At 64.4% G+C, this 56297-nt stretch carries 54 protein-coding genes and 1 tRNA gene (1 of these 55 running past the window's edge); 31 read left to right on the top strand and 24 right to left on the bottom strand.

Features of this window, described 5'->3' with window-relative positions; genetic code table 11:
* Nucleotides 1–85: 85 nt before the first annotated feature.
* Genes QRN52_RS16305 through QRN52_RS16315 form a run of 3 tightly spaced genes read right to left on the bottom strand, consistent with a single transcriptional unit; the run spans nt 86 to nt 2702 of the window.
* Nucleotides 86–919 carry an alpha/beta fold hydrolase gene (locus tag QRN52_RS16305; protein WP_284754292.1) on the bottom strand — a complete coding sequence of 278 codons (834 nt, stop codon included), beginning with the start codon at nt 917–919 and terminating at the stop codon, nt 86–88.
* A gap of 31 nt (nt 920–950) precedes the next feature.
* Nucleotides 951–1805, bottom strand: coding sequence for an alpha/beta fold hydrolase (locus QRN52_RS16310; RefSeq protein WP_284754294.1), 855 nt, complete (start codon nt 1803–1805; stop codon nt 951–953).
* A gap of 9 nt (nt 1806–1814) precedes the next feature.
* Nucleotides 1815–2702: an alpha/beta fold hydrolase gene (locus QRN52_RS16315; RefSeq protein ID WP_284754295.1), complete on the bottom strand. Its 888-nt coding sequence runs from the start codon at nt 2700–2702 to the stop codon at nt 1815–1817.
* Nucleotides 2703–2779: 77 nt separating this feature from the next.
* On the opposite strand from QRN52_RS16315, the gene lysS reads away from it, so the two are divergent.
* From lysS to dhaM, 9 genes are all read left to right on the top strand, one after another.
* A complete protein-coding gene (gene lysS, locus QRN52_RS16320; RefSeq protein ID WP_284754296.1) occupies nt 2780–4309 on the top strand; it encodes a lysine--tRNA ligase in 1530 nt (509 codons plus the stop codon).
* A gap of 2 nt (nt 4310–4311) precedes the next feature.
* The gene (locus QRN52_RS16325) at nt 4312–4488 is read left to right on the top strand and encodes a hypothetical protein (protein ID WP_284754297.1); all 177 of its coding nucleotides are present in this window, start codon (nt 4312–4314) and stop codon (nt 4486–4488) included.
* 139 nt (nt 4489–4627) lie between these two features.
* Entirely contained in the window at nt 4628–4954 is a 327-nt protein-coding gene (locus QRN52_RS16330) for a histone-like nucleoid-structuring protein Lsr2 (protein WP_059390281.1), read from the top strand.
* 364 nt (nt 4955–5318) lie between these two features.
* Nucleotides 5319–7811, top strand: a complete 2493-nt coding sequence (locus QRN52_RS16335) for an ATP-dependent Clp protease ATP-binding subunit (protein WP_284754300.1) — start codon at nt 5319–5321, stop codon at nt 7809–7811.
* Between the two features lie 157 nt (nt 7812–7968).
* The gene (locus tag QRN52_RS16340) at nt 7969–10071 is read left to right on the top strand and encodes a S9 family peptidase (protein ID WP_284754303.1); all 2103 of its coding nucleotides are present in this window, start codon (nt 7969–7971) and stop codon (nt 10069–10071) included.
* Between the two features lie 28 nt (nt 10072–10099).
* The gene (locus QRN52_RS16345) at nt 10100–10609 is read left to right on the top strand and encodes an amino-acid N-acetyltransferase (protein ID WP_059388339.1); all 510 of its coding nucleotides are present in this window, start codon (nt 10100–10102) and stop codon (nt 10607–10609) included.
* A 503-nt stretch (nt 10610–11112) separates the two neighbouring features.
* Entirely contained in the window at nt 11113–12114 is a 1002-nt protein-coding gene (dhaK, locus tag QRN52_RS16350; RefSeq protein ID WP_236814121.1) for a dihydroxyacetone kinase subunit DhaK, read from the top strand.
* Nucleotides 12115–12116: 2 nt separating this feature from the next.
* Nucleotides 12117–12767 carry a dihydroxyacetone kinase subunit DhaL gene (gene dhaL, locus QRN52_RS16355; protein WP_284754498.1) on the top strand — a complete coding sequence of 217 codons (651 nt, stop codon included), beginning with the start codon at nt 12117–12119 and terminating at the stop codon, nt 12765–12767.
* The gene (gene dhaM / locus QRN52_RS16360; RefSeq protein ID WP_284754306.1) at nt 12764–13459 is read left to right on the top strand and encodes a dihydroxyacetone kinase phosphoryl donor subunit DhaM; all 696 of its coding nucleotides are present in this window, start codon (nt 12764–12766) and stop codon (nt 13457–13459) included. The genes dhaL and dhaM overlap by 4 nt, the downstream gene beginning before the upstream one ends.
* A gap of 36 nt (nt 13460–13495) precedes the next feature.
* Here the strand turns inward: dhaM and QRN52_RS16365 are convergent, their stop codons facing one another.
* Nucleotides 13496–13984, bottom strand: coding sequence for a hypothetical protein (locus QRN52_RS16365; protein WP_284754308.1), 489 nt, complete (start codon nt 13982–13984; stop codon nt 13496–13498).
* 160 nt (nt 13985–14144) lie between these two features.
* Between QRN52_RS16365 and QRN52_RS16370 the strand changes: the two genes are divergently transcribed.
* The gene (locus tag QRN52_RS16370; RefSeq protein ID WP_284754310.1) at nt 14145–14813 is read left to right on the top strand and encodes a class I SAM-dependent methyltransferase; all 669 of its coding nucleotides are present in this window, start codon (nt 14145–14147) and stop codon (nt 14811–14813) included.
* 22 nt (nt 14814–14835) lie between these two features.
* On the opposite strand, the gene QRN52_RS16375 is transcribed toward QRN52_RS16370, so the two are convergent.
* Nucleotides 14836–15822 carry an iron-sulfur binding domain-containing protein gene (locus tag QRN52_RS16375; RefSeq protein ID WP_476902550.1) on the bottom strand — a complete coding sequence of 329 codons (987 nt, stop codon included), beginning with the start codon at nt 15820–15822 and terminating at the stop codon, nt 14836–14838.
* Nucleotides 15823–15982: 160 nt separating this feature from the next.
* Here QRN52_RS16375 and QRN52_RS16380 point away from each other — a divergent pair, with 160 nt between their 5' ends.
* Complete coding sequence (locus QRN52_RS16380) at nt 15983–16702, top strand: hypothetical protein (RefSeq protein ID WP_284754311.1); 720 nt, start codon at nt 15983–15985, stop codon at nt 16700–16702.
* Here the strand turns inward: QRN52_RS16380 and disA are convergent.
* A complete protein-coding gene (disA, locus tag QRN52_RS16385) occupies nt 16699–17775 on the bottom strand; it encodes a DNA integrity scanning diadenylate cyclase DisA (RefSeq protein WP_284754312.1) in 1077 nt (358 codons plus the stop codon). The genes QRN52_RS16380 and disA overlap by 4 nt on opposite strands.
* A 275-nt stretch (nt 17776–18050) precedes the next feature.
* Nucleotides 18051–18359, bottom strand: a complete 309-nt coding sequence (locus QRN52_RS16390; protein ID WP_284754313.1) for a hypothetical protein — start codon at nt 18357–18359, stop codon at nt 18051–18053.
* A gap of 337 nt (nt 18360–18696) precedes the next feature.
* On the opposite strand from QRN52_RS16390, the gene QRN52_RS16395 reads away from it, so the two are divergent.
* Entirely contained in the window at nt 18697–20310 is a 1614-nt protein-coding gene (locus QRN52_RS16395; protein WP_284754314.1) for a peptide chain release factor 3, read from the top strand.
* A 132-nt stretch (nt 20311–20442) separates the two neighbouring features.
* Here QRN52_RS16395 and QRN52_RS16400 read toward each other — a convergent pair whose 3' ends face one another.
* Entirely contained in the window at nt 20443–21066 is a 624-nt protein-coding gene (locus tag QRN52_RS16400) for a Pr6Pr family membrane protein (RefSeq protein ID WP_284754315.1), read from the bottom strand.
* A 230-nt stretch (nt 21067–21296) separates the two neighbouring features.
* The gene (locus tag QRN52_RS16405) at nt 21297–21713 is read right to left on the bottom strand and encodes a YybH family protein (protein WP_284754316.1); all 417 of its coding nucleotides are present in this window, start codon (nt 21711–21713) and stop codon (nt 21297–21299) included.
* A gap of 130 nt (nt 21714–21843) precedes the next feature.
* Here QRN52_RS16405 and QRN52_RS16410 point away from each other — a divergent pair, with 130 nt between their 5' ends.
* A complete protein-coding gene (locus QRN52_RS16410; RefSeq protein WP_284754318.1) occupies nt 21844–22713 on the top strand; it encodes a MerR family transcriptional regulator in 870 nt (289 codons plus the stop codon).
* An 80-nt stretch (nt 22714–22793) separates the two neighbouring features.
* On the opposite strand, the gene radA is transcribed toward QRN52_RS16410, so the two are convergent.
* Complete coding sequence (gene radA / locus QRN52_RS16415; RefSeq protein ID WP_284754320.1) at nt 22794–24167, bottom strand: DNA repair protein RadA; 1374 nt, start codon at nt 24165–24167, stop codon at nt 22794–22796.
* A 41-nt stretch (nt 24168–24208) separates the two neighbouring features.
* On the bottom strand, nt 24209–25339 hold the full coding sequence (locus QRN52_RS16420; protein WP_284754321.1) for an FUSC family protein: 1131 nt from the start codon (nt 25337–25339) through the stop codon (nt 24209–24211).
* A gap of 282 nt (nt 25340–25621) precedes the next feature.
* Between QRN52_RS16420 and pstS the strand changes: the two genes are divergently transcribed.
* The 4 genes from pstS (at nt 25622) to pstB (ending at nt 29753) form a co-directional block, all read left to right on the top strand.
* Nucleotides 25622–26743, top strand: a complete 1122-nt coding sequence (pstS, locus tag QRN52_RS16425; protein WP_284754323.1) for a phosphate ABC transporter substrate-binding protein PstS — start codon at nt 25622–25624, stop codon at nt 26741–26743.
* 140 nt (nt 26744–26883) lie between these two features.
* Nucleotides 26884–27816 (top strand): phosphate ABC transporter permease subunit PstC, encoded by a 933-nt coding sequence (pstC, locus tag QRN52_RS16430; RefSeq protein ID WP_284754325.1) that lies wholly within the window; start codon nt 26884–26886, stop codon nt 27814–27816.
* Nucleotides 27816–28925 carry a phosphate ABC transporter permease PstA gene (gene pstA / locus QRN52_RS16435; RefSeq protein ID WP_284754327.1) on the top strand — a complete coding sequence of 370 codons (1110 nt, stop codon included), beginning with the start codon at nt 27816–27818 and terminating at the stop codon, nt 28923–28925. The genes pstC and pstA overlap by 1 nt, the downstream gene beginning before the upstream one ends.
* A 48-nt stretch (nt 28926–28973) precedes the next feature.
* Nucleotides 28974–29753: a phosphate ABC transporter ATP-binding protein PstB gene (gene pstB / locus QRN52_RS16440; protein WP_184740670.1), complete on the top strand. Its 780-nt coding sequence runs from the start codon at nt 28974–28976 to the stop codon at nt 29751–29753.
* Nucleotides 29754–29967: 214 nt separating this feature from the next.
* Here pstB and QRN52_RS16445 read toward each other — a convergent pair whose 3' ends face one another.
* Genes QRN52_RS16445 through QRN52_RS16455 form a run of 3 tightly spaced genes read right to left on the bottom strand, consistent with a single transcriptional unit; the run spans nt 29968 to nt 33039 of the window.
* The gene (locus QRN52_RS16445) at nt 29968–31512 is read right to left on the bottom strand and encodes a tripartite tricarboxylate transporter permease (protein WP_284754330.1); all 1545 of its coding nucleotides are present in this window, start codon (nt 31510–31512) and stop codon (nt 29968–29970) included.
* A gap of 1 nt (nt 31513) precedes the next feature.
* Nucleotides 31514–32035 carry a tripartite tricarboxylate transporter TctB family protein gene (locus QRN52_RS16450; protein ID WP_284754331.1) on the bottom strand — a complete coding sequence of 174 codons (522 nt, stop codon included), beginning with the start codon at nt 32033–32035 and terminating at the stop codon, nt 31514–31516.
* Entirely contained in the window at nt 32032–33039 is a 1008-nt protein-coding gene (locus QRN52_RS16455; RefSeq protein WP_284754332.1) for a tripartite tricarboxylate transporter substrate binding protein, read from the bottom strand. The genes QRN52_RS16450 and QRN52_RS16455 overlap by 4 nt, the downstream gene beginning before the upstream one ends.
* Before the next feature lie 257 nt (nt 33040–33296).
* On the opposite strand from QRN52_RS16455, the gene QRN52_RS16460 reads away from it, so the two are divergent.
* Nucleotides 33297–34874, top strand: a complete 1578-nt coding sequence (locus QRN52_RS16460) for a sensor histidine kinase (RefSeq protein ID WP_284754501.1) — start codon at nt 33297–33299, stop codon at nt 34872–34874.
* A complete protein-coding gene (locus tag QRN52_RS16465) occupies nt 34871–35551 on the top strand; it encodes a response regulator (protein ID WP_284754333.1) in 681 nt (226 codons plus the stop codon). The genes QRN52_RS16460 and QRN52_RS16465 overlap by 4 nt, the downstream gene beginning before the upstream one ends.
* Before the next feature lie 39 nt (nt 35552–35590).
* Here QRN52_RS16465 and QRN52_RS16470 read toward each other — a convergent pair whose 3' ends face one another.
* The 3 genes from QRN52_RS16470 to QRN52_RS16480 form a co-directional block, all read right to left on the bottom strand.
* Entirely contained in the window at nt 35591–36604 is a 1014-nt protein-coding gene (locus QRN52_RS16470; RefSeq protein WP_284754334.1) for an inorganic phosphate transporter, read from the bottom strand.
* A gap of 1 nt (nt 36605) precedes the next feature.
* Nucleotides 36606–37223 carry a DUF47 domain-containing protein gene (locus QRN52_RS16475; protein ID WP_269994243.1) on the bottom strand — a complete coding sequence of 206 codons (618 nt, stop codon included), beginning with the start codon at nt 37221–37223 and terminating at the stop codon, nt 36606–36608.
* A 238-nt stretch (nt 37224–37461) separates the two neighbouring features.
* Entirely contained in the window at nt 37462–38121 is a 660-nt protein-coding gene (locus tag QRN52_RS16480) for a hypothetical protein (RefSeq protein ID WP_265980649.1), read from the bottom strand.
* A gap of 136 nt (nt 38122–38257) precedes the next feature.
* Here QRN52_RS16480 and QRN52_RS16485 point away from each other — a divergent pair.
* Nucleotides 38258–38330, top strand: a tRNA-Lys gene (locus QRN52_RS16485).
* Between the two features lie 54 nt (nt 38331–38384).
* Here QRN52_RS16485 and QRN52_RS16490 read toward each other — a convergent pair.
* On the bottom strand, nt 38385–39782 hold the full coding sequence (locus tag QRN52_RS16490; protein WP_284754338.1) for a CoA transferase: 1398 nt from the start codon (nt 39780–39782) through the stop codon (nt 38385–38387).
* A gap of 95 nt (nt 39783–39877) precedes the next feature.
* Here QRN52_RS16490 and QRN52_RS16495 point away from each other — a divergent pair, with 95 nt between their 5' ends.
* From QRN52_RS16495 to QRN52_RS16535, 9 genes are all read left to right on the top strand, one after another.
* Nucleotides 39878–40486 carry a DedA family protein gene (locus tag QRN52_RS16495; protein ID WP_284754339.1) on the top strand — a complete coding sequence of 203 codons (609 nt, stop codon included), beginning with the start codon at nt 39878–39880 and terminating at the stop codon, nt 40484–40486.
* 204 nt (nt 40487–40690) lie between these two features.
* Nucleotides 40691–40993: an urease subunit gamma gene (locus QRN52_RS16500; protein WP_078106942.1), complete on the top strand. Its 303-nt coding sequence runs from the start codon at nt 40691–40693 to the stop codon at nt 40991–40993.
* A gap of 9 nt (nt 40994–41002) precedes the next feature.
* On the top strand, nt 41003–41389 hold the full coding sequence (locus QRN52_RS16505) for an urease subunit beta (protein WP_284754342.1): 387 nt from the start codon (nt 41003–41005) through the stop codon (nt 41387–41389).
* Nucleotides 41386–43170, top strand: a complete 1785-nt coding sequence (gene ureC / locus QRN52_RS16510) for an urease subunit alpha (RefSeq protein ID WP_284754343.1) — start codon at nt 41386–41388, stop codon at nt 43168–43170. The genes QRN52_RS16505 and ureC overlap by 4 nt, the downstream gene beginning before the upstream one ends.
* Before the next feature lie 19 nt (nt 43171–43189).
* On the top strand, nt 43190–43675 hold the full coding sequence (ureE, locus tag QRN52_RS16515) for an urease accessory protein UreE (protein ID WP_284754344.1): 486 nt from the start codon (nt 43190–43192) through the stop codon (nt 43673–43675).
* Between the two features lie 135 nt (nt 43676–43810).
* On the top strand, nt 43811–44479 hold the full coding sequence (locus QRN52_RS16520) for an urease accessory protein UreF (RefSeq protein ID WP_284754346.1): 669 nt from the start codon (nt 43811–43813) through the stop codon (nt 44477–44479).
* 16 nt (nt 44480–44495) lie between these two features.
* Entirely contained in the window at nt 44496–45113 is a 618-nt protein-coding gene (ureG, locus tag QRN52_RS16525) for an urease accessory protein UreG (RefSeq protein WP_078106937.1), read from the top strand.
* A 218-nt stretch (nt 45114–45331) separates the two neighbouring features.
* Nucleotides 45332–46147, top strand: coding sequence for an urease accessory protein UreD (locus tag QRN52_RS16530; protein ID WP_502869723.1), 816 nt, complete (start codon nt 45332–45334; stop codon nt 46145–46147).
* Entirely contained in the window at nt 46147–47190 is a 1044-nt protein-coding gene (locus QRN52_RS16535; RefSeq protein ID WP_284754350.1) for a HoxN/HupN/NixA family nickel/cobalt transporter, read from the top strand. Before QRN52_RS16530 ends, QRN52_RS16535 begins: the two co-directional genes overlap by 1 nt.
* Here QRN52_RS16535 and QRN52_RS16540 read toward each other — a convergent pair.
* Complete coding sequence (locus QRN52_RS16540) at nt 47187–48212, bottom strand: PHP domain-containing protein (RefSeq protein WP_284754351.1); 1026 nt, start codon at nt 48210–48212, stop codon at nt 47187–47189. The genes QRN52_RS16535 and QRN52_RS16540 overlap by 4 nt on opposite strands.
* A 387-nt stretch (nt 48213–48599) precedes the next feature.
* Between QRN52_RS16540 and malQ the strand changes: the two genes are divergently transcribed.
* Nucleotides 48600–50792 (top strand): 4-alpha-glucanotransferase, encoded by a 2193-nt coding sequence (gene malQ, locus QRN52_RS16545; RefSeq protein ID WP_502869721.1) that lies wholly within the window; start codon nt 48600–48602, stop codon nt 50790–50792.
* A 152-nt stretch (nt 50793–50944) separates the two neighbouring features.
* Here malQ and QRN52_RS16550 read toward each other — a convergent pair whose 3' ends face one another.
* The 5 genes from QRN52_RS16550 to QRN52_RS16570 are packed head-to-tail and all read right to left on the bottom strand — an operon-like array spanning nt 50945 to nt 55751.
* Nucleotides 50945–52015 (bottom strand): lactonase family protein, encoded by a 1071-nt coding sequence (locus QRN52_RS16550; RefSeq protein WP_284754352.1) that lies wholly within the window; start codon nt 52013–52015, stop codon nt 50945–50947.
* 32 nt (nt 52016–52047) lie between these two features.
* Complete coding sequence (locus QRN52_RS16555) at nt 52048–52878, bottom strand: aldo/keto reductase (protein ID WP_284754353.1); 831 nt, start codon at nt 52876–52878, stop codon at nt 52048–52050.
* Between the two features lie 19 nt (nt 52879–52897).
* Complete coding sequence (locus QRN52_RS16560; protein WP_284754354.1) at nt 52898–53902, bottom strand: SDR family oxidoreductase; 1005 nt, start codon at nt 53900–53902, stop codon at nt 52898–52900.
* The gene (locus QRN52_RS16565) at nt 53899–54870 is read right to left on the bottom strand and encodes an aldo/keto reductase (RefSeq protein ID WP_284754355.1); all 972 of its coding nucleotides are present in this window, start codon (nt 54868–54870) and stop codon (nt 53899–53901) included. The genes QRN52_RS16560 and QRN52_RS16565 overlap by 4 nt, the downstream gene beginning before the upstream one ends.
* 35 nt (nt 54871–54905) lie before the next feature.
* The gene (locus QRN52_RS16570; protein ID WP_284754356.1) at nt 54906–55751 is read right to left on the bottom strand and encodes an aldo/keto reductase; all 846 of its coding nucleotides are present in this window, start codon (nt 55749–55751) and stop codon (nt 54906–54908) included.
* A 164-nt stretch (nt 55752–55915) separates the two neighbouring features.
* Between QRN52_RS16570 and QRN52_RS16575 the strand changes: the two genes are divergently transcribed.
* Nucleotides 55916–56297, top strand: the beginning of a protein-coding gene (locus QRN52_RS16575) for a helix-turn-helix transcriptional regulator (protein WP_284754357.1). It continues 542 nt past the right edge of the window; the window shows 382 of its 924 coding nt (coding positions 1–382); its start codon is at nt 55916–55918; its stop codon lies off the right edge, out of view.

Raw genomic sequence — 56297 nt, forward strand, 5'->3', positions numbered from 1 at the left:
ACACACGTCGGGGCCTGAACCATTTAAACCCACCCGCACAGGTGAGCCGGCGTCCCACGAAAACCCGGCATACGTGAGCGGGCGTCTAGCCCGAGAAGAAGTCGGCGAGCTCGGCGATGAGCTTGTCGGGTGCGCGGATCACTCCGTCGTGTCCGTGGCCGGGCAGGATGGTGTAGCTCGATCCGGAGAGGACGTCGTGGATCTGGCCACACGCCACCCCGAAGTAGGCGGGGCTCTTTTCCCCGACCACAATGAGCGTCTCCAGCGGCAGCTCAAGGAACGGCTCTGCGGGCATGTCCGCGGCGATGACTGCCTTGATCTCCCGCACGCCGGCCTGCATGAGCTCACGCATTTGTTTGCCCATGGGGGTGCCCGACGTCAGCTTGTTGACGAGTGTCAGCATGGATAGCGGCATCCGCGCGAAGGCGCCCTCCGTTTCGACGCCCTTCACGAGCACAGCGAGCCCGCGGTCAAAGTCTCCGGTCGCCGTCGCGCGCTCGTATTCGCTTGTCCACTCGGCCTTCACGCTGTGGTTGACGGATACTGCGGGGTCGTAGACCGCCAGGCGTTCCACCGGCAGCGTGCGTGCCGCGTGCAGGGCCACTGCGCCTCCGAAGCTGTGGCCGAAGACATCGGTGCTGCCCGTGTGCTTCATGATTTCGGAAAGATCCCGGATGTCGACGTCGAGGGTGTAGTCCTCGGGCTGGGGCGACGATTCACCACGGCCGCGGCGGTTGAAAGTGTGGACCGGGCGGCCAAGGGCAGCACTGAGTTTCTGGGCAAACTTGGAGTAGTCCGCGGCCGTCACCATGGAGGCGGGCACGACGACGACGCCTGAGCCGCCGTTAGCAAGCTCACCGCCCGTCGTGAAGAGCTCGAGGGTTCCGCCGTCAGCCGTTGTGATGTTCTCGCGCGTCATGCTTCGAGCCTAACGGAGCCGCAGGGTTCCGTCAGTCCTTGAAATAGCTTGAAAGGTCCGTCACGAGTTCCTTGACCGCCGCGGGGATGGATCCGTGGAAGCCTTTTGGCGATACCACCAGTGTGCTTCCTGGGACGGCTGCGTATAGCCGCTCCGCAGTGACCTTGTAGTATTGGGGGCTTTTGCTGCCCACCATGAACCGCGTGTTGCGGGGGAGCACGGAGAAATCCCGGGGGAGGGCAGCTTCGTCGTAGGCGGCTTTGAGCTCGGCTACCCCTGTGGGCATGAGTTCCCTGAGGACTTTGTTGACCTTCGTGTGGGACACGAGGGCCATGAGTCCGGCCAAGATGGGCTCGGGTATCCGCGCCAGGGCGGTTCCAGGCTGCATGCCCCGCTTCATCCTGGCCATGGCATGCCCCACATTCCCGCTATCCACGGATTGGGCGAAGCCGTCCAGCCAGCCGGTGTCCACGCTCCCGTCGATGTTCACGGCGGCGTCGTACACGGCAAGTTTGTCCGGCTCGTAACTTGTTCCCGCGAACTCCTGCACGGCATTCAGTGCCACGGATCCGCCAAGGCTGTGGCCGAGGAGGTTCCTGGCCCCGGTGGCGTCCATGATGCTCCGCACGTCCGCAATCTCGGTGGCCATGGAGTAGTCCGCGGGTAGTTCCGTCGAGCTGCCCCGACCTCTGCGATCGTAGGCGTCGACTGCCCAGCCCTCGCCCAGTCCCTTGGATAGCGCCATGGAAAATGGCCGGTAGATGAGCGCGGTCAGGAATGCGCCGCCAATGAGCACCACGCGGCGCTCTCCGGGCGCGTCCACTGCGCCGTAACTGTACAAGGCGAGCTTGCCGCCGTCGGGCGTAGGGACCTCACGTTCTCTCACCGCTTCATCCTAGGGGGAGGGCGCCTTCGCAGTTCCTTGTGCCAGGTAGCGGGCGATTCTCACCGCGAGCTGCTTCCCCGGCCGGAGGGGACCCTCGTGGAACTGCAGGGGGACTACCGCGAAGTCCACCACCGGGCTGGCAGCCGCAAGTTGCCGACCGGTCTCGGCAAAGTACGCCGGGCTCCAGCCGCCACTGAGCATCAGGGTTGGCGTTTGCAACTCCGCATAGTCCTGGATATGCGAGCCGGCGTCGATGATCGCCCGCATCTCCAACACCGCCGTCGGCAGCAGTTCCCTCATCTCGGATCCCAACCTCGTCTTGGCCGAGAGGATACTAAGCACCCGCAGTGCCCCGAGTGGCAAATACGAAATCGGGCCGGCCGTGCCTAGCCCTTGGACCAAATGCGCCCATGCGTGGTCGAGCTGGCCCGCGGTGACGGCCTCTTCCAATTGCGGCCGCCACCGCTCGTTCAAGTTGCCGGAGAGGGAAACCGCGGCGTCGTAAGTGACGAGTCGGGAAATGGGTGCGCGCAGGGCCGCCTGGAGCGCGACGAATCCGCCATAGCTGTGCCCGACAACATCGGTGGATCCGCTGGCCTCCATCACGGAAAGCAAGTCGCTGGTCTCAGTCTCGGCGGAGTAGCTAGGCGGCTGAGGTGCGGAACGGCCGCGGCCGCGCCGGTTGTAGGAATGCACCGGCCGGCCAAGCAGGACGCTGAGGTTCCGGGCGAATGGCCAGTAAAGGGAATCAGTCACCAAGGTGCCATGAACAAGCACGACGCCGGGCTCCTCCGCAGCGCTCGAGGCGCCGGGAATGGATGCCTCTGCCGCCGGCCGGAAGGAGTGCACTTCAAGGTGACCGCCGTCGTCGTCCGTTTCAACTGTCCATGTCTCCACAGCCCGAGTCTATGTTGCTGCGGGGGCGGGAGGGGAAGAGAGGGAACTCTAAGGAATCCCCGGTAAACTTGTGGATTGTGACTTCCGCAAACACCCCATCCCCGCACACCGCCGCCGAGCCCGCCGACGCCAGCGAGCAGATGCGCATCCGCATGGAAAAGCGCAACAAGCTGATCGAGCGCGGCACCGAGGCCTACCCGGTGGGTGTTGAGCGGACGCATTCCCTTGCCGAGATCCGCGAGAAGTACGCCCATCTCCAGGCTGATGAAACCACCGGCGACATCGTGGGAATCACTGGCCGCGTGGTGTTCGTGCGCAACACCGGCAAGCTCTGCTTCGCAACCCTCCAGGAGGGCGGTGCGGACGGGAAGGGCGTGCGCCTGCAGGCGATGCTGAGCCTGGCGAACGTCGGCGAGGAAACCCTCGCGGACTGGAAGGCGCTGGTGGACCTCGGGGACCACGTCTTCATCAAGGGCGAAGTCATTTCCTCCCGACGCGGCGAGTTGTCCGTCATGGCCGACTCCTGGTCCATGGCCTCCAAGGCCCTGCGCCCGCTGCCGGTGCTGCACGCCGAACTGAATGAGGAAACCCGTGTCCGGCAGCGCTATGTGGACCTGATGGTCCGCGATGAAGCACGGGAAATGGTCTACACCCGCGCAGCGATTACCCGTTCGGTTCGCGACACGCTGGACCGCCGCGGCTACGTGGAGGTGGAGACGCCCATCCTGCAGCTAGTCCACGGTGGTGCCACCGCGCGTCCGTTCGAGACGCACATGAATGCCTTCGACCAGAAGATGACACTGCGTATCGCCACCGAGCTCTTCCTCAAGCGCGCCGTGGTGGGCGGAATTGACCGCGTCTACGACATGGGCCGCGTCTTCCGCAACGAAGGCGTCGACTCCACGCACAGCCCCGAATTCACCACGTTGGAATGCTACGAGGCGTGGGCGGACCAGTTCGTGATGGCCGAGCGGATGAAGGAAATCATCCTGAACGTCGCCGACGTCGTGGGCACCCGCACCATCCAGACGCACGCCGGAGAGATCGACCTCGACGGCGAATGGGCTTGGGTTGCCGTCTACCCGGGCCTCTCCGAGGCGATCGGCGAGGAAATCACTCCGGACACCACGGTGGCGGAACTGCAGGCGATTGCCGCCAAGCACGAAGTCAAAGTGGATCCCAAGTGGGATGCCGAAAAGCTTGTAGTCGAATTGTTTGGCGAGATTGTCGAACCCACGCTGCTCAACCCGACCTTTGTCTACAACTACCCGCCCTCCGCGCAGCCTCTTGCCCGCCCGCATCGGGAGGACGACCGCCTGATCGAGGCCTGGGACCTCATCATTGGCGGCATGGAACGCGGCACGGCCTTCTCCGAGCTGATCGACCCCGTCATCCAGCGCGAACGCCTCACGGAACAGTCGCGTCGTTCGGCCGCAGGTGATGTCGAGGCCATGCAGTTGGATGAAGACTTCCTGCGCGCCCTTGAGTACGGTGCTCCGCCCATGGGCGGCATCGGCCTAGGCATCGACCGCTTGGTCATGCTGTTCACCGGAGCAGGCATCCGGGAAACCATCCTGTTCCCACTCCTCAAGCCCGAAGGGCACTGACCATGGAATACATTGCCGTTCTTGCGCCGTCCGTCGTTGTCGGACTTCTCTTTTGGTTTGCCATGAAGGCTATCTTCAACGCGGACAAATCAGAGCGCCAAGCAGAAGCCCGCGCCCAGGAAGAAGCCGGACTCGGAATTGCGAAGCCGGCGGGCGACGGCTCAACACCTGCCAAATAGCTCTTTCTCCGGGCCGCCCGCGAAGATTTTAATAGAGCCTTTGACTGTGCCTTTGACTGACGCCATGCACTGGACGATAATCTTTAATTAGTAGTCTAGCTATTCTGCATATCCGACCCCTCCAAAAGAGAGTCTTTTCATGGCACAGAAAGTCAAAATTATCCTCGTTGACGACCTGGATGAGGGCTCCGCGGATGAAACTGTCCGCTTTGGCCTTGATGGAGTCAGTTACGAAATGGATCTGTCCAGTGCCAACGCTGCGAAGCTGCGGGACGCTCTTGGGCCATTTGTAGCCAAGGCGCGCAAGACATCGACCGGCCGTGCAACGCGTAGTCGCGTTGCTGCGGGGAGAAACCAGGACTCCGCACAGATCCGTCAATGGGCGCGCGAGAACGGTTATACCGTAAACAGCCGTGGCCGCATTCAGGCCGAAATTCAGGAAGCCTACCAGAAGGCCAATTCCTGACATCAAGTATCAATACCCCGGCCCTAGGCCCGGGGTATTGTCTTTTAACCGCCGGGCGGTCGGGATAACGGTGTCGTGCGCCACTATTCCCGGGAAGGCTTGGAGTCGACTGGGCATATCCGGTAGGCGATCACTGCGTTTTCTGAGAAGGACGACGGCGGCCCGCCGGCTCGTGGGGGTTGCGGCGGGAGCGCGGCCGGATCGTGGAGGCCCTGATTTGGTCGCCACCGTGGTCCCAGGTGCCACAGACGGGTTGAGCGGGCTTATTCCCGGTGCGGCCATGTTTCCCCTGTGGCGAACACGCCCCAAAATTCCAGCGTTGCCACGTAGCATCAAAGTACGTCGTAGCTAGGAGTGTGGCGAAATGTTTGAGAGATTTACGGACCGTGCCCGTCGCGTTGTTGTGCTTGCCCAAGAAGAGGCACGCATGCTCAACCACAACTACATCGGTACCGAGCACATCCTCTTGGGTCTGATCCACGAGGGTGAAGGCGTTGCCGCCAAGGCGCTTGAGTCCTTGAGCATTTCGCTCGATGGCGTCCGCGAGCAGGTACAGGAGATCATCGGCCAGGGCCAGCAAGCCCCGTCCGGCCACATCCCCTTCACCCCGCGTGCCAAGAAGGTACTTGAGCTCTCGCTCCGCGAAGCCCTGCAGCTCGGCCACAACTACATCGGTACTGAGCACATCCTGCTTGGCCTCATCCGCGAGGGTGAAGGCGTTGCCGCGCAGGTGCTTGTCAAGCTTGGCGCCGACCTCAACCGCGTCCGCCAGCAGGTCATCCAGCTGCTCTCCGGCTACCAGGGCAAAGAAACTGCCGGTCCTGGCTCAGGTCCGGGCCAACAGGAAGGCACCCCTGCCGGTTCGGTGGTGCTGGACCAGTTCGGTCGCAACCTGACCCAGGCCGCGCGGGAAAACAAGCTCGATCCTGTGATCGGCCGCGAGCTGGAGATGGAACGCGTTATGCAGGTCCTCTCCCGCCGCACCAAGAACAACCCGGTGCTGATCGGCGAGCCCGGCGTCGGCAAGACCGCCGTCGTCGAAGGCCTCGCCCAGGCGATTGTCCGCGGAGACGTCCCGGAGACCATCAAGGACAAGCAGCTCTACACGCTTGACCTCGGTTCCCTTGTGGCGGGTTCCCGCTACCGTGGTGACTTCGAAGAGCGCCTGAAGAAGGTCCTCAAGGAAATCCGCACCCGTGGGGACATCATCCTCTTCATCGACGAGATCCACACGCTCGTGGGCGCCGGCGCTGCAGAGGGTGCCATCGATGCCGCGTCCATCCTCAAGCCGATGCTGGCCCGGGGTGAGCTCCAGACCATTGGGGCCACCACTCTGGATGAATACCGCAAGCACATCGAGAAGGATGCCGCGTTGGAGCGCCGCTTCCAGCCGATCCAGGTCAAGGAGCCTTCCGTCGCGCACGCGATCGAGATCCTCAAGGGCCTGCGTGACCGCTACGAGGCGCACCACCGGGTGACCATCACCGACGGCGCCCTTGCCTCTGCGGCAACGTTGGCCGAACGCTACATCTCGGACCGCTTCCTGCCGGACAAGGCGATCGACCTGATCGACGAAGCCGGGGCGCGATTGCGCATCCGCCGGATGACGGCTCCGCCGGAGCTCAAGGCCATGGATGAGCGCATCGCCGAGGTGAAGATGGAGAAGGAATCGGCCATCGACGCCCAGGACTTCGAAGGCGCCGCCTCGCTGCGCGACAAGGAGCAGAAGCTCATTGCCGAGCGTGCCGAGAAGGAACGCAGCTGGAAGTCCGGCGGCATGGACGATATCTCCGAAGTGGATGAGGAGCTGATTGCCGAGGTTCTCGCGAACTCCACCGGCATCCCGGTCTTCAAACTCACCGAGGAAGAATCCAGCCGCTTGCTCAAGATGGAAGACGAGCTGCACAAGCGCGTCGTCGGTCAGGACGAGGCCATCCGTGCTCTCTCCCAGGCGATCCGCCGCACCCGTGCTGGCCTCAAGGATCCCAAGCGTCCGGGTGGCTCGTTCATCTTCGCCGGCCCCACCGGCGTCGGCAAGACCGAGCTCGCTAAGGCTTTGGCCGAATTCCTGTTCGGTGAAGAGGACGCCCTCATCACGCTGGACATGTCGGAGTACTCCGAGAAGCACACGGTTTCGCGTCTCTTCGGTGCCCCTCCGGGCTACGTCGGCTACGAAGAAGGCGGGCAGCTGACCGAGAAGGTCCGCCGCCGTCCGTTCTCCGTGGTCCTGTTCGACGAAGTGGAGAAGGCCCACGCCGATCTCTTCAACTCGCTGCTGCAGATCCTTGAGGACGGCCGTCTGACCGACTCCCAGGGCCGGGTGGTGGACTTCAAGAACACGGTGATCATCATGACCACCAACCTGGGAACCCGCGATATCTCCAAGAGCGTGGCCACCGGCTTCCAGTCCGGCACGGACACCACCACCGGTTACAACCGGATGCGGGCTAGGGTCACCGAGGAGCTCAAGCAGCACTTCCGCCCCGAGTTCCTCAACCGTGTTGACGACGTCGTGGTGTTCCCGCAGCTCACGCAGGACGAGATCATCGAGATCGTTGACCTGTTCGTCACGCGCCTCGAGGCCCGCCTCAAGGACAAGGACATGGGCATCGAGCTCACCACGGCCGCCAAGGTTCTCCTGGCGACCCGGGGTTACGATCCCGCCATGGGTGCGCGGCCGCTGCGCCGCACCATCCAGCGCGAGATCGAGGACCAGCTCTCCGAGAAGATCCTCTTCGGCGAGCTGCATTCAGGTGACATCGTGGTGGTCGACGTGGACGGCGAAGGCGACGACGCCAAGTTCACGTTTGCCGGCAACGCCAAGCCGCGCATCCCGGAAATCGCTCCGAGCGCCTAGGTTCGGGTTCCGCCGAGTTCCGATTCAAAGGCCCCGTCCGCTCCCAAGAGGAGCGGGCGGGGTTTTTGTGTCCCCCAAGTGCGTAATATCTGAAATAAGTGTTTCACTCTTAGTGAATCCTTTGTGATCTGCGGCACATTGCGTGTTGAATCAGAGCATGGATTCGAATGCCTCAGAGACCCCGAGCACACAACCCGAAACTCCTTTCCACGATCTCGACCACTACCTGGCCATCCCCCGGGTCGGCGGCCTGGCCCTCAGCACCGACGGAAGCCGCTTGGTCACTACGGTTTCCACCCTCAACGCCAAGGGCACTGAATACGTCACTGCCCTGTGGGAGCTTGATCCAGCGGGAAAGAAGCACGCCCGCCGCATCACGCGCAGCGCCAAGGGGGAGACCGGTGCGGTGTTTGCGGCCAACGGTGACCTGTACTTCACCTCGGCCCGGCCCGATCCGGACAGCCCCGAAGCGGATCCCGTGAGCGCATTGTGGCTCCTGCCTGCCGACGGCGGTGAGGCCCGGGTAGTGCATTCCCGCGCGGGCGGCGTAAGTGGCGTCACGGCCGCGTCATCCGCGGATGCTACTTTCGTGACGGCCTCGGTCCTCGCCGGTTCCACCGATGAGGAAAATGACGAGGAGCGGCGCAAGAGCCGCAAGGACAACAAGGTAGCGGCCATTTTGCACACCGGCTACCCGGTCCGCTACTGGGACGCAGATCTGGGACCAGCCCAGCCGAGGCTGTTTGCCGTGGAAAACGGAGACGCGGTTGAGTCCGGCAAGCCCGCGACCGTGGATGCTACCGCCCCCCTGAAGCTGCGCAATCTGACTCCAGACGTCGGCGGCAACCTCCGCAACACCCATGCGGTGGTCAGCCCGGACGGCAAGACGATTTATACGAGCCTGGCCAAGCCGCTCGCGAAGGCCGATACGCGCTTTGTGCTCGCCGCCGTCGATGTCGCTTCCGGCTCACTGAAGGTGCTCCTTGACCATGAGGGAATGAGCTATTTCCCGGGCCCGGTCAGCCCTGAAAGCAAGATGCTCTCCGTAGTCAGCGAAAGCGACAGTACCCCCGGGGAGGCGCCCCAGGTCAAACTCCACCTTTTGAATGTCGGAGTGGGAGAAACCCTTGACCTCGAGCCGCTCGCGCCCGCTTGGGACCGCTGGGGCAGCCCGGCGGCCTGGCTTCCCGACGGGCGCTCGCTCCTCGTCACAGCCGACGACGACGGCGCGACGCCGGTCTTCCGGGTCGCCGTCGCTGACGGTACGGTCACCCGGGTGACACGTGACGCGGCGGCGTACACCGACGTCGTGGTTTCGCCCGATGGTCTGAGCGCGTTTGCGCTACGCAGCTCTTATGAATTCCCGGCCGAAGCGGTCCGGATCGATCTCGCCTCGGGTGAGGTCGAGCGGCTCCCCGCCCCGGCTGAACGCCCCAGGATCAAAGGCTCGCTGGAACGGGTGGAGACCAGTGCGGCTGACGGTTCGAGGGTTCCGGCTTACCTCGCGCTCCCGGAAGGCGCGTCCGCGGCAAATCCGGCGCCGTTGCTGTTGTGGATCCACGGCGGGCCTTTGGGATCGTGGAATGCCTGGACCTGGCGATGGAATCCATGGCTGCTCGTGTCGAAGGGGTATGCCGTGCTGCTGCCGGACCCGGCACTATCCACAGGCTACGGCCAGCAATCCATCCAGCGCGGCTGGGGCCAATGGGGCAAGGCGCCGTTTACGGACCTCATGTCCATCACCGACGCAGTGGTCCGGCGGCCGGACATTGACGAGACGCGGACGGCCGCCATGGGCGGATCATTCGGCGGATACATGGCCAACTGGGTGGCCGGGCAGACGGACCGCTTCAAGGCGATCGTGACGCACGCCAGTTTGTGGGCACTGGACCAGTTCGGGCCCACCACGGATGCTTCGCAGTATTGGCTCAAGGAAATGACCGCGGAGATGGCAATGGACAACTCGCCCCATCTCCATGTTGCAAAAATCCACACCCCCATGCTGGTGATCCACGGCGACAAGGACTATCGGGTGCCGATCGGCGAGGGCCTGAGGCTTTGGTACGAACTTCTTTCCAGCTCCGGGCTGCCCGCCGACGACAACGGCGAGACCCAGCACCGCTTCCTGTACTTCCCTGACGAGAACCACTGGATCCTGCAGCCACAGCACGCCAAGGTCTGGTACGGCGTCGTGGAGCACTTTTTGGCCAAGCAGCTACTGGGACAGGAGGTTCCAGTTCCTGGGGACCTGGGGCTTTAGGCGCCTTCGGCCTCGTAAGATTGGGGCTGTGACTTCGACTTTCAGTATCCGCCCTGCCCGCACCGGCGATGTTGCCGCGATCAAGAGGCTTGTAGCGCCATTGGCAGAGCAGCGAATCCTGATGGCCAAGGAGACCGTGGCCTACTACGAGAGCCTTCAGGAGTTTCGGATTGCCGAATCGTCCGACGGCGAGGTGATCGGTTGCGGTGCCTTGCACGTGATGTGGGAGGACCTGGCTGAGGTGCGCACCTTGGCAGCGGACGACAATTGGCGGGGCAAGGGCGTGGGTCACGTCCTTGTCCAGCAGCTCCTGGAGGACGCCCGGGCTTTGGGCGTCGCCCGGGTCTTCTGCCTGACGTTCGAAGTGGACTTCTTCAAGCGCCACGGATTCGAAGTCATGGCGGACCAAACCGCCGTCGACCCCCAGGTCTACTCGGAATTGCTGCGTTCCCACGACGAAGGCGTGGCCGAGTTCCTTGATCTGGCCCGTGTGAAGCCCAATACCCTGGGCAACACCCGCATGATCAAGGTCCTGTAGCTCCGGTTTCTTCTCTCGGTTCCTGAATGTGCCGGTCCTCAAGCCTTTACGTATATCAACTTGATGGATAAACTAATGGAGGCTCGGTTGCGGCGGGCCAACCATACTGTGGAGGCGAGAAATGAAGTACCACGTTATGTTTCCGGACTTTTCAGGTTTCCAAATCGACATGCCGCGCCCTGGCGCCACACCGGAGTCGCGCAAGCAGGGAACCGGGGGTTGCATGCGGTCCGCGTGCACGGATCTCTGGCCGGACTCGGTGGCCAAAGACGCAACAGGCCAAGACTTGAGTATCGCTCGATTGACAGTGGGCGGGCCGCCGCACTGACCAGGCGCATGCCGGAAGTTTTTCCAGAAGGGACAGCCATTGGGGGTTGTCCCTTCCTTGTGGCTACCGCTGGGTTCTGTATTGCACGTTCCCACATACGTACCATTCCCCTACCGTGCCCGGGGCGCTGGTAGTAGGGTCAAATCACCTACCAGCAACGCCCCAGGAGCGCGCCATGAAAAAGCTCATCAACGATCCCCGCTCGGTGGTGGACGAGTCTGTCGAGGGATTCGGCATGGCCCATGCCGATCTCGTGGACGTCCATACGGACCCTATCTTCGTCGTTCGAAAAGGAGCGCCGGTTGCCGGCAAGGTGGCGCTTGTCTCGGGAGGAGGGAGCGGCCATGAGCCGCTTCATGCCGGCTTTGTGGGGCACGGAATGCTCGACGCCGCCGTGCCGGGCGCCGTTTTCACGTCGCCCACCCCGGACCAGATCATTCCGGCCACCGCGGCCGTCGATTCCGGGGCCGGGGTCATACACATTGTGAAGAACTACACCGGTGACGTGCTGAATTTCGAGACTGCGGCAGAGATGGCCCAGGCTGAAGGAATCAGCGTCCGCTCGGTTCTCGTCAACGACGACGTCGCAGTGGAGGATTCGCTGTACACGGCAGGCCGACGCGGCGTGGGTGGCACCGTGCTGGTCGAAAAAATTGCAGGCGCCGCAGCCGAGCGTGGGGATTCCCTGGAAGCTGTCGCGGGTGTAGCGGAGGGAGTTGTCCGCAACGTGCGCACTATGGGCGTCGCTTTGTCCGGCTGCACCGTGCCGCATGCCGGGGTACCCAGCTTTGAGCTCGCCGACGACGAAATAGAAATCGGCATAGGCATTCACGGTGAGCCGGGGCGGCACCGGATCGCCATGGAGGGAGCCGACGCCATCACCAGCCGCCTATTGGACCCCGTTCTGGAGGACCTCGGGATCAAGGCCGGTGAAGAGGTGCTGCTCTTCGTCAACGGCATGGGTGGTACGCCGCTCAGTGAGCTGTACATTGTCTACCGCCGGGCGGCCCAGATCCTCGCGGAAAGGGGAGCCAAAGTGGAGCGCTCACTCGTGGGCAACTACGTCACGTCCCTTGAGATGCAGGGCTGCTCCATCTCGGTACTGCGTCTTGATGACGAACTCACCGCCCTTTGGGACGCGCCCGTCCACACTCCAGCCCTGCGTTGGGGGATGTGACGGTGGGCCTGGGGGTCGAATGGGCGGTCGAATGGTTGACACTCTCCGCACGGCTCATGGCCGAGCATCGGGAGGAATTGATTGCATTGGACCGTGCGATTGGCGACTCGGACCACGGCGAAAACATGGACCGAGGATTCCAGGCCGTCATGGAGAAGCTTGCACAAACTCCTCCCGAAACACCCGGCGCAGCTCTGAAGCTGGCTGCGATGGCCCTGATGTCCAAAGTGGGTGGGGCCGCCGGACCGCTGTATGGAACCGCGTATCTTCGGGCGGCCACGGCGCTGGGAGAAAACGCCGACATTGATGCGGCAGCGCTAGCGGGTGCACTGACTGCGGCACGGGACGGAATCGTTGCCCGCGGGAAGGCGGAGCTAGGTGACAAAACCATGGTGGATGCCTGGTCTCCGGCGGTGGAAGCGGCGGACGAGGTCCTGGTGGCCGGTGGAGATGCTGTTGCAGTGCTGGCTGCGGCGGCCGAGGCTGCCGAGGTTGGAGCCGTCACGACTGATCCGTTGGTAGCCCGCAAGGGTCGCGCCAGCTACCTCGGTGAACGCAGCGCTGGTCACCGCGATCCGGGGGCCGCGTCTTCTGCTTTGCTGTTGCGCGCGGCCGCCACCGCGGCGGGATTCCCCGAGGGGTCCGCCGAATGACGGTGGGCTTGGTGGTGGTCTCACACAGCCGGAAGATCGCGGAGGGGGCAGTGGAATTGGCCGCGCAGATGGCCCCCGATGTGCGGTTCTACGCTGTAGGCGGCACGGACGATGGCAGGATTGGGACGGACCTGGAGAAAACGATCACCGCATTCGAGGCAGGACTTGCGGAGGCTTCCGGGGATGGCGTGGTGGTCCTGACGGACCTCGGTTCGGCCGTCATGACGGCAGAATCAGCAGTCGAGTTCTCCAGCGAGCCCGAAAAGGTCCTCCTTGCCGACGCTCCTTTGGTGGAGGGCCTCGTTGCCGCAGCGGTGGCGACCCAGGGTGGTGCATTGGCCGCCGCGGTGAAGGCCGCCGCCGAGGCCGTTCGATTCGGCCCGGAGCCTGTTTTTGATGCCGAGGCGCCGTCTCAATCCGAAGGCAGGGGTCAACCGGCGGAAAGCGGCGAGTTCGAACTCGTAAACCCGATGGGAATGCACGCCCGGCCTGCGGCGAAGATTGCAGGTGGACTGGCCGGCATGGATGTCGAGGCAACAGTAAACGGCGTCGATGGCACATCCATTATGGAACTCATGAGCCTCGCAGTAGGCAAGGGCGGGAAGCTCAGGGTCGAGGCCTGGGGCACAGACTCATCGAAAGCCCTGGAGTACGTCAGGCGGTTGGTGGAACAGGGATTCGGCGAGATCTGACGCGGCGAGACCTGAACGCCGCGCGGGGTTTGGGATTCAGGACTGCCGGAGACCGTGGGCATCGAGCAGGAGGCTCACCGTGATGGTGGTCTGGCACTGCTCGCCCCAGGGTTTCGCGGTTTTGGGTGTGAAGTCGAGTGTCCTGGGCGGCAAGGTCCCGCCGTTTACGTCCGTGCCGGTCACCTCGGCATCGATGGGTGAGGACGTCAGTGTTCCCATGTTCAGGAAGCCGTAGCGGGTGCCATCCGGTGACGTGACGGCGGAGCATGACCCATCGGGTTCAGGGCTGCAGGATTGGGGGACGGACACGCTGCCTGGGCGCAAATCCAAATCGGCCTCGCGGCATTTCCCGTCCTGGCATGCCTTCAAATGGACGGTTTTCACCGTCGGCGCGTATTCCGCCGTGATTGTCAGGGACACCACCGGGGCCATGGCAATTGCCGGGCAAGCGGTGACTTGAGGTTCACATCCCGACCAGAGTGCCGCCGTCGTGGTCAATGCGATGGCGGCCCACAACCTGCGCATACTTGAGGATAATCCCGCTGCCGTGGCCCGGAACGGGAGGCCTGCAACTGGCAGGCACATCGTTACCGACATTTGCGGATCGTTGCCGCGCCGCGACCTCACGGCCGGGTCACGGCCGGGCGCAAGGAATTAGCCGGCCGCAAAGAATAGGGTTCTTTGCATGACTGAACCCTCGGACGTGCATGCCACTCGCTCCGCCTACAACACAGTAGCTGCCGACTATGCTGATCTCCTGCGCAACGAGCTCGAGGCAAAACCATTTGACCGGGCCATGCTTGGCACCTTTGCCGAGCTCGTGGGGTCTTCCGGAGGCGGTGCTGTTGCCGATATCGGTTGCGGACCTGGACGGATCACCGCGCACCTGCATTCGCTCGGCCTGGCGGCTTTCGGCATCGATCTATCGCCGGAGATGGTGGCAGTAGCCCGCCGCGATCACCCCAGCCTGCAGTTTGATGAAGGGTCGATGGAGGCGCTGGAGCTGGCGGACGGCACCTTGGGTGGCATCGTCGGCTGGTATTCGATCATCCACACGCCGCCGGGCCGTTTGCCGGCGGTGTTCGCGGAATTTCACCGGACCCTCCTGGACGGCGGCTTGCTGCTTCTCGCGTTTCAGGCCGGTGACGAGCCCAGGCATTTGGACTTCGCGTATGGCCACGAGATCGATCTCGATGCCTATCGCTTGCCGCCTGAGCACATCACGGAACTCCTCCTTCGGGCCGGCTTTGTCGTGGACGCGCAGCTTCTCCGCGAACCGGACGAAATGCACGAGAAGACCCCGCAGGCCTACCTTCTAGCCCGCAAGCCGGCGCGCAAACCGGCCACGGCGTGAACGAAGCCGCGCAAACGGAGGCCTAGGCAGGGAGCCGCAGTCCGCCGTCGTGCATCTCTGCCAAGCCGTCGCGCAGGAGCCCTTCGAGGGCGCGTTCCAGCTGCTCCGGGGCCGAATTCAAGCGATGCAGGGCAGCCAGCGGTACGGCCGCGCCCTCGGCCGCGAAACCGAGGTCAGCCGCGGGGCGCTCGAACAGTTCCGGGGCTACCGGCGAATCGGCCACGCGCAATACGGCCATCACGGCACCCCGCAGCTGCCGGTCCGTGCCGTGCCACGCCTGGCCTTTGGGCGTGTATGTCGGCGGCGGTTCACCTGCGGCAAGCCACGCACAGGAGTCGCGGACGGGGCAGTCTGAGCACTTGGGGGAGCGGGCCGTGCACACCAGCGCTCCGAGTTCCATGACGGAAGCGTTCCAGCGGACGGAGAGCCCGACGTCGTCGGGCATGAGCGATTGGGCGAGGCGCATCTCCGACGCGCTGAGCGACGGCGCCGGCAGCGCAAGTCCCGAAACAAGCCGGGCATGCACTCGCCGGATGTTCGTGTCCACCACGGTTTCGCGTCGCCCGAACGCAAAAGCAGCCACCGCCGCGGCCGTATAGTCGCCGACGCCGGGAAGGCTCAACAGCGATGCGTGCGTATCCGGCACCTTGCCGCCATGCTGTTCCACGATCGCGACGGCGGCCGCGTGGAGCCTGAGCGCGCGGCGGGGATAACCGAGCCTGCCCCAATGCCGCACGGCCTCGCCCGAGGGCTGCCTCGCGAGATCCGCAGGTTCCGGCCAGCGTTCCATCCAGTCTTCCCACACCGGCAGGACACGAACTACCGGAGTCTGCTGCAGCATCACCTCGCTGACCAGGATTCCCCACGGGCTGCAGTCCGGTGACCTCCATGGCAATACCCGGGCCACCTCGGAGAACCAGCGGTCCATGGACTGATGCAGGTCCGTGAGGTGATGGGTGCCGGCAAGTTCAGCGGCGCTGGCAATCTCGGCGGAGCCGGGCAGTGACATGAAGATCCTTGCTGCGGTTCGTGGCAGGCCCTGATGGCGGCCGATTCCTGCCATCCACTGTAGTGGAGTCGCGGGGATGACGTAGGTCATACTGGCCCCGATCGGGCCCTGGCGGCGTGGTGCGGCGCCATCAAGGCCCTGCGTTGCCTAGCCTAGAAGCATGGTCAACAAGGGCAAGCAACCGCCGAGGGCGCGCACGTCGTCGTCGGCAAAAAGCCCTGCCCGGACCGCAGGCGCAAACCGTCCGACAAACGGGGCCAGGCCTCAAAGGCGCCGGACCAGCCCTGCCGTTTACCGGCGTCGGAGGCTGGTAGTTTTCGGTGCCCTCCTGCTGGTCCTTGCGATGCTCGTGGCCGGGGTCGTGGCCATGAGTTCATCCCTTGCGAGCAAGGCTGATTCCGGAATCTCCAAGAACGACGCGGGTGCGGCGGCCCCCGCGGTCCAAGCTCCTTCGACTGATCCAATTGTGCCCACTACAACGCCCGCGCCGACCCCGGTGTGCGACCTCAATCTGGTGACGGTAACGGCGTCCACGGACCAGCCTGCCTATGCGGCCGGGCAGAACCCCGTGCTGAGCATGAAGATCACCAACGGGGGAACGGCGCCGTGCCAGGTCAACGTCGGCACGTCCCAGATGGAGTTCCTGGTGATGAGTGGCGAGGACCGGATTTTCTCCTCCAAGGACTGCCAAGCCAAGGGCGATGACCTAGTGAAGCAGATCGATCCGGGCAAGAGCGAGACGGCCAACTTCCCGTGGCAACGCAACCGGACGACGGAGGGCTGCGGCGTAATTTCGGCCAAGCCAGCCACCGGTACGTACACCTTCAAGGCCGTCCTGGGAAACAAGGCGAGCACCAAAGCCGTCTTCGAGCTGCGCTAGAGGAACCTGTCCAGCAGGCTGGCTTCGGCCATGCGGCTGAGCCCTTCGCGGACGGTCCGGGCGCGCTGGTCGCCGATGCCGTCCACGGTCATGAGGTCGTCGATAGTGGCGGCCATAAGGTTTTGGAGTCCGCCGAAGTGCTCCACCAAACGGTCGGCCACGGCTTTCGGAACGGACTTCAACCCCGACAGGAGGCGGTAGCCGCGCGGCTGCACACCGGCGTCGAGCACGTCCATACCTCCGGCGAAACCGATGATCCCGGCAATCTTGCCCAGATCAATCAGCTCTGTAGGGCCAAGATCCAGAAGGGCCTGCACCGCGCCGTCGATGTCCTCCGGCGAGGCATCGGCACCCGCGTAGTCGCGGATGATCACGTCGCTGCCCGGCCCGCGGCCCGTGGTGAGCTCCTCCAACTGCAATGAGAGCAACCGGCCGTCCTCGCCAAGCTCCAGGACATATTGTGCGATTTCCTCGGCAATGCGCCGGACCATTTCCTGGCGCTGAAGGGTCACAGCCACATCCCGGACGGTGACCATGGCTTCGATTTCGAGGGCCGACAGGGCGCTGGTGACCTGGTCCAAGCGGGCGCTGTAGCGTTCGAGGGTTGCGAGAGCCTGGTTGGCGCGGGCCAGGACCTTCTCGGAGCCCTCCAGCACGTGCCGCAGGCCGTTGACGTAGAGGGCGATGATCTGCATGGACTGGCTGACCGAAATCACCGGAACTCCGGTCTGGATGGCCACGCGCTCGGCCGTCCTGTGGCGCGTTCCTGATTCCTGGGTCTCGATGCTGGAGTCCGGCACAAGCTGGACCGCGGCACGAAGGATGTTCCCGGCGTCCTTGTCGCAGATGATGGCGCCATCCATCTTCGCGAGTTCGCGCAGCCGCGTCGGGGAGAAATCGATGCCGATTTCAAAACCGCCGGAACAGATGGATTCGATGGTCCGGTCCGTTCCCAGCACAATCAGGGCGCCAGTGCGCCCGCGAAGGATGCGTTCCAGGCCGTCGCGCAAAGGTGTTCCGGGGGCCACCCTGCCCAGAGTCGCCTTGAGCGAATCTTCGGGGCTCCGAGCCATAGGTGTTCCCTTCAAAGGTGCACGCAGGCGCGCCCGCAAGTGTGCCGGTTTTCAGCAATGAGTCGACGGGATCAAAATGCCAGGTTTCCCGCAAGCTCAATGATAGAGGTATAGACCGGCAACAACCGCACGGGCAAGCCTTAAAGTGCCCCAAAGAAGGTTATGTGGCGGGTGCTTCGAAACGCGTTCGACGGCGGCCGCCCGACCGCCACTTTGGGCTCGGTCCCCGGACCCTCAGCTCGGTCCCCGGGACCCTCAACTTGGTCACTGGGACCTCAGGGGGCCGTCCGAAGCCGCGCGAGCCGCTCGAGGTCGCGTCGCACACTCTGCAACGCGGCTTCCCGGGCCGCCGCCCTTCCAGTGTCCGGATGCGTTTGCCTCGCGGGAGAGTGGGTTGCCCCTCTGCCCACGTCCGGGCGGTGCCCTTGCCGGAGCCGGCTCCTGGCCGCGGCGGAGTTCGCTTCCGTGAACCCGGGAGGGTTCGCGGCGAGGCTCGCGGCGAGGTTCGCCGGGGGATTCGCCGCGGGGTACGTTGCGGGGGAGGGGCCGAGGGGATCGTAGAACAAGTCATTCCCTGGTTTCATTGATGCCTGTTCCTTTCATGCCATCGTCGGCTGCTCGGGTGTTCTTCCTGGCGGATGGCTCCAACGCGAGCTGGAGCTCCCGCCTTTCAATTCAAACTATCGGCAGGTGATTTCGGAGGTTTGTGCACCTCGTTTCGATCCTGTTAAGCGCCGGCCTTGGGACCCTGCCTCCGGCGGAGTCCCCGGCTGCGATAAACTTGGTATCTTGGCTGGCGCGCAAATCGTGCCGCTCCCTGAGTTGGCCCCCGGCCGGCACGGGGCCGTACCCAGCCTCCATTCCACGTTCGGCCCGTCGTTTCAATGCGGGCAACGCCCAGATCGCAGCGAAAGTAGCACCGTGTCCCAAGAAGTCCTGAGCCCCGCCCGAGTCCAGGAAATTCACCATGAGGCCTCCCGGCGTCGTACTTTCGCGGTCATTTCGCACCCTGACGCCGGCAAGTCCACGCTCACGGAAGCCCTCGCCCTGCACGCCAAAGTGATCGGCACCGCCGGTGCGTCGAGCGGCAAGGCCAACCGCAAGGAAACCGTCTCCGACTGGATGCAGATGGAGAAGGACCGCGGTATTTCCATCAGTTCCGCAGCATTGCAGTTCTCCTACCGGGACACTGTGATCAACCTGCTGGACACCCCGGGCCACGCCGACTTCTCCGAGGACACCTACCGCGTCCTGGCCGCAGTCGACTGCGCAGTGATGTTGGTCGACGCCGCCAAGGGCCTGGAAACGCAGACCATGAAGCTCTTCGAGGTCTGCAAGCAGCGGAACCTTCCCATCATCACGGTCATCAACAAATGGGACCGTCCGGGCCTGGACGCTCTCGCGCTGATGGACGAGATCACGGAACGCACCGGCCTTCAGCCCATGCCCTTGACCTGGGCCGTGGGCATTTCCGGCGACTTCCGTGGAGTCTGGGACCTGCGCAATGACCGCTTCGCACGGTTCGCGCGCAACAACGCCGGCGCCAACATCGCCATCACCGAATACTTCACGCCGGAAGAAGCAGCCGAGGCCCAGGGCAACAACTGGAGCGACGCCGTCGACGAAGCCGGACTGGTGATCGAATCAAACCTCGAATTCAACGTGGAGAGCTTCCACGCCGGAACGGCAACACCCATCCTCTTCAGCTCGGCGGCCCTGAACTTCGGGGTCAAGGAAATCCTTGACGCCTTGGTGGATTTCGCGCCTCCGGCCGCACCCCGCCCGGACGTCGACGGCGAGCCCCGTTCCGTTGACGCTCCCTTCGCCGGATTCGTCTTCAAGGTCCAGGCCGGCATGAACAAGGCCCACCGAGACCACGTTGCGTTCATCCGTGTGTGCTCCGGCGTCTTTGAGCGCGGCATGGTGGTCACGCAGACACGCACCGGGAAGTCCTTCGCCACCAAGTACGCCCAGCAGGTGTTCGGGCGCGAACGCGAAGTCATCGACGAGGCCTACCCCGGCGACGTCGTCGGCTTGGTGAACGCGTCCTCACTCCGTGTAGGGGACAGCTTGTTCCTGGACGAACCAGTGGAATTCCCCGCCATTCCGCTCTTTGCCCCAGAGCATTTCCAAGTGGCAAGGTCCCAGGATCCCAGCCGCTTCAAGCAGTTCCGCCGCGGCATCGAACAGCTTGAGCACGAAGGCGTCATCCAGGTGCTCCGTTCCGACGTCCGAGGCGACCAGGCACCCGTCCTCGCCGCTGTCGGTCCCATGCAGTTCGAAGTGGTGGAAGACCGCATGGCCCACGACTTCAACGCCCCGATGCGCTTGGAGCGCCTCCCGTACTCGATGGCGAGGATCTCGACGGCGGAGGCCATGCCGGCGCTCGCAAACGTCCCCGGCGCTGAGGTGCTTCTGAGGTCCGACGGCGAATACCTCGCGTTGTTCAACGATGTCTGGGCGCTGCGCAGGATCGAGAAGAACCACCCGAAGCTCACGCTGGTCCCGATCGGCACGCACAACCCTGCGAAATAGTCCTCCAAACGCGAAGCACTCCTCTGGACATGCTCCTCGTATGAGCTAAGGACTGGACATAATGCTGTTATGTCCAGTCCTTGGTTCGAAGAGGGGGCATGTCCCGTGGGGACCTGGGCTTGGGGCGGGCGTTCAGTAGCTCACTTGGCGTTCGAGCTTGTTTCCCAACCCCAGCATGGCGAGGCTCACCGCGAGGAATCCTACGGCGATCGCTACTGCAAAAACCGCCACTCCGCCCCAACCGCCGGCGCGCAAAGGGTCGATGAACCAGTAGGCGTACCAGTTTACGAATGACCCCCGGACCAGGCTGTAGACGAGGTAGGCAACCGGGTAGAGCAGCCAGTACCAGAGGTGCTTGACGGTCAGCCTTGAGCGCGGAGGCTGGAACAGCCAATCGGCAACCATGACAACCGGCATGAGGTAGTGGACGACGAAGTTGACCCAGGGGAGCAAGGAGCCGAGGTCTTGTCCTGCGAGGAGTGCGCCGAAGACGAGTCCCACAACGGCCATGGCGATCGTTGCAGTGCCCCGCGTGGCGTCGTCGAGTTCGCTGGGCCGCTTGCCAACCATCACGCGGTAGCCGCTGATCAACAGCACCACCGACGCGAAGATGTTGGACAGGTTGGTGAAGTAGCTGAAGAAGTTCCACGGATCAAAGCCCAGGCCGATGTGGACCGTGAGCTGCGTCCCGACGGCTACAAGGGTCAGGAGGGCAAAGAAGAGGCGTCCCCCAATGAGCACATTTCTTTTGGTCATGGGGACAATCTTCCGGTGGCCACGGCTAACTCACGCGCCCGACACTCCGAGCCAAGCTGTCAACTCAAACAGGGGGCAGGTCCAGTGGTGGACTAGGTGCTGACCACCTGTTCGTACGGCATGGATCAACTTCGGGGCACCTCAGGTGGCGCTACTTATGGGCGGTCGAGATCCAGTGGACGCGGACCTATCCGCTCGGCAGGGAGGCCGGTCGCGTCGCGGATCGGGCCCTACGCGGTGGTGATCTTGCCGTCCCACGCGCCGCCGGCCGGGACGGAGGCGTGCTGGTGGATCAGTTCCCAGCCGTTCTCACGCCGCTCGAAGCAGTCGGTCTGCCGGGCCGTGACGTGCTTGGTGGAGCCGTTCTTGAGCACGATGTTCGTGCTCTGCACCGTGCAGACGATGCCCATGTCCCCATTGACCTTCGCGGCCAGGTCGAGGATCTCGACGTTGCAGGACTCGAAGTTGGCGAAGGTGTCGTCGAACAGCTTGCGCGCCGGGGGGACACCCCTGGACGCGAACGGGGGGATGTCGAACCACAGCACGTCGGACGCCCAGTGCCGGGTGCTCTGCGCACCGGTCATCGACGCCGCCATCTCGCGGACGATGGCGATGATGGCTTCCTTGTCCTGCTCGGTCGTCGTCATGACTTTGCTCCCTTCATCTCGCGGCCCTGATCAGCCGCTACGGACAACCCTGCGGCGTGCCCCGACGAGAGGTGCAAGCCCCGCACGCGCCCGTGTATCTCCCGTTGGGGGAGGTGGCATAGTGGCAGGCATGGACGCGACACTGCCGATCGGGGACTTCGCAAGGGCCACGCACCTGAGCGTGAAGACGCTGCGCTACTACCACCAGGTGGGCCTGCTGGAACCGGACGAGGTGGACCGGCATACCGGCCACCGGTACTACACCACCGCGCAGATCCCGACCGCGCAGATCATCCGCCGCTTTCGCGCCTTGGACATGCCGGTCGAGCAGATCGCCAAGGTGCTGGCCGCCCCCGACCTCGACACCCGCAACGCGCTGCTGGCCGCGCACCTGAACCAGATGGAGCGGGAGTTGGCGCGCAGCCAGTCTGCGGTCGCCTCGCTGCGCGACCTGCTTACCCGCCCGCCGGGCGGCACCCGGGCCGAGATCGGGCGCCGGAGCGTTCCGGCCACGCCGGCGGCTGCGATCACCGAGACGGTGGACGTCGCCGAGGCGTTGACCTGGTACCAGGGTGCGCTCGGTGAGATCTACGCGACGCTCGACGCCCAGGGCCTGGCCGCCGACGCGCCGGCTGGCGGGATCTTCAGTACCGACCTGTTCACCCACGGGCGCGGACCGGCGACGATCTTCGTGCCTTGCGCCGGACCGCTGCGCCCCATGGGTAGGGTCGGCGCGCTGGTCATCCCGGCGGTCGAGTTGGCGACGATTGTGCACCGCGGCCCGCATGCGAATATCGACCTGGCTTACGGAGCCCTCGGCACGTACGTCGCTGAACATGCCCTCGCCGTGGACGGCCCGATCCGCGAGTACTACCCCGTCGGGCGCCACGAGAGCGCAGAGGCGGCCGAGTGGCGCACCGAGATCTGCTGGCCGATCTTCCACACGGGACCGTCGCCCGACGAACCCGCAGCGCGCACACACGAAGGCGGCGATGGGTAGAGGGCGCAGGTGGCACTCGGAACCTGCGGCGCCGAACGCGCCGACACCGGCGATATCGAAACTCCTATGCGGTCACGGCGCTACGTGATCAGCAACTCCAAAGCCTCGGCCAGGTGTGCCACCTCGCGGACCGAGAAACCCTCCGGGATGGGCCCCGGTCCGTTAGGGCTGGCGGGCACCACGGCGTGGGTGAAACCAAGCCGCTGCGCCTCGTGGATGCGCTGGTTGATCCCCGGCACGGGACGGACCTCGCCAGCCAGGCCAACTTCGCCGAATGCAATGAGCCGCTGAGGCAGTGCCTTGCGCGCCTTCGCCGAGGCCACGGCAAGCGCCACCGCGAGGTCGGTGGCCGGTTCGCTCAACTTCACCCCTCCGACAGTGGCCACGTAGGAGTCGTCCTTGTGCAGGATGCAGCCGGCCCGCTGTTGAAGCACAGCCAGGAGCATGGCGACGCGCGAGCTGTCCAGGCCGCTCGTGGCCCTGCGCGGCTGTGAGCTGGCACTCTCAGCCAGGAGCGACTGCACCTCGGCCAGCAGCGGGCGCCTGCCTTCCATGGTCACGGTGATGCATGTGCCCGACACCGGCTCGCGCGTCCGCGACACAAAAAGCCCGCTGGGATCGGCGAGGCCTTCGATGCCGGCTTCGTTCAGGTCGAAACAGCCGACGTCGTCCGTGGCCCCGTAGCGGTTCTTGACCGCGCGCAACAATCGCAAGCGCGAATGGCGCTCGCCTTCGAACTGGCACACGACGTCCACCAGATGCTCCAGGAGACGCGGACCGGCAATGGAGCCGTCCTTCGTCACGTGGCCAACCAGCAGGGTGGTCATGTTGCGGCGCTTTGCGGCGGCGATGATGGACGCTGCGACTTCCCGGACCTGTGAGACTCCGCCCGCGCTACCTTCGACATCGGCGCTGCTGAGGGTCTGTACCGAGTCCACGATCAGCAGCTTCGGCTCGAGCTTCTCCACTTGCCCCAGTGCCTGCCCGAGGTCGGTTTCCGCAGAGAGATAGAGGGTATGCGCGACCGCGTCAATCCTTTCCGCACGGAGCTTGACCTGGGCCGCCGATTCCTCGCCCGTGACGTACAGGACGTCCTGGCCCGTGCGGGCGAACTTCGCCGCGACATCCAGGAGCAGCGTGGATTTCCCGACGCCGGGTTCCCCGGCAAGCAGGATGACCGCACCGGGAACCAGCCCTCCGCCCAGGACGCGGTCCAGTTCGTCGACGCCGGTGGGCAGGAACGCGGCCGTGGTGCCGTCTACCTCGGCAATCCGGCGGGCCGGCTCCAAAACCGTTGTGGCCGCCGTCGTACGCGCAACTGTGACGCCTGTTTCCTCCACGGTGCCCCACGCCTGGCATTCGCCGCAGCGCCCCACCCACTTGACCGTGGTCCACCCGCATTCGGCACATTTGTACGCGGGTGTCTTGGAGGTGCGTGAGGTCTTGGAAGCCATGCGTACAAGGCTAGTGGAGGGGTAGGACAGTCAAGTGCGCCTTACTGCAATGGAGGAAGCACGTCCCTTGCCTCGCGGGGGTCCATGCCCGCGGCTTCGAGCAGGTCCACCATGAGCGGGCGGAAGAGCATCACCACTGTTTCGCCCTCGAGCTTCTGGACGTGCAGCATTTTGGGGTGCAAGCGGGTGGCAATGTCAGCCAAGTCCTGCCGAGCGCCTCGCAGGTGGGCGCGGCGGGCGCCGTCGTGCACTTCCGCGAGTCCGAGTGACAGTTCCTCGACCGCGGCGGAAGTGTCCTGCAGGACCTCCGAAATGCTGTCCGTGGCCTCGTCCGTCAACGCGGCATGGTTGATGGCACTCGTCAGCCGCCGCGCGAACACGCGGCCGTTGCGAAGGGCGAGGTCGATGGAATCCAGCGATTCCTCCAGCATGGCCAACTCGTCGCGGTGCCGCCGGTACGCCGGGGCGAGCGTGGCCACCTCACCAGAGGCCTTGAGGGATTGGCGCATCCGGTCCACGAGGGGCTGGCAATTCCGCCCCCGGATGAGGGCATGCCAAGCTTGGGTCGAGTCGCTGTTGATCAATGCGTCGGCACACTCACGGAGGACCTCCGAGAGTTCGTGGAGGAGTTTGCGGACGTCCTGGCGCGGTTCCCGTCGCGGGTCCTTCGGGACCAGCATGGTGACCAGCAGCGCGAAAACCCCGCCGACTACGGCGTCGATGCTCCGCGTGAACGGCCCGCCTTCCGGTGCCGGCAGCAGGACCACGAGAAGTGATTGCAGGCCGAGCTGGGTGGTGAAGATGGAGCCACTGTCCAGGAACCGGGCCAGGAGGATGGAGAAAAGGAGCACGACGGCGGCTTGCCAGATTCCCGAACCCAGCCAGTGGAGCAGCAAATCGCCGATGACGATCCCGAGGGTACAGCCGAGCCCGACTTCCACCACCCGGCGAAGCCGCGGATCCCGCGAGAAGCCGAGCGCGATCAGGGACGAGGTGGCAGCAAAAAGGGGTCCCTTGTGCCCCAGGATGTATTCAGCGAACGCGTAGGCGCCCACAGCGCACACGGTCATCTGGACGGCCGGAACCAAGGAGTTCCGGCTGCGGACGAAGCCGGTGCGCAGCCGCGCCCGCAGGAATTTCTTGCTTGCTGAAAGTCCTTGGGGGGCGCTCATGGCTCAAGTCTATTCAGGAGCGGCTCACGGAGTGCGGCACGCCGAGGAAGCCTTGAAGTGAGGGGCGTCACTTAATCCCCCATGACACGCCAAGCGCAAGGGCGACGCTGCACTTGTAAACCAATGGTCCGCCGCCGTTCATCTCCCGTTCACTTTGGACCGCCGATCCCGTTACCTGCGGCTCCTACCGTCAATCAAGGTACAAACACGTACGCAAATCTTTCGTATGCCGACTTTCTCCCTCGGCACGCATCAGAGAATCCCTGGAAGGGGTACATCCCAGTGAAGGCAACTCGCTTCGGCCGCAACGCGGCAATTGCGGTCCTCGCAGTCGGCGCCCTTGCGCTGACCGCTTGTGGTTCAGATAACGCAACCGGCGCCGCACCGGCAGCCACCCCGAGCGCCGCAGCCGTCAAGGTCACCGGCACGCTGACCGGCATCGGCGCCTCCTCGACCGGCGCGGCCATGGACGCTTGGAAGGCCGCGTTCGCTTCCGCCAACCCGGGTGCCACCGTCCAGTACTCCCCGGATGGCTCGGGCGCAGGCCGTAAGGCCATCCTCGACGGCTCCGCGCAGTTCGCAGGCTCTGACGCCTACCTGAGCGACGCTGAGTTGGCCACCTCCAAGACCAAGTGCGGCACCGATGGCGCCATCAACATCCCGGTCTACGTCTCGCCGATCGCCGTTGCCTTCAACATCCCGAACGTCAAGGACTTGAAGCTCGACGCCACCACGGTTGCCAAGATCTTCCGCGGCCAGATCACCAACTGGAACGACCCGGCAATCGCCGCCCTGAACGCCGGCGTCACGCTTCCGGACCTCAAGGTCACCCCGGTCAACCGCTCTGACGACTCCGGAACCACCCAGAACTTCACCGATTACCTGGCTGCCGCTGCTCCCTCGGTCTGGACCGACAAGGCAGCCGGCGTTTGGCCTGCTTCCCTGAAGGGTGAGAACGCCAAGGGCACCTCCGGCGTCGTCAAGACCGTCACCGACACCCCGGGTGCCGTGACTTACGCTGACGATTCCGCAGTTTCCGGCAAGCTCGGCACCGCGCAAATCAAGGTTGGCTCGGACTTCGTCAAGATCTCCGCTGCCGCTGCCGCCAAGGCTGTTGAACTGGGCAAGCCCGTTGCAGGCCGCCCGACCGGCGACCTGTCCATCAAGCTCGACCGCACCACCACGGATTCCTCGGCCTACCCGGTAGTCCTCGTTTCTTACCACGTCGTCTGCACCACCTACGACAAGAAGGAAACCGCTGACCTGGTCAAGGCATTCGAGAGCTACGTAGTCTCCGACGCCGGCCAGCAGGCTGCTGCCGGCTCCGCCAAGTCCGCTCCGCTCTCCAAGGCGCTGCAGGACAAGGCGAAGGCCGCTGTTGACTCCATCAAGGCCAAGGCCTAAGGACCACAATGGAGTAGTGGTGCCGCGGACCGCGTCACCACTACCCTTGAATATCAACGTTCCCCGTCCCGCGCTGGTGAAACATCACCGGACGGGGCGGGGAACTTGGCCATTTTTGAGTGAATCTGAAGGATCGTGAAGTGACCACCAACTCCTTGACCACTTCCCAAGGTGCCGGACGCGCCGGGGACAAGGTCTTCTCCGGAGCCACCTTGGCCGCGGGATGCCTGATCCTCGCGGTTCTCTTCGGCGTCGCACTTTTCCTTGTCATCCAGGCCATTCCGGCCCTTGTGGCTCCACCCGCGGACATCCAGGGCGGCCACGGCTTCTTCGCCTACATCGGTCCGATCGTGGTGGGAACCCTGATTGCCGCCGTCATCGCACTTGTGATTGCAACTCCCGTTGCCATCGGCGTTGCACTGTTTATCTCCCACTACGCGCCCCGCAGGCTTGCCTCGGGCCTTGGCTATGTGGTGGACCTCCTCGCTGCCATTCCTTCCGTGGTCTATGGCGCATGGGGCGCGGCATTCCTTGCCCCCCAGATTTCGCCCGCCTACGGCTGGCTGGCCAGCAACATGGGCTGGCTGCCGATTTTCCAAGGCCCGGCTTCCGCTACCGGCAAGACCATCCTGACCGCGAGCATCGTCCTTTCCGTCATGGTCTTGCCGATCATCACTTCCCTGTCGCGCGAGATCTTCCTGCAGACCCCGAAGCTCCACGAGGAAGCCGCCCTGGCCCTCGGCGCGACCCGCTGGGAAATGATCAAGATTGCGGTTTTGCCGTTCGGGCGACCCGGCATCGTGAGCGCCATCATGCTAGGCCTCGGCCGTGCACTTGGCGAGACCATGGCCGTCGCGCTGGTCCTCTCCTCCGGCGCACTGACCGCAAGCCTGATCCAGTCCGGCAACCAGACCATCGCCGCGGAAATCGCCTTGAACTTCCCTGAAGCCAGCGGACTCAAGGTCAGTACGTTGATCGCGGCCGGCTTGGTGTTGTTCGTCATCACCCTGGGTGTCAACATGATTGCACGCTGGATCATCTCCAGGCACAAAGAATTCTCGGGAGCCAACTAATGACTGTCACAGCCCCCGTAGCGCGCAAACGCTCCGCACTGACCAAGGGCCAGTTGCCCGCTTTCGCACCGTATGTCGTCCTGGCCGTCGCCTTGGTACTCGGCGCTGCAATCCTTGCACTGATCGGCTTCAACGCCTTCGGTTGGGGCCTCGTGTCCGCCATTCTCTTCACGATCGGCCTGGTCGGCTGGAGCGCAGCCGTCGAAGGCGGCCGTAAGGCAAACGACAAGCTTGCCACATGCCTGATCGTCGGCTCGTTCCTTGTTGCGCTGCTGCCCCTGATCTCGGTGATCTGGACCGTCCTCGTGAACGGCATCCCGGGCATCATCACCCCCGGCTTCCTGACGACATCCATGAACGGCGTCACAGGTGCCCTCGACAACAAGAGCGTCGATGACGGCACGAAGGTCCTCGGCGGCGTCTACCACGCGCTCCTGGGCACCGTGCAGATCACCCTGCTCGCCACTGTCATATCGGTCCCGGTTGGCTTGCTGACGGCTATCTACCTCGTGGAGTACGGCAACGACCGGGCCCTCGCCCGTGCCATCACGTTCTTCGTCGACGTCATGACCGGTATCCCCTCGATCGTGGCGGGTCTCTTTTCCGCAGCATTCTTCTTCGCCGTGGTCGGCCCGGGCACCAAGACCGGTGCGGTTGCCGCCGTCGCGCTTTCAGTCCTGATGATCCCGGTGGTGGTTCGCTCGAGCGAGGAAATGCTCAAAATCGTCCCGAACGAGCTCCGCGAGGCGGCTTACGCGCTCGGCGTCCGCAAATGGCGCACCATCCTCAAGGTGGTCATCCCGACGGCGATTTCCGGCATCGCGTCCGGCGTCACCTTGGCGATCGCCCGAGTGATTGGCGAGACGGCTCCGATCCTCGTCACCGCAGGTTTCGCGACCACCATCAACAACAACGTGTTCGGCGGCTGGATGGCCTCACTGCCTACGTTCATCTACACGCAGATCCTGAACCCGACCTCGCCGTCCAACCCGGACCCGTCGAGCCAGCGGGCATGGGGCGCCGCACTGGTCCTGATCATCCTGGTGATGCTCCTGAACCTCGGCGCCAGGCTGATAGCCCGGATCTTCGCCCCCAAGGCCGGCCGTTGAACCGCCAGGCCACACGCAAACTTCCAACCACAGCACCGAAGGAACACCATGTCTAAGCGGATCGACGTCAAGGATCTGAACGTCTACTACGGCAGCTTCCTGGCCGTTGAAGGCGTCAATATCAACATTGAAGCCAAATCGGTCACGGCGTTCATCGGTCCGTCCGGTTGTGGCAAGTCCACCTTCCTGCGCACCCTGAACCGCATGCACGAGGTACTGCCCGGGGCCCGCGTCGAAGGCGAAGTCCTGCTCGACGGCGACAACCTCTACGGCCCCGGCGTGGACCCAGTGACCGTCCGCACCCAGGTCGGCATGGTCTTCCAGCGGCCCAACCCGTTCCCCACCATGTCCATTCGCGACAACGTGCTGGCCGGCGTGAAGTTGAACAACAAGAAAATCAGCAAGGGCGCGGCCGACGCACTCGTGGAGAAGTCCCTGCGCGGCGCGAACCTGTGGAACGAGGTCAAGGACCGCCTTGAGAAGCCGGGATCCGGACTCTCCGGCGGCCAGCAGCAGCGGCTCTGCATTGCCCGTGCCATCGCCGTGGAACCGCAGGTCATCCTCATGGACGAGCCCTGCTCCGCGCTTGACCCCATCTCCACCTTGGCCGTCGAAGACCTCATCAATGAGCTCAAGGACGAGTACACCGTGGTGATCGTGACCCACAACATGCAGCAGGCCGCACGCGTTTCCGACAAGACCGCGTTCTTCAACATCGCCGGCACCGGCAAGCCCGGCAAGCTCATCGAGTTCGCCGACACCACCACCATCTTCAACAACCCGTCCCAGAAGGCCACGGAAGACTACGTCTCCGGCCGGTTCGGATAATCCCCACCGCCACCCTAGCCTCGCAAGTCCCCACCGGCTCCCAGCCTTCGCAAGCTCAGGCAGGGGCCCTCGCCGGTGTGGGCCCCCGGCCAGGGAACCCTGGCGGCGTGGGCCCACGCCCGGGGACCCCTGCTGCTGTGGGCCCAGTAAAGCCCGACGGCGACGGTCACTTCGGAAGGTGACTGCCGCCGTCGGGCTTTTGCATACCTGAGGGCTACAAGCGGATCTGGTGCGGATCCCTCTCAAGGGCCGCCTCCCGAGCCGCTGCCTTCGCCGGCCGGAAGCGGCGCCAGGCCAAGGCCACCAACGGCCAGCAAAGAATGAGCGCCACCAAGAGGTAGACCACCACGGCGACCGGTTCGTTCCACAGGCCGGAGATGTTGCCCGCACTCAGCTGGAAGGCCTTGCGCAGCTGACCTTCGATCCGGGGACCCAGGATCAGGCCGATGATCAGGGGCAGGATCGGCAGGCCGAAGCGCCGCATGGCGAAGCCCAGTGCACCGAGCACCAGCAGGATGACCAAGTCGAATGCCTGCAGGTTGACCGCGTACGCGCCCAGCGTTGCGAAGAACAGTATCCCGGCATACAAGTAAGGCCGGGGAATCCGCAGCAGCTTGGCCCACAAGGGCGCCATGGGCAGGTTGAAGAGCAAGAGCAGGGTATTCCCGATGAACAAGCTGGCGATGAGGCCCCAGACCAGGATTGGTTCGTTCTGGAAGAGCAACGGACCGGGTTGGATGCCGAACTGCATCAAGGCGGCAAGCATGACGCCCGCCGTAGCATTGGTCGGCAGGCCGAGCGCCAGCAGGGGCGTCAACGTCCCGGCAGCGGAGGCGTTGTTCGCGGCCTCGGGGCCGGCCACGCCTTCGATGGCACCGTGCCCGAATTCGTCCGGGTGCTTGGTGAGCTTTTTCTCGACCGAGTAGGACAGGAATGTGGGGACCTCGGCCCCGCCCGCCGGCATGGCGCCGAACGGGAAGCCAAGCGCGGTTCCACGGAGCCACGGCTTCCAAGAGCGCTTCCAGTCCTGCTTGCCCATCCATGGCTGGCCCACCGGGATGGTGGACGTCTTGCTGCGGCGAAGATGGGCAGCGATCCAGAGGGCCTCGCCGACGGCGAAGATCGCCACGGCCACCACTACGATGTCGAGGCCGTCGCTCAGCAAGGGGATGCCGAAGACCAGGCGCTGCTGGCCGGTCACCGGGTCCAGGCCGACCAGTCCGATGGCCAGACCGAGGCCGAGGGATGCGAAGCCTCGGAGCTTGGAGGCTCCAAGGACCGCAGTCACGGTCAACAGGCCCAGGATCATGATGGCCAGATAGCTGGACGGGCCCAGGCTCACCGCAAACTTCACCACCACGGGGGCGAACGCGGCCAAAAGCGCGGTTCCTATGGTGCCGGCCACGAAGGAACCGATGGCTGCCGTGGCCAGGGCTTGTGCAGCCCGGCCCGCCTTTGCCATCTTGTGGCCCTCGATTGCGGTGATAACCGTGGACGACTCGCCTGGGGTGTTCAGCAGGATGGACGTGGTGGAGCCGCCGTACATACCGCCGTAGTAGATGCCGGCGAACATGATGAGCGCACTGGTGGGTTCGAGGTTGTAGGTCAGGGGCAGCAACAGCGCGATAGCCATGGCCGGGCCGATGCCTGGAAGCACGCCCACGGCGGTGCCGAGGAGCACGCCAAGGCACGCGAACATGAGGTTCATGGGGGTCAGCGCGGTGGAGAACCCCTGTAGCAACAGATTGAAAGTATCCATGTCAGAGGATTCCTGCCAAGATGCCGGCGGGGAGTTTGATGCCCAGCCCGAAGTAGAAGCCGTAGAAAGTCAGAAGGGCCATGGCCACGGAGACCAGCCCGTCCCGGACGTAGTTGCGGCCACCCAACGCCCACACGCTGCCCCAGAAAAGCAGCGTTCCGGAAATGACCCAGCCGGCAACGTCGATCAGCAGGATGTTCAGGACAAAGGCGCCAGCCAGGGGCAGGACGGTCTTCCAGTCCGCGGGATGGCTCAGATCCACGTCCTCGCCCTCTTCGGCCTGGCCGCGGCCGCCGCGCAAAACGTTGACAGCCAGCAGCACGGCAGTGACGAGGAGCAGGCTCCCGATGATGATTGGAAGGGCCTTGGGACCCACCGGATCTGATACCGAGTACGGGACTACCAACCGGGATGCGTCCCAGAGAACGACGGCGCCGGCCGCCCCGAGCAGGGCAGCAATGCCGAGCTCGGAGCGGCCTTTGCGTGCCGCCGGCTTACCGGCGGCGGTGGCGTGCTGCGTCACGCCAGCCCCAGTTCCTTCAGTACGTCGGCCACCCGCTTGTCCTGGTCCGTGAGGAAGGTCTTGAACTCATTGCCGGTGATGAATGCGTCGGACCAGCCGCGCGTCTTAAGGGCTGCCTTCCACTCATTGCTTGCGTGCATCTTGGTCAGGGCGTCCACAATACGGTCGCGGTCGGCGTCGGAAACTCCGGGCGGAGCCACAATGCCGCGCCAGTTGGTGAAGACGAGGTCGATTTTGGATTCCTTGAGTGTCGGGGCATCAACGCCTTCCAGACGTGACTCGCCGCTCGTGGCCAGCACGCGTACTTCGCCGGACTTGATCTGCTGGAGGTATTCACCGGCGCCGGAGGCCGCGAAGCCGACCTTATTGCCAAGGATTGCCGGAAGCAGGTCGCCGCCGCCGTCGAAGGAGACGAAGTTGACCTTCTTGGGGTCGATGCCAACTGCCTTGGCAAGTTGCATCGGGAGCAAATGGTCAGGGCCGCCAGGGGAGGAACCGCCACCGACGGAGACCTTGGATGGGTCTTCTTTCCAGACCTTCACCAGATCGTCGATGGTCTTGTACGGGGAATCTTTGCCGACCATGATGGCGCCGGGTTCCTGGATGAGGCGGGCGAGGGGAGTGGTGGCCGTCAGCTTCGCCTCGGATTTGTTGGTGTAGCTGGCGCCAACAACGCCCAGGCCCATGAGCATGGCGAGGTCCTTGTTGCCCTTTTCGTTGACCAGGCGTGCCAGGCCCACCGTGCCGCCGGCGCCTGCAAGGTTGAAGACTTCGACGTTTGTAGCGGTCTTGGTATCACCCATGACCTTGGCTGCTGTGCGGGCCGTCGTATCGTAGCCGCCGCCGGGGGTGTTGGGGACCATGATCCGGAGCCCGGTCAGCGGTCCGGCAGGGGCGCTGCTCGTCTTGCCGGCGTCGGCGCCGCCGGTCACGCCGCAGCCGGTGGCCGCGACGGCAAGGCCTGCAGCGACAGCGATGGCGCGCAGTGCGTTCATTGGACGCATGTGTTCCTCTTCTCATCATTGGTGGGAGTGTCTTCACGCTACGGGCGGCAGTGATGCAGGTCACTGTTGTGTTCTCAAAGATCGTTGTGTTCATTGTGGTCACGGTCACACAAGCGCCAGGTGGGCCGATAATGGAACAGACCCCGCGCGGAAAAGCCGCGAAGCAGAATGGCCTGCACCCGGCTGGCCCCGATGCGGAAAGGAAAATACCTGTGCTCAAAGCTGCCGGAAGGCGAAGGATCCTGCGCCGCCGCCGGATGTCGCTAGCGGGCCAATACCTGGGGCTGCAACTGCTGATTGTGCTCGCTGTGCTGGTCGGGGTCATTTTCATCTCGCTTGCCCAATCGGTGCAGACCTTCGAGCGTGTGGAAGGGCGGCGCGCCCTGTCAGCCGCCGAATCCCTCGCTGCGATGCCCGTGGTCCGTTCCCTGCTTCCTGACGCGGAGCCAGGTCAGGGCGCCGCGCTTCCCGCCGTCGCCGAATCCGCCCGGACCGTGTCCGGCTCAAGTTTCGTCATCCTGGCCAAACCGGACCGCACCGTCCTGACTTCGCCTGACCCCTCCCAGCTTGGTACGTTGCTGGACCTGGGTGATAGCGACGTCCTTCTGGGGCGCGCATGGACCGGCGCCGTCAACATGAACGGCAAGGTATCCCTTGTGGCACATGTCCCGGTGCTCAATGACGAGGGCCGCATGGTGGGGATCGTCGCCGTCGGCGGGAATTACCCTTCGGTGTGGGAGAGGCTGGGCGACGCCGTACCGGATCTGCTTACTTACCTCGGCGTTTCCTTGGCCTTGGGCACGGCCGGTTCCGTGCTGCTGTCCCGGCGCGTGAAACGGCAGACACTCGGCCTTGAACCCGAGGAGATCGCCGGCCTCGTTGAGCATCGTGAGGCCATCCTGCATGGCGTGAAGGAAGGCGTTATCGCCCTGGACCCGCACGAACGGATCACGGTTGCCAACGAAAGCGCGCGCGAGTTCCTCGGCCTGCCGATGGATTGTGTGGGTCGCAAGCTCAACGAGCTTGGCGTGGAACCGCAGTTGCGGGAGGTCCTGACCACGGAGCAGCCGGACCCGGACCGTTTGGTGCTGGCAGGAGAGCGGGTAGTGGTTCTGAACCGCAAACCTGTCCTTTCACATGGGCGGGTCATCGGATCAGTGACTACATTGCGGGACCGCACGGAACTTTCCACCTTGGAGAAGGAGCTCGGAGCCACCCGCACTACAACGGACACCTTGCGGGCACAGACACACGAGTTCGCCAACCAGCTTCATACCATTTCGGGACTGATCCAGCTCAAGGAATACGACGAGGTTGTCAGCTTCGTCAGCGGCGTCAGCCTCAGCCGAACACGCCTGCATGACGACGTCACCTCCCGTATCCACGATCCTGCGCTCGCAGCCATGCTCATCGCGAAAGCGAGCCTGGCCGCCGAGCGGGTCGTAACGCTGCAGCTGGACCAGAACTCGATGCTTGGGCGCGTTGACGAGCAGCTCTCGAGGGACTTGACCACCATTGTCGGCAACCTCGTGGACAACGCGATGGACGCCGTCGCGGGTTCCCCTGACGCAACCGTCCGCGTGACGTTGGCCGAAGAGCCTGACAGTGTGGTGATCACGGTGCGGGACTCCGGTCCCGGTGTGGTCGAGGAACGGATGGCGGACATCTTCCGGCAGGGATTCACTACTAAAGCGATAACGGCCGACGGCGGTCGTGGCTTCGGACTGGCGCTCACCCGGCTGGCTTGTCTGAGGCGGGGCGGAGAGGTGAACGTCCACAACGACGGCGGTGCCGTGTTCACCGCGAGCCTTAAGAAGCGGAGTCCAATCGAATGATCAATGTCCTGATAGTCGACGATGACTTCATGGTGGCCAAGGTCCACTCAGGATTTGTCCGCCAGACCCCCGGCTTCTTAGTGGTCGGTGTGGCACACACAGGCGCGCAGGCCTTGGACGAGGCTAGGCGATTGAAACCGGATCTGGTCCTCCTGGACATCCACCTGCCTGACATCAGTGGCCTGGACTTGCTGCATCAGCTCCGGGAGGCACTGCCGGAGCTTGACGTGCTGGTCATTACGGCTGCGCGCGAAGTGGATACTGTCCGCCGCGCACTCCGCGGCGGCATTGTCCACTACCTAATGAAGCCCTTCTCCGCCGACGACCTGAACGAACGGCTCCAGCACTACCAGCGCGCGTACAGCTCGCTGGCCGCGTCCAAGACCACGGCCGAGCAGGACGACGTGAACCGGGTCTTCGGGCTCAGCCGGCGTGAACGTCCCCTGCCCAAAGGGTGCAGCGCGGAGACGCTGCGGATGGTGGAACAGTTGCTGAAGGAATCGGACCGGGATCTCTCCGCAAGCGAGGCCGCCGATGTCCTGGGAACCTCCCGGGTCAGTGCCCGGCGCTACCTTGAGTACTTGAGCGAGGAAGGCCTGGTCACGGTTCAGCTCCGCTATGGCGGAGTGGGCCGGCCGGAGCGTCGGTACGTGTGGCGGAGTGTTGGGCCCCGCTGAACTCAGTGGGCCAGCTGAACTCAGCGGGACCCGCTCAACTCAGTGCGACAGCGGCGAGAGCGCCAGCCCAAGGACGAACGCCACAGCGGCGGTAACGATCGGCGTCGCGACCCAGAACCCCAGGATCCGCAGCACCATCCGGCGGTTGGTGACGGAAAAGTTCTGGTTGGTTCCCGCGCCGAGCACTGCCGACGTCACAGTGTGCGTGGTGGAAAGCGGCAAATGGAAGCCGATGGCGCCGACGAACAGCATCAGCGACGTCAGGCTCTGGGCGATGAATCCCCGCATCGGGTCTACCCGTGTCAGCTTGTAGCCCAGGGTGTACGAGATGCGCCAGCCACCGCAAAGCGTTCCCGCCGTGAGCATGACAGCCGTCAGGAGGATGACCCAGATCGGAAGGTCATTGGAGTCGGACACCCCGGCCGCGACAGCGCCCAACAGGATCACCGCTACTGTTCTCTGCCCGTCCTGCAGGCCATGTCCGAACGCGACGGCAGCGGCCGAGACGGATTGTGCATGGCGGAAACGGCCGTGCATAACATCGGGCTGGGTGTATCTCGCCGCCCACGTGACAGGCCACACGAGAAGGTAGGCGCCAAGGAAGGCGATCACAGGGGATAGCAGCAACGGCAAGACCACTTGCGCCAGCAGAACGCTGTCTACCCCGTTGATGTAGCCACCTCCCATGACTGCGCTTGCAGCTCCGGCCCCCACCAGGCCTCCCACCAAGGCATGGGTCGACGAGAGCGGCACACCGCGCCACCAAGCGTAGATTCCCCAAAGGATGGCGCTGCACAGCCCCGCGGCGAGCACAGTCAGTCCGCTCACTCCCGAGGGGAGAACCACCCACGACTGGCTGAAAATCAGCGCGAAACCGCCGCTGAGCAGTACCCCCGCGAAGTTGAAGACAGCCGCCAACACAACGGCAACTGACGGAGTGAGGGCCCGGGTCCGCACGGAGAGTGCGACGGCGGTGGAGACGTCGCGGAAGCCATTCAGGAATGCGAAGCCAGCCGCCAGCGCCACCACAAGGGCGAAGAACGCGACCGCCACCTCATGCTTCCTTGACGATGATGCTGCCTACCTGGGTGGCGACGCGCCGCATGTCCTTGGTGACGTCCACTAGTTGGTTGGCTACGTCGCGGTTCCGCGAAAACTGGGTGGACTTCATGTCGCGGAGCATCTCTGCCACCCAGGTCCGGTGGCTGCGCTCGGCACGCTTGGCCAGCCGCAGGACCTCGATCCAGTAGTCCTCGAGTTCGTCCAGATCGTCCAACTGGCGCATGGCATCGACTGTGAGTTCCGCCTGGCGGCTGATGATCTCCAACTGATCCGCCGCGCGCTTGGGCACGCGGTCCAGTTTGTAGAGGGCTACGAGCTCACCCGCGGCATCCAGCTTCTCCATCGCCTCGTTGAGGAAACGGGAGAGGGCGTACATGTCCTCGCGGGGGAGCGGGTTCACGAAACTCGTGCGCATGTGGGTCAGCAAGGCGAAATGCAGATCCGTGGATTTCGCCTCGTGCTCGTGCAACTCCTCCACAAGCCGTTCGTGCTCCGCGACAGGGGCTCCGAAGATCTCAGAAAGCGTCCCGGTTGCCTCAAGAATCTGGCGGGCCATTTGCGACAACAATTGCAACCCGGCGGGTTCTTGGGGGAAGAGACGCAGCTTCATTTGGCTTCCGGTAGGCGGGAGGGGTGCGGGCGGGGCGGCGTCTTCGCCGAAGGGCATAAAAATGGTGCCGAACCGGATACGCCTCTCGGCGGTAGGCCGCTCGAAGCGGCTATAAGTTGAAGCCCGGGGGTTTCGCGGTTCGACACCAGTTTCAGTTTTCTACGTCGGCCGAGCTAAGTCAATCTTGACAGCTGGCGCCGGGGGTGGTTGTGACGGCCGGTCGCCCTTATGTTTCATGTCAGTCCAGCTCTCCGAGGCGCCATGCATTGGCCGCGTGCTCGAGATCTTCCGCGGTCTTCACGAGTTGGTGCGAGTTCCGGGTCAGCTTGCTCGCGTGGCCTTCGTTGGAATGCTCTGCGCTGTCCGCCAGGGTTGCTTGGCCGAGCGCGACGACGCGGCAAAACGCGGCTGAGCGTTCCAGCGCGACGTCGAAATCGCCGTCGAACGCTCCCGAGAGGATGGCATCTGCCATCTGCTTCATTTCGTCCGCTCCCGGCGGCTCGGCTGCCCCCGCCACAACATGGGAAACCTGGGCGGTGTCCCTCCCGGCCTTGAAGTACACGGAAATGCGCTCGGAGTTCTGCATGGTGGCCGCGCGCAAGGCATAGAGCCGCCACAAGGCGCCAGGCAAAGACCGGGCGGGGCTCTCGGCCCACATTTCAGCGATAGCCTCCAGGCCTTGCTCGTCAGCGAGTTTCACGAGGCGCCTCGTGATCTTGGGATCATCGCTATCCCGACCTCGCCGCACGAGCGCCTGGGCGGCAAGGTGCGCGGCTTCGGACACGCGCGCGGGGTCCGCTCCGCCGGCAAACGGCTCGAAGTCAATCGGCGCGAAGGGTTTCGGCTTGTGGTGCCTATTTGCTCCGCCGTATACAGGAGGTCCCGATTGTTCGCTCATGCCCCAACGCTACTCCTGTGTTTTCGCTCGTGCACTCTTGACTGGGCTTGTTGCGTTCGACGGCGCGGGTGCTGCCCGTGTCAAAACGGCCTTGAGCTTGAGGTACAGTATTTATGGCTGTTTCTACAGTCGGCAGGGGCCTTTAGCTCAGTTGGTAGAGCATCGGACTTTTAATCCGTGGGTCGTGGGTTCGATCCCCACAGGGCCCACCCTAAAACCCCCCGGAACCGCACGGTTCCGGGGGTTTACTTGTACGTGGCCTGTTACCGTGTGGCCCACGTGGCGGGGTGACGGCCGAGCGGGCCGGCTTGCTGCGACCAGTGCGCGGGGACGCCGTCGATTCGCCCTGGAAGCGGCACGCGTTGCGCCGGCCCCCAGTCGGTGGTGGTTGCCACGAGTGCGAAGTCTTCGGGTGTAGGTACAGCCAGGTGGTCGTCCGGCAGGGGCAACGAGTAGAGCAGGTTGGCCGTGCCGATGAGTGAGCCCTGGATGCGGGCGGCCATCGAATGGGTGAGCCGTCGGGTCAGAGCGCGTGCGACGGCCGCGGCCAATAACCAGCCGGTCGCATGGTCGAGGGCTTGGACGGGAAGCGGGGCCGGCTCCGCTTGTCCCGTGGCGGTGGCTCCGTCGTCGGCGATCCCGCAGCTCATCTGGACCAGGCTGTCGAACCCGCGGCGATGGCGCCACGGGCCATCCCAGCCGTACGCGTCCAAGCTGGCGATGATCAGTCCGGGGTTCATGGGGGTGAGGGCTTCGTCGTCGTAGCCCAAGCGTTTCAGGGCGTCGGCCCGCAGTCCGGACACGAGCACATCGGCACCCGCGAGCAGTTCCTCAAACGTCGCGCGGTCGCTTGAGGCAGTGAGATCCAGGGCGGCAGTACGTTTGCCGAGAGTCGTCTCAGGCAGCAGCGACGGCACCTCGTCAAAGCCCGGCGGGTCGATCCGCAGCACATCGGCACCGTAGCCAGCGAGGAATTTGGTGCACACCGGTCCGGCGATCACCCGCGTCAGGTCGAGCACGCGCACTCCGTCGAAGGGCAGTTGCCCGACGGAGTCCGGAGTGCCGGCTCCGTATGAGTAGCGTTCGACGACGGTCAGCGGCGCCGCGTCCGCGGTCGCCATCCCCGGAGCCGACGCGAGCCATTGGCCTCGGTTGTGCATGACGGCGGCGCATCCGCCCGCTTCCACAATCGCCGTCTCCAATTCTTCGGCACGCAACCCTGCCACTGCGGCCTGAACTGCTTCTTGGTCATGGGCGCCCAGTACCCGCTCGACGGCGGCGCGGTGGCTGGCGTAGTTGGTGTGCAGCCTGATCCATGCATCTGCGGCACGATAGTTGCCGGCGATGGGGTCCCACATCGGTGGCCGGGTCCAGCCGATCGGGGTGAACAGCCTCTCGGACGCGAACGCGGCGCGCGACTCCCGACTGTCTACCGTCACTACTGGCTGCTTTGACTGGCTGCGAGCTGCGAGGAACTGCGCTGCGGCCACCGTTGCGACGGCAACCGCTCCCGTCGCAAGTCCTGTCACGTCGAAAGCGGCCCGTAGGACCGCCCGTGGCCCGCTCGTCGTTAGCTGGGCGGCCTGCAAATCCGCACTGTCGTTATCGGCGCAGATTGTTTGCCACATGCGGGAGGCCACATCAGCGAAGCTGTCGTTCACACTCACCATTCTGGACGGGCCCACGCGGACGGGCAACGCCAGCCGGATCTGACTCTTCCTGCCCAAGTACGGCTTCTCCTGCCAGACTGTTCCTCATGCACGCGCTTTTGGACGGACTCTTGAACACCAGCCCGCTTGTGATCGCGTGCATCGTTTTCGCCCTCGTGTTCGCTGAGGATGCAATCTTTGTGGGCTTTGTTATCCCCGGTGAAACGGCGGCAGTGGTCGGCGGAGTGATTGCAAGCCGTGGGCTCTTTGAATTGTGGGCCATGATCGTCATTGTGGTCATTGCCGCGATCACGGGAGACACCGTGGGCTACGAGATAGGCAAGCACTTCGGCCCGCGGGTGATGGCGCTGAAAATCCTGGACAAAAGACGCGCCCAATTGCAGAAGGCCGAAGACTTCCTCAAAGACAAAGGCGGCATCGCGGTGCTCCTGGGCAGGTTTACTGCTTTCTTTCGTGCCGTCATGCCCGCGCTCGCCGGACTCAGCCGTATGCCTTACCGGCGTTTCGCGTTCTGGAATTTCAGCGGCGGCATTATCTGGGGGTCGTTGTTCGTGACTCTCGGCTTTGTGGCCGGAAATTCGTACGAAGAAGTGGCCCGCGTCGTGGGCCGGGGTGCCGCGGCTGTGGTGGCGGTAATTGTGGTGGCGATTCTGCTTGTGTGGCAAGTCAGGAAGCACCGCGCCAAGAAGGCCTGATGCCGCAGGAACACGGAAATCTGGCGGAAACGTCAAGGCTTTAGGCTGGTCACAATTTGTTCGGGAGGGGCGGCGAAGGGACGAACTGGATATGTCTGATGTTTGGCGTTATAACCGTAGTAGCTGCCCCGACGTCCTCGGCTTATCTGAGCCTCGAGTGATCTGATGTCCGCCTCTGCAGCACACAACTTTTAAGGAGAACCGATGCATCTTTTGCCCCGTGAGCAGGAAAAGCTCATGATCGTGGTCGCGGCCGACCTCGCCCGCCGTCGGCAATCCCGTGGCTTGAAGCTCAACTTCCCCGAAGCCGTGGCCATCATCAGCTACGAACTGATTGAGGGAGCCCGCGACGGGAAAACCGTCGCCGAACTCATGAGCTACGGAACTACCCTGCTTCGCCGCGAGGATGTCATGGAGGGCGTGCCCGAGATGATCCATGACGTCCAGATCGAGGCCACTTTCCCGGACGGCACCAAGCTCGTCACCGTCCACGACCCGATCCGCTAGGAGGCCAATATGATTCCCGGTGAGTACCGGCTCCAAGCAGAGCCCATTGCCTGCAACAGCGGACGCGAGGCAATCGCCGTCGACGTCGTCAACCGTGGCGACCGCCCCGTCCAGGTGGGCTCGCACTACCACTTTGCCGAATCGAACCCCGCGCTCGATTTTGACCGCGAAGCCGCTTACGGCCGCCGCCTGGACATCCCCGCGGGAACGGCGGCGCGCTTCGAGCCCGGTGATTCCAAGACTGTCAAACTCGTTGCGCTCGCAGGAAGCCGCGAGGTCTACGGCCTGCGGAACGCCGTCAACGGTCCCCTTGACGCGGACGCCGGAAAGAACGACGGCGGCGCTGCCGCTGCCACCGAAGGGCCCGGAGCCAGCAAGGAAGGGACAGCCCAGTGAGCTTTGAAATTTCGCGCAAGCAGTACGCAGACCTATACGGCCCGACGACGGGGGACTCCATCCGCCTGGCGGACACCGAACTCTTCCTTGAGATAGAGAAGGATTACACGGTCTACGGCGAAGAGGTCATGTTCGGCGGCGGCAAGGTAGTCCGCGACGGCATGGGGCAGAACGGCCAAGTGACCCGCGACGGCCGCTTGCCCGACTCCAACGCGGCATCGGACCAGATGCTCGACGTCCCGGACACCGTCATTTCGAACGTGGTGGTCCTCGACTACACCGGAATCTACAAGGCCGATGTGGCGCTCAAAGACGGGCACATCTTCAAGATCGGCAAGGCCGGCAACCCCCAGATCGCCGACGGCGTGGACATCGTGATCGGCGCCAGCACTGAGATGATCGCCGGGGAAGGCAAGATCCTCACCGCAGGCGGCGTGGACACCCACATCCACTACATTTCACCGGACCAGGTCCCCACGGCCCTGTGCAGCGGAATCACCACCATGGTCGGCGGTGGCACGGGACCGGCCGAAGGTACCAAGGCCACCACCATCACACCCGGCAAATGGCACATTTCGCGGATGCTGCAAGCCGCGGAAGGCCTGCCGATCAATATCGGCCTCCTCGGCAAGGGCCACGCCTCCGCCGTCGAGCCGCTGGCCGAACAGATCCGCGCAGGCGCAGTAGGCCTCAAAGTCCACGAGGACTGGGGCGCCACGACGTCGTCGATCGATATGTCCCTGCGCGTGGCTGACGAATACGACGTGCAGGTAGCCATCCACACCGACACCCTCAACGAGTGCGGATTCGTCGAGGACACCATCAAGGCCATCGACGGCCGCGTCATCCACACTTTCCACACCGAAGGCGCCGGCGGCGGGCACGCTCCGGACATTATCAAGATCGCCGGATTGCCCAACGTGCTCCCGGCCTCCACCAACCCCACGCTCCCGTACACGCGGAACACCATCGAAGAGCACCTGGACATGCTCATGGTGTGCCACCACCTCAACCCGGACATCCCGGAAGATGTGGCGTTCGCCGATTCCCGCATCCGGGCCGAAACCATCGCCGCCGAAGACGTGCTCCAGGACTTGGGCATCTTCTCGATGACCTCCTCGGATTCCCAGGCCATGGGCCGCGTGGGCGAAGTTGTCATCCGCACTTGGCAAGTGGCCGACGCCATGAAACGGCAGCGGGGCGTCCTCAAGGACGCGTCCGGCGCCAGCCACGGCGCTGCGAACGGCTTGGGCGAGGAAAGCGACAACTTCAGGATCAAGCGCTACATCTCCAAATACACCATCAACCCCGCGATCGCGCAGGGCATGGCCGACTCCATTGGCTCGGTGGAAGTGGGCAAGTTCGCCGACCTCGTCCTGTGGAATCCGGCCTTCTTCGGCGTGAAGCCGGACCTGGTCATCAAGGGCGGGCAGATAGCCTACGCGCTCATGGGCGATTCCAACGGCTCCATCCCCACCCCGCAACCACGCACCATGCGCCCCATGTTCGCCACCTACGGCAAGGCGTTGAAGCAGTCTTCCATCACCTTCCTGTCCAAGGCGGCCATCGACGCCGGCGTCCCCGAGGAACTGGGATTGGAGCGCGTTATCCGGCCGGTTTCCGGTATCCGGAACCTGAGCAAAGCGGACCTCAAGTTCAACGGCGAAACGCCCGATATCGCCGTCGACCCCGAAACCTACAAAGTGACGGTCGACGGCGAAGACGTCACCTGCGAACCTTCCGACGTGTTGCACATGGCCCAGCGCTACTTCCTTTTCTAGATCGCCGGAGGAAAACCACATGATCATCGAAAAGATCCTCGGCAACCTGCACGAACTGCCGCAGGCCGAGGCCGCGGCGCTCGCCAAACTCCACAAGGAGAAGGTGGTGCTGCCCAGCGCCCAACTCGTCAAGCGCATCCAACGCGTCACCACAGACCACGGGAAGGAGCTCGGCATCCGCCTCCCGGCCGGATCCGGAGACCTGCGCGACGGCGACATCCTCGCAGTCGAGGACGCGAACCTGATCGTGGTGTCCGTGCTGCCGAGCGACGTCCTGGTCATCGCCGCCCGCAGCATCTACGAAATGGGCGTAGTGGCGCACTCCCTCGGCAACCGGCACCTGCAGGCCCAGTTCTTCGACGGCGACTCCGAATACGGGGCCGAAGTCATGGTGTGCCAGTACGACCACACGGTCGAGGACTACCTCAAACACGTCGGTGTGCCTTACGACCGCCAGGAACGCGTAATGCCGGTGCCTTTTCGCCATGCTGAACACACGCACTGAGCCTGCTTCGGCTGCTGTTAACCCGGTCGGCAAGCCTCCGGTGGGTGATAGGGGCCGTGCCCGCTCCGCGGTGCCCGCCACGCCGCGGCCCCTATCACCCACCTACGCCGTGCACGTCACCTTCGGGGGGCAGCAGTGAGCTCCTATCAGCTAGCCCTCCAGCAGTTGTGCGACTCCGCTCTTCCTACCGGGGCGTTTGCTCACTCGCTGGGGTTTGAGACGTACATCGACCGGGGGGTCGTGGCTGATGAGGAGAGTTTTGGGGTTTGGCTGGCTGCGTTTGTGGGGCAGCAGTTGACTTATTCCGATGGTTTGGGCATTCGCTTCCTTTATGAAGGGGTGGGTGTGGGGGAGTTGGATGCTCATTTGAGTGCTCAGCTCTTGCCTCGGCAGTTGCGGGAGGCCAGTACCAAAATGGGCGGGCGGCTGATCGAGATCGGGACCGAAGTCTTTCCCTCGGCCGAGCTGGAAGCTTACCGGGCTATGGTGGCCACGGGCCAGGCCGCCGGTCATCAGCCGCTCGCGTTCGCCGTCGTCGCGCGCTCGCTCGGCGTGCCCTTCGAAGAAGCGCTGGCCGCGTACCTTTTCGCGGCGGTCACCTCCCTGACGCAGAACGCCGTGCGCGCCATCCCGCTCGGCCAGAACTCCGGGCAGCGCCTGCTGCGCAAAGCGCACGACGGCGTCGCTGCCGCCGTCGAACATGTCCAGCACCTCGGCTGGGACGACTTCGGGGCCGTCAGCCCCGGCCTGGAAATTTCGCAGATGCGGCACGAATGGCAACGTGCGCGCATGTTCATGAGCTAGAACCATAGGAGGACACATGTCTGAACCCATCAAGATCGGCATCGGCGGACCGGTAGGCGCCGGCAAGACCCAGCTCGTGGAGCGCCTGACCCGCCACATGAGCCGGGAAATCTCCATGGCCGCCATCACCAACGACATCTACACGATCGAAGACGCCAAAATCCTCGCGGCCAACGGCATCCTGCCCGAAGACCGCATCATCGGCGTCGAAACCGGCGGCTGCCCGCACACCGCCATCCGCGAAGACACCTCCATGAACACGGCGGCCATCGAGGAACTCAAGAAGCGCCACCCGGACCTGCAGGTGATCTTCGTCGAATCCGGGGGCGACAACCTCTCCGCCACATTCAGCCCCGAACTCGTGGACTTCTCGATCTACATCATTGACGTCGCCCAGGGCGAGAAAATCCCCCGCAAGGCCGGCCAAGGCATGATCAAGTCGGACCTGTTCATCATCAACAAGACCGACCTCGCCCCCTTCGTCGGGGCCGACCTGTCAGTGATGGAGCGGGACTCCAAGGAATTCCGCGGCGACAAGCCCTTCTGCTTCACGAACCTCAAGACCGACGAAGGGCTCGACAAGGTCATCGCATGGATGCGGCACGATGTCCTGATGCTCGACCTGGCGCAATGAGCACGACGGCGACGGCGGCTGAGCTTCCTCCGGCGGTTGGGTCGCCTCCGGCGGCTCCGCCGGATTTGGGGCCGTGCCCGTCCCCAGCCGCTCCCAACTCTCGCAAGCTCGAGTCGGGGCCCTCGCGGCAGTGGGCCCATCGCGGTGCCCACCACGCCGCGGCCCCCAAATCCGGCTTCGCCGCCTCTTCGACTAGCTCACTCCGGGGGGAGCTCAGACTGCGGGTCGCCGAACGTGCTGGTCGTTCCGTGGCCGTGCAGCAGTTTCATCAGGGTGCCTTGCGGGTTTTGAGACCGCATTACTTGGATGAGAGCGGGCAGGTTTGTTATGTCGTGGTCAACCCTGGTGGGGCGTATTTGGGGGCGGATCTCTATGTTGTGGACGTGGAGGTGGAGGCGGGGGCTTCGTTGCTTTTGACGACGCAGTCGGCCACGAAGATCTATCGGACTCCGGGGTCGTTTGCCGAGCAGCGGATGACTATCCGGCTGGGGGAGGGGGCGGAACTGGAGTTGGCACCTGACCAGCTCATCGCCTACCGGGAGGCCAGCTATCGGCAGGACACGCACATCACTGTGCACCCGACGTCGAGCCTCGTCATGGCGGAAGTCATCACTCCGGGCTGGTCCCCGGATGGCGCTTCTTTCAAGTACAAGGAACTCCGGCTCCGGAACGAGATCCAGGTGGAGGGCGACGACGGCGCGGCGCTGCTTGCGCTCGACAACCTCCTGATCCGGCCGCCCCTGGGCGATGTGACCGGAATGGGCTTCATGGAGGGGTACAGCCACCTGGGTTCGCTCGTTGTGGTGGATCCGCGGGTTGACCAGGCGCTCGCCGACGAACTGCACCGGCTGACGGCGGGGTATGAGGCGTACTCGGGTTTGTCGTTGACCCGAACCCTTGCGGGCACGACGGGCCTGGTCCTACGATCCCTCTCGAACAGCACCGAGGAACTGAATCGATTGCTCGGTGCCTGTACTGGCCTTTTGCGCGAACGCTGGTACGGCAGGGCGCCGCTGAACCTCAGGAAGTACTGATGACTTCACTCGCCGAGTTCGCTTCGATGTATCGCCAGCGTGAGCATCTCCCGATGAAGTCGCGCCTCGCGTTCATGTTCGGTTCCGTCGTCCTCCTGCACCTTGCCGCCGTCGTATTCCTGCTGGTGGGTGGTGCCGGTGGCGGCCAGCCTCTGGCGCTGGGCCTCGTGCTGACGGCGTATGTGGCCGGTATCAAGCACAGCTACGACTGGGATCACATCGCCGCGATCGACAATTCCACACGAAAATTCGTGGCACAGCACAAGGACCCCGTGAGTGTCGGCTTCGCCTTCAGCCTGGGCCACAGCTCCGTGGTGATTCTGGCCGGGGTGATGGTGGTCGGCGGCGCCAGCCTCGTGGGCCAGCTCATGGAGGACGGCACCACCGGACACCTCGTGCTGGGGCTGATCGGCAGCGGCGTGTCCGGGCTCTTCCTTCTGGCCATGGGCATCTTCAACGGGTCGGCGTTCCTCCGCACGATGCAGTTGTACCGCGCCGCCCAGGCCGGCGGCGAGATCGCCGTCGACGACCTCGAAACCAAAGGGTTCATCGCGCGGCTCTTGGCCAAGCCGCTATCCAAGGTCCAGCGTCCGCGGAACATCTATGTGATCGGGTTCTTGTTCGGGCTCGGCTTCGACACCGCCACCACCATCGGGCTGCTGGTGCTCACGACGGCGGCGTCGCTCGCGGGCGTGTCCGTGCTCGCCCTCCTGGCGCTGCCGCTCGCTTTCACCGCGGCGATGACCCTTTGCGATTCCATCAACGGCGTGGCCATGATGCGCATGTACAAATCCGCCATCCATGATCCCCAGCGCAAGCTTGGATTCAACGCCATCATCACCGGCATCTCGGCCTTCTCGGCCCTGTTCATCTCGGTCATCACGCTGGGCGGCTTCCTCAATGCGGCCTTTGGACTGAGCGATCCTGTCACCACGTGGCTGGGCGAAATTGACCTCGGCGACGCCGGTCTGGTGCTGATTGCGCTGTTCGCCGTCGTTTGGGTGGTTGCGGCCCTGCGATTCCGGGCGGCGCGGCGCCGCTAGTCGGGCTGGAGCCACTCCAGTAGCCGATCCAATGCCCAAGTCGTGATGATCCGATCGGCGGGTACGCCGTTGGCTTCCGCCCGCTCCGCACCGTACTGCAGGAAGTCGAGCTGGCCGGGGGCATGGGCGTCACTGTCGATGCTGAAGAGGCAGCCGGCGTCGAGGGCAATTTGAATCAATTCGTCCGGCGGGTCCTGGCGCTCGGGCCGCGAATTGATCTCGACGGCGACCGAGTGTTCCGCGCACGACGCGAACACCTTTTCGGCGTCGAACTCCGACGGAGGCCGGGTTCCTCGCGATCCCTTGACCAAGCGGCCGGTGCAGTGCCCGAGGACGTTCGTGTGCGGGTTTTCGATGGCGGTGAGCATGCGCCGGGTCATGGGCCCTTTGTCGGACCGGAGCTTCGAGTGGACACTGGCCACCACAACGTCCAGTTGGCTCAGCAGTTCCGCGGACTGGTCAAGCTCTCCGTCTTCAAGGATGTCCACTTCGATGCCGGCCAACAGCCGAAAGCCGGGATCCTGCCCGTTTTGCCCGTTGATCCCATCCACAATAGTGAGTTGTTCCATCAAACGCTCGGGACTGAGCCCGTTGGCGATGGTGAGGTTGGGGGAGTGATCGGTCAACGCAATATATTCCCGTCCGAGTATACGAGCCGCGTCGGCCATAACCTCGATCGGCGAGCCGCCGTCGGACCAGTTGCTGTGGCTGTGCAGATCGCCCCGGAGCTCGGCGTGCAGCTTGTGGCCACCCTTGACCAAGGGTTCGGCGCCACGACGACGGAGGTTTTCAAGGTAGTCCGGAACGGTGCCGCTCAGGGCTTGGCTGATCACCTCGAAAGTCCTACTGCCGATTCCCTTGGTTCGCTTGAGGCGGCCATCCTTGACCCGGGCGGCCAGTTCCTCTTGGCTCAGGCCGGCAATGATGCCCGCGGCCCGGCGGAACGCCTGGACCTTGAAGCTGTCCGCGAGTTCCCGTTCCAGCCAGAAGGCGGTTTCGTTGAGCGCGTCTACGGCGTCCATGGCTCAATCATGTACCACGCCGCGCCCAGGCGCATGTGAGCGAGCGTTTGGGTTTAGGGGCCTATATCTGAGCGAGGGTTCGAGCCTTCCGACGCTCGCTCACGTATGTGGGGTCTACGACTGACGCTCGCTCAGATCATGTGAGCGAGGGTTTGGGTTTAGGGAGCTATATCTGAGCGAGGGTTTGGGGTTGGGGGCCCATAGGTGAGCGAGGGTTTGGGGTTTGGGGCCCATATGTGAGCGAGGGTTCCGGAATGGGGCGTCATGCTGTCGGAATAACTGGGACGGCCACCACCGCCCTGCAATAATCGGAACCAGTTGCCTCGCTTGAGTTGCACGCGGGGCGGTATGCACCTTCGGACGAATCACATCGCAGACGAGGCGGACATGACCAACACTCCCATCCAGCAGGCCACCGACACCACGGCGATGCCACCCGCTACGAACCCCGCCATTGACGAGGACTTGCTTCACCGGCTCGCGGATGCTCACGGCGTCGGGACGGCGTTCTACGGCTGGGATGGGCTGCAACACGACGTTTCGCCCACCACGTTGATCCAAGTGCTGGGCGCGCTGGGAGTCGCCGCACATTCCAACGAGCAGATCGAAGCGGCCCTTGCGGACGCGGAACTGGCGCCGTGGCGGCGGATGCTGCCGCCCGCCGTCGTCGTCCAGGAGGGAACGACGGCGGCTGTACACATCCACGTCCGCGACGGTTCGCCTGCGCGCCTGACGATCTCGCTCGAGGACGGAACGGAACTCGCGGCCACCCAACAGGAAGACTGGGCTTCGCCGCGCGGCGTGGATGGAGTGCCCACAGGCCGCGCCACTTTTGAGGTGCCGGCCGGGTTGCCGCTCGGCTGGCATTCGCTCACGGCCGAGTCCGACGGCGTGACGGCCACCGCGGTGCTGGCCGTGGTTCCGGCCAAGTTGCAGACGGCAGCACAGCTCGAGGAACGCCGCGGCTGGGGACTCGCGACGCAATTGTACTCGGTACGCTCGAAGCGCTCATGGGGCATCGGGGATTTCGCGGACTTGGCCGATTTGGCGTCGCTGGCCGGCACGCGCGGGGCCGACTACGTCCTCGTGAACCCCCTGCATGCCGCAGATCCGGTGCCTCCGGTTCAAGCGTCGCCGTATTCTCCGTCCACAAGGCGATTCTTCAACCCCCTCTACATTCGAATCGAATCCATTCCCGAACTGGCATATGTGAAGCTGCGAAAGCGGGCCACCGTGGACCGGCTGTTGGATGACGTCCACGCGCTCAACAAGGACGCGGAACGGCTGGACCGGGACCAGATCTTCGCCGCCAAGCTCGCAGCCCTGGAACTCCTTCACACGGTCAAGCTTTCTCCGGCCCGGCAGCGCGCCTTCGAGGAATTTTGCCGCGAGTCCGGCCCGGGCCTGGACGATTTCGCCCTTTGGTGCGCCATCCGCGAGGACCGATCGCCGGACGACCCCTTCTGGCAGGATCCCGCGGCCACGCTCGGTTCTCCGAAGCTTGAGTCGATGCGCCAGTCCCTGGCCGATCGGATCGGTTTCCACCGCTGGCTTCAGTGGATCTGCGATGAACAGCTCGAGTCAGCCCAGGCCGCGGCGAAGCGATCCGGCATGCGGCTGGGAGTGGTGCACGATCTCGCCGTCGGGGCGGACCTGAGCAGCGCCGACGCCTGGACCCTGCGCAGCAGCTTCGCGCCGGGTGTCAGCGTGGGAGCACCACCGGACATGTACAACCAGCTCGGACAGAACTGGAACCAGCCGCCCTGGCACCCGGTCCGTTTGGCGGAGGCGGGCTACGCGCCGTTGCGAGCGATGCTCTCCACCGTCCTCCGCCATGCCGGCGGAATCCGCGTCGACCACATCCTGGGGCTGTTCCGCTTGTGGTGGGTACCTGCCGGCAACTCCGCCCGCGACGGCGCCTACGTCCGCTACGACCACGAGGCCCTGATCGGCATCCTTGCTTTGGAAGCGCACCGCGCGGGAGCGGTGGTCATCGGCGAAGACCTTGGCGTTTTCGAGCCGTGGGTGCGGGACTATCTTGCGGCCCGAGGCATCCTGGGCACGTCGATCCTTTGGTTCGAGTACGACGGCGACTCGCCCCTGCCGCCCGAACGTTACCGAACGCAGGCACTCGCCAGTGTCAACACCCACGACCTCCCGCCGACCGCCGGATACCTCGCAGGCGATCACGTGGATCTCAGGAACCAACTGGGCTTGCTTGAACGAAGCGTGGCCGAGGAACGGGCCGAGCACGAGGCCAGCCTGGACAAGATGATGGGGTTGCTGCGGGAACGGGGCCTGCTGCCTGCCGACGGAAAAGCGCTTGGTGAGGAGCAGGTCATTGAGGCGCTGCATCGTCTGCTGGCCCTTGCACCGTCGGTCCTGTTGGGCGTTGCGTTAGTGGATGCCGTAGGGGAGCGGAGGGTGCAGAACCAGCCGGGAACGACGTCGGAGGTCTACCCCAACTGGCAAGTGCCACTCGCCGACGAACGCGGACGCGCGGTGCTGATCGATGACCTTGATGCCAACCCTCGGTTCAACTCTTTGCTCGCGGCCGTGGACGAGGCTGTACGGGGTTAGGCAACGCATCGAGGCGTGAAATCTCGCCCTTTGGCCCTCCCCGCGACGCTCGCTCACCTTTGGGCCGTTTCAGTTGAACGCTCGCTCACCTTGATGAGCGAGCGTTCCCGATTTTGGCCGCATATGTGAGCGAGCGTCGCCGTTTTGGCCCGTCAGGGAGCTATAACCAAAGCGGTGGGGGAACCCGTGTTCAGCTGGTCCAGGACCTCGCCCGGGATGCCGGTGGCAGGGTCCAGGGCGAACGTGGTGACTTGGTTGGAACGTTCGTGCGCGACGTGGAGCCAGCCGTCGCGGACCAAGTGGTGTCGGGGCCAGTCTCCTCCGCTGGGCACGTCAGCCACGGGCCGGAGCCGGGTTCCGCTGCCCTCGACGGCCAACACCGAGATCCGGTTGGAGCCGCGGATACCCGTGTAGACGAAGCGATTGTCCGGCGACAGCGCGATTTCGGCCGCGGCGTCGCCGTCGGCGGCCCCACCGGCCGTCGCAGGACCGCGACGGTGGAGCACAAAGCGACCGTCCGCGCCGGGCAGGAGCACCACCACTTCGATGGAGTACTCGGTCACCACGAAGACCGCGTCGGCGGAGGGGTGCTGGACCAAGTGCCGCGGACCGCTGCCCACGGGGAGCGCGACTTCGTGGTCCTTGAGCAGGCCGGTGTCGGGGAAGTAATTCCACACCCGTACGAGGTCGAAGCCGAGGTCCGTGGTCATGATCCGGCCATCCTCGAGCATGAGGCTTGCGTGGGCGCGGCTCACCCGGGCGCCGCCCGTGGCAATGTCGATGCCGCCGTCGACGCCGGCGTGCGGGTCCTTGGCCGGCGGCGCGGCAAAGCGCGAGGTGATGCCGCCGTCGTCGTCGAGCCCGTACAGCAGCACGTTCCCGTCGCCCCAACAGTTGACCACGATGAAACGGGCGGAAGGGTCGACGGCGACGTGGCAAGCCGCGGCTCCGGCCGGCCAAGCCTCGCCCAGGGGCTCGAGGCCGAACAGCCCGGTCCGCCGGTACGCCCGGATCGTCTGGGCGGCCTCGGCTACCGCGTAGACCACCGGCAGGGCGGGATGAACGGCAAGGAACGACGGCGACGGTGCTTCGACGGCGGTGCCCAGCCAAGCAATGCTGCCATCTTCACGCGCGGCGACTGCCCCAATGCCCATTCCGTTCCCGTCGCTGTCCGCGGTGTACGCGCCTGCCCAGATGAGCGTTCCGTCGATGTTCTCTGCCATGCCGTCCTCAGTGTTGGTGAGTAGAACCTGAATCAGTGTCCCTGTACGTCCGAGTCAACACCGGCATCGGCACCCGCGTCCAAAGTGGCGATCGCGGACAGGTCGTCATGGTCCAAAGCGAAGTCGAAAACGTCCAGGTTTTCCTTCATGCGCAGTGGATTGGCGGACTTCGGGATGGCCACGAGCCCCTCCTGGATGTGCCAGCGCAGCACCACCTGCCCGGGAGTCTTTCCGTGTTTCTTCCCGATCGCGGCCAAGACCGGGGCATTCAGGAGATCGCGGCCGGCCCCCAACGGACTGTACGATTCCGTGGCGATGCCATGGTTGCCGTTGAAGGCTCGCTCATCGATCCGCGTGATGGGCGGTGAGATTTGGATTTGGTTGACGGCCGGCACCACCGAGGTTTCCTCAAGGAGCCGCTCGAGGTGCGAGGGCTTGAAGTTGGACACGCCGATCGAACGCACCTTCCCCTCAGCCTGCAGCCGCTCGAAAGTCTCCCAGGTGGACACGAATTCATTCCGTTGGGGGAGCGGCCAATGGATCAACAAGAGGTCCACGTAGTCCAGTCCGAGGCGCTTGAGGGAGCCCTCGAGCCCCTCGACGGCGCGATCGCGGCCCTGGTGTGTGCCGTCCAGTTTGGTGGCGATGAACAGTTCCTCGCGCGGGATGCCGCAGTCCCGCACGCCTTGCCCGACGCCGGCCTCGTTACCGTAGCGGTACGCCGTGTCGACGTGCCGGTAGCCAAGCTCGACGGCGGACACCACCGCCGCGGCGACCTGGGCGTCGTCGAGCGGCCAGGTCCCGAGGCCGATCTGCGGAATGGCATTACCGTCATTGAGCCTGACGGTCGGAGCAAGTGCCATGGTCCTGTCCTTTCAGTTGCTAGATCGGCCTCCGTGCCCATTGGACCAGTTGATCGCTGAGCTTCATGAAGTCCTGGTCCACGTGCTTGATGCCTGGATGTTCATCATGCCACCGGACGATCTCCCGTGCGCCTGCCGCGAAAGGAATTTCTGCCCGATACCAGGGAACGAGCGTTTTGATCTTGGTGTTGTCGAAGACCACGGAGTGGGACCTGTCCCCGAGAAGCCCGGGTCCCAGCTCCGGGGAGTGCGCGGCAATGGTATCCGAGGCGATGTGCACGAGTTCGGGTTCCGGCACCCCGGCCGCTGTGGCGAAGAGCCGGTAGACCTGGTCCCACGGGAGGGCTTCGTCCGAGGTGATGGTGTAGCTTTCACCCACAGCCTGCGGCCGGCCGAGGAGGCCAACGAAGGCCACCGCAAAATCATCCGCGTGGGTGAGGGTCCACAGCGAGGTACCGTCGCCGTGGACTATCACAGGCAGGCCTTCCCGCATTCGATGGATGTCCGTCCACCCGCCCAGCAGGGCGATCCGCGTGCGGTCATAGGTGTGCGAAGGCCGAACGATCGTCACGGGGAATCCCTCGTCGCGGTAGGCCCGGGTCAGAAGGTCTTCGCATGCGATCTTGTCCTGGGAGTATTTCCAGAACGGGTTCCTGAGCGGGGTCGACTCGAGGATCGGCAAGTGCGCGGGCGGCTTCTGGTAGGCCGAAGCCGAACTGATGAACACGTACTGGCCGGTCCGGCCCCGAAACAACTCCACGGCGGCGGCCACATGCTCGGGCGTGAAAGAGATGAAGTCCGCGACGACGTCGAACTCGCGGCCGTTCAGCACCTCCGCCACCTCGGCAGCATTGCGGATATCTGCCTGGAGCAGTTCGGTTCCCGGAGGGGCAGGCCTTTCCGAGCTTAGTCCGCGATTGAGCACGGTGAGCCGGTGACCCAGCGCGACGGCGCGCTCCGCCGCCGCCGCGCTGATGGTCCCGGTCCCGCCAATGAACAGCAGGCGCAATGGTGCCGACGTCACCACGCGTAGTCTTCCGGTGCGGTCCGGTGGCCGGGGAAGATGTCGTCGAGCCGCTTGAGGGCGTCGGCGTCGAGGGTGACGTCCAGAGCCCTGATGGCAGCGTCCAACTGCTCCTGCGTGCGCGGACCCACGATCGGTGCGGTCACGGCCGGCTGGTGCAGCAACCAGGCCAAGCCTACGTCGCCGGGCTCGTGGCCAAGGTCGTCTGCGAGGTCCTCATACTGGCGGATCTGGTCTTCGTGCTTCTTCAGGGTTTCGGCCGCACGGCCCTCAAGGCGACGGACGCCGTCGCGCTCCTTCTTCAGCACCCCGCCCAAAAGGCCGCCGTGAAGCGGCGACCACGGGATGAGCCCGAGGCCGTACTCCTGGGCGGCCGGGATGACTTCCAATTCGACGTTCCGGGTGAGCAGGTTGTAGATGGACTGCTCGCTCACGAGTCCGTTGTAGTTGCGCCGCGCGGCGGCCTCCTGGGCTTGGGCGATGTGCCAGCCGGCGAAGTTGCTGCTGCCGGAATACAGGATCTTGCCCTGCTGGACGGCGACCTCGATGGCCTGCCAGATCTCGTCCCACGGCGTGTTCCGGTCCACGTGGTGGAACTGGTAGACGTCGATGTAGTCGGTCTGCAGGCGCTTGAGGCTGGCGTCCAAGGCGCGCCGGATGTTGAGGGCGGAGAGCTTGGACTCGTTGGGGCGGTCCGTCATGGTTCCGTAGAGCTTGGTGGCCAAGACAACACGATCGCGGCGCTCGCCGCCCTTGGCGAACCAGCGGCCCAGGATTTCCTCGGTCCAGCCCCGGTTGTCGTGGCCGCCGTAGACGTTGGCGGTGTCGAAGAAGTTGATGCCGGAGTCCAGCGCGGAATCCATGATGGAGTGCGCTGCGGATTCCTCGGTCTGCGGGCCGAAGTTCATGGTTCCGAGGCACAGGCGGGAGACGCTGAGGCCCGAGCGGCCCAAGTGGGTGTACTGCATGGTTTTGCTTTCCTTACGCTGTGATGGGTGGGTTTCTACATCTGGCTGAAGGACGCGACGGCGGGGTCGGCGCCGAGGCGGGCACCGCCGTCGAGGGCGCTGATGGCCGCCAGTTCGCCCGGGGTGAGCTGCAACGCCGCCGCCGCGAGATTCTGCCGGATCCGCTCCGGGTGGACGGACTTGGGGATCACGATGTTGCCCGTTCCGAGGTGCCAGGCCAGCACTATCTGCGCCGGGGTGGCACCGTGCGTTTCGGCAAGTTCGGTGACCGTCGCCGACCCCAGGTCCGCTCCCTGCCCCAGCGGGCTGTAGGCCTCGACGGCGATCCCGTGCGAGCGGCTCTTCGCCGCCAGTTCCCGCTGTTGGAAGGTGGGGTGCAGTTCGATCTGGTTGACGGCGGGAACGACGTCGGCGAACTCAAGGAGAGTGTCGAGATGATCCTGCAAGAAGTTGGAGACGCCGATTGCCCGGGCGCCGCCGTCGGCGTGGATCTTTTCCAGTGCCTTCCACGCGTCGACGAACAGGCCTTGGGACGGCACAGGCCAGTGGATCAAGTAAAGGTCGATGACGTCGAGGCCGAGTTCGCGGCGGCTTTGGTCGAATGCCGCCGCGGCGCGGCCTTGTTCGCCGTTGCGGAGTTTGGTGGTGATGAAGAGTTCCTCCCGGGCGATGCCGGAAGCCTTGATTGCCGCGCCGACGCCGGATTCGTTCCGGTACGCCGCGGCCGTGTCGATGTGCCGGTACCCGGCTTCAAGCGCGTCCTCCACGGCCTTCTGGGTCTCGGCAGGTGGGACCTGGAAGACGCCGAAGCCGAGCTGGGGGATGGTGACCGAGTTGTTCAGGACGAGCCCGGGAACGGTTGAATTCTGAGCGTTGGACATGTCCGGCCCTTTCGTCGCTGGTGGGTGTATTGCCTGACTGGCTTTTTCGAGCCTATGCACTTTCGGCAGAACAATCAGTAGTTTTGACGCCCCCTGTTTTTCCTAGGACTCGCAGTCCTACCTTGGCCGTGGAAACACGCCCTGAGGGAGGGAAGAATGGGGGCATGGGTCAAAGTGCCGAGTTCGGAAAGTTCCTCAAAGCCATGCGTGCCCGGATGTCGCCGGAGGATGCAGGGTTGCCGGAAGGGTCCGGCGCGCGCCGCGTTCCCGGGCTACGCAGGGAAGAGATTGCCCGCTTGGCGGATGTCAGCACGGACTACTACACCCGCCTCGAACAGGGTCGCCATATCCATCCTTCCCGGGCGGTCCTTGAATCGGTGTCGCGGGCACTTCGCCTGGACTCAAGCGAGCACACCCACATGATGGACCTGCTTGAGCACTGCGCGGAGAGCGCCAAAGCGCCGACTACGACGCCCCGCGTGCGGCCGGCGCTGCGCCAACTTCTGGACGCTGTGGGCGACGTTCCGGCGCTCCTGCTGGGCCGGC

This window comes from Arthrobacter sp. efr-133-R2A-120 (assembly GCF_030209835.1).
In the GTDB taxonomy this organism is placed as follows: Bacteria; Actinomycetota; Actinomycetes; order Actinomycetales; family Micrococcaceae; genus Arthrobacter.

Excerpts from the sequence above, each read along its gene's own strand:
- QRN52_RS16305 (WP_284754292.1), bottom strand. The coding sequence starts at position 919 with ATGACGCGCGAGAACATCACAACGGCTGACGGCGGAACCCTCGAGCTC.
- QRN52_RS16325 (WP_284754297.1), top strand. The coding sequence starts at position 4,312 with ATGGAATACATTGCCGTTCTTGCGCCGTCCGTCGTTGTCGGACTTCTC.
- QRN52_RS16330 (WP_059390281.1), top strand. The coding sequence starts at position 4,628 with ATGGCACAGAAAGTCAAAATTATCCTCGTTGACGACCTGGATGAGGGC.
- QRN52_RS16335 (WP_284754300.1), top strand. The coding sequence starts at position 5,319 with ATGTTTGAGAGATTTACGGACCGTGCCCGTCGCGTTGTTGTGCTTGCC.
- QRN52_RS16340 (WP_284754303.1), top strand. The coding sequence starts at position 7,969 with ATGGATTCGAATGCCTCAGAGACCCCGAGCACACAACCCGAAACTCCT.
- dhaK (WP_236814121.1), top strand. The coding sequence starts at position 11,113 with ATGAAAAAGCTCATCAACGATCCCCGCTCGGTGGTGGACGAGTCTGTC.
- dhaM (WP_284754306.1), top strand. The coding sequence starts at position 12,764 with ATGACGGTGGGCTTGGTGGTGGTCTCACACAGCCGGAAGATCGCGGAG.
- QRN52_RS16365 (WP_284754308.1), bottom strand. The coding sequence starts at position 13,984 with ATGCGCAGGTTGTGGGCCGCCATCGCATTGACCACGACGGCGGCACTC.
- QRN52_RS16370 (WP_284754310.1), top strand. The coding sequence starts at position 14,145 with ATGACTGAACCCTCGGACGTGCATGCCACTCGCTCCGCCTACAACACA.
- QRN52_RS16375 (WP_476902550.1), bottom strand. The coding sequence starts at position 15,822 with ATGTCACTGCCCGGCTCCGCCGAGATTGCCAGCGCCGCTGAACTTGCC.
- QRN52_RS16380 (WP_284754311.1), top strand. The coding sequence starts at position 15,983 with ATGGTCAACAAGGGCAAGCAACCGCCGAGGGCGCGCACGTCGTCGTCG.
- disA (WP_284754312.1), bottom strand. The coding sequence starts at position 17,775 with ATGGCTCGGAGCCCCGAAGATTCGCTCAAGGCGACTCTGGGCAGGGTG.
- QRN52_RS16390 (WP_284754313.1), bottom strand. The coding sequence starts at position 18,359 with ATGAAACCAGGGAATGACTTGTTCTACGATCCCCTCGGCCCCTCCCCC.
- QRN52_RS16400 (WP_284754315.1), bottom strand. The coding sequence starts at position 21,066 with ATGACCAAAAGAAATGTGCTCATTGGGGGACGCCTCTTCTTTGCCCTC.
- QRN52_RS16405 (WP_284754316.1), bottom strand. The coding sequence starts at position 21,713 with ATGACGACGACCGAGCAGGACAAGGAAGCCATCATCGCCATCGTCCGC.
- QRN52_RS16410 (WP_284754318.1), top strand. The coding sequence starts at position 21,844 with ATGGACGCGACACTGCCGATCGGGGACTTCGCAAGGGCCACGCACCTG.
- radA (WP_284754320.1), bottom strand. The coding sequence starts at position 24,167 with ATGGCTTCCAAGACCTCACGCACCTCCAAGACACCCGCGTACAAATGT.
- QRN52_RS16420 (WP_284754321.1), bottom strand. The coding sequence starts at position 25,339 with ATGAGCGCCCCCCAAGGACTTTCAGCAAGCAAGAAATTCCTGCGGGCG.
- pstA (WP_284754327.1), top strand. The coding sequence starts at position 27,816 with ATGACTGTCACAGCCCCCGTAGCGCGCAAACGCTCCGCACTGACCAAG.
- pstB (WP_184740670.1), top strand. The coding sequence starts at position 28,974 with ATGTCTAAGCGGATCGACGTCAAGGATCTGAACGTCTACTACGGCAGC.
- QRN52_RS16445 (WP_284754330.1), bottom strand. The coding sequence starts at position 31,512 with ATGGATACTTTCAATCTGTTGCTACAGGGGTTCTCCACCGCGCTGACC.
- QRN52_RS16455 (WP_284754332.1), bottom strand. The coding sequence starts at position 33,039 with ATGCGTCCAATGAACGCACTGCGCGCCATCGCTGTCGCTGCAGGCCTT.
- QRN52_RS16460 (WP_284754501.1), top strand. The coding sequence starts at position 33,297 with ATGTCGCTAGCGGGCCAATACCTGGGGCTGCAACTGCTGATTGTGCTC.
- QRN52_RS16465 (WP_284754333.1), top strand. The coding sequence starts at position 34,871 with ATGATCAATGTCCTGATAGTCGACGATGACTTCATGGTGGCCAAGGTC.
- QRN52_RS16475 (WP_269994243.1), bottom strand. The coding sequence starts at position 37,223 with ATGAAGCTGCGTCTCTTCCCCCAAGAACCCGCCGGGTTGCAATTGTTG.
- QRN52_RS16480 (WP_265980649.1), bottom strand. The coding sequence starts at position 38,121 with ATGAGCGAACAATCGGGACCTCCTGTATACGGCGGAGCAAATAGGCAC.
- QRN52_RS16495 (WP_284754339.1), top strand. The coding sequence starts at position 39,878 with ATGCACGCGCTTTTGGACGGACTCTTGAACACCAGCCCGCTTGTGATC.
- QRN52_RS16500 (WP_078106942.1), top strand. The coding sequence starts at position 40,691 with ATGCATCTTTTGCCCCGTGAGCAGGAAAAGCTCATGATCGTGGTCGCG.
- QRN52_RS16505 (WP_284754342.1), top strand. The coding sequence starts at position 41,003 with ATGATTCCCGGTGAGTACCGGCTCCAAGCAGAGCCCATTGCCTGCAAC.
- ureE (WP_284754344.1), top strand. The coding sequence starts at position 43,190 with ATGATCATCGAAAAGATCCTCGGCAACCTGCACGAACTGCCGCAGGCC.
- ureG (WP_078106937.1), top strand. The coding sequence starts at position 44,496 with ATGTCTGAACCCATCAAGATCGGCATCGGCGGACCGGTAGGCGCCGGC.
- QRN52_RS16535 (WP_284754350.1), top strand. The coding sequence starts at position 46,147 with ATGACTTCACTCGCCGAGTTCGCTTCGATGTATCGCCAGCGTGAGCAT.
- QRN52_RS16540 (WP_284754351.1), bottom strand. The coding sequence starts at position 48,212 with ATGGACGCCGTAGACGCGCTCAACGAAACCGCCTTCTGGCTGGAACGG.
- malQ (WP_502869721.1), top strand. The coding sequence starts at position 48,600 with ATGACCAACACTCCCATCCAGCAGGCCACCGACACCACGGCGATGCCA.
- QRN52_RS16550 (WP_284754352.1), bottom strand. The coding sequence starts at position 52,015 with ATGGCAGAGAACATCGACGGAACGCTCATCTGGGCAGGCGCGTACACC.
- QRN52_RS16555 (WP_284754353.1), bottom strand. The coding sequence starts at position 52,878 with ATGGCACTTGCTCCGACCGTCAGGCTCAATGACGGTAATGCCATTCCG.
- QRN52_RS16565 (WP_284754355.1), bottom strand. The coding sequence starts at position 54,870 with ATGCAGTACACCCACTTGGGCCGCTCGGGCCTCAGCGTCTCCCGCCTG.
- QRN52_RS16570 (WP_284754356.1), bottom strand. The coding sequence starts at position 55,751 with ATGTCCAACGCTCAGAATTCAACCGTTCCCGGGCTCGTCCTGAACAAC.